Consider the following 55,213-nt stretch of genomic DNA (forward strand, 5'->3'; position numbering starts at 1 on the left):
GCTTCCCGTGGGACTTTGGGAAGAAGGGTTTCAGACGGGCCATCTGCTCGTCGCTCAGCCAGAAAAGGTCAGACATGTTCACCGCTCGTTTTGAGCACCGTGAATCACGCGGCCAAACGGAAATCAACGGGTCCTGAGCCTAGTTGGTGATGATCTCAGGTCCCATTACCGCGTTCGGAACTACAGTCGAGAGCCACGGCACGTAGGTGATCAGGATCAGAAACACAAAGAGCACGGCCAGGAAGGGCAGTGCGGCGCGCACCACGCCCATCATCGGCATGCCCGCAACACCTGAGGTCACGAAGAGGTTCAGGCCCACCGGCGGGGTGATCATGCCGATCTCCATGTTCACCACCATGATGATGCCAAGGTGGATCGGGTCGATGCCGAGCTCGATGGCGATGGGGAACACCAGGGGCGCGACGATGACCAGAAGGCCAGACGGCTCCATGAACTGGCCGCCGATCAGAAGGATCACATTCACCACGATCAGGAACATCACCGGGCCGAAGCCTGCCGACAGCATCGCGGTGGCGATCTGCTGCGGCACCTGCTCGTCCGTCAGCACATGTTTCAGGATCAGCGCGTTGGCGATTACGAACAGGAGCGTCACGGTGAGCTTTCCCGCCTCGAACAGCGTGTGTTTGGTGTCGCTGTGGAAAAAGGCGGTGACGAGCGCGTAGGGTTTCCGGAACAGAGGCGTGTTGGGCGCGTCGCCGTTGGAGAGTGGCCCCATGTCCTTGTAGACGAAGCTCGCGATCAGGAAGGCGTAGATCGCCGCCACCGCCGCCGCTTCGGTCGGGGTGAAGATGCCGCCGTAGATTCCGCCCAGGATGATCACGATCAGGAACAGCCCCCAGCCCGCTTCGCGCGCCGATTGCAGGATCTCGCCCCAGCCGCGCCATTCGCCCTTGGGCAGGTTCTTGACCTTGGCCATCACGTAGATGGTGACCATCAGCATCAGCCCCGCCAGCAGCCCCGGGATCACGCCTGCGAGGAACATGCGGCCGACGGAGACCTCCACCGCCGCGGCATAGACCACCATCACGATCGACGGAGGGATCAGGATGCCAAGCGTGCCTGCGTTGCAGATCACGCCCGCGGCAAACTCCTTGGAGTAGCCCACCTGGCGCATGCCGGCGATCACGATGGAGCCGATCGCCACCACTGTGGCAGGAGACGACCCGGAGAGCGCCGCAAACAGCATGCAGGCAAAAACGCCCGCAATCGCCAGCCCGCCCGGCAGGTGGCCGACGCAGGCGATGGAGAAGCGGATAATGCGCCGCGCCACGCCGCCCGTGGTCATGAAGCTTGAGGCGAGGATGAAGAAGGGGATCGCCAGCAGGGTGAAATGGCCCTCGAAGGCCTCGAACAGCGTGCCCGCAACCGAGGCAAGCGAGCTGTCGGAATAGAACAGCAGAAACAGCGTCGAGCTGAGCCCGAGCGAAACCGCAATCGGCACGCCCGTCAGCAAAAGGCCGATCACCATGGCAAAGAGGAGGACTACTTCCATCAGTCGGGGTCTCCGGATTGCGCCCGCACTTCGGCGATTTCGTCTTCGACTTCGTGGCTGGCGACCAGCCGGTCGGCCTTGCCGCGGGCGATCTGCACCGAGGCCTGGATGAAGCGGATGACCAGGAGCAGCATCGACAAGGGCAGCACCACGTAGGGCACCACTTTCGGCAGCTTCTCGTAGGACTCGCCGTAGTTGATCAGCTCTTCCAGGAAGCGCAGCGGGCCCACCATCGGCACATCCTGCACCTCGTAGAAGCTCTGCGAGCGGGCCTTCAAGTCCAGCCCGGTCGGGAACCAGCGCCCCGAGGTCGGCGGCAGGTCGGCAAACACCGCCCAGTAGTCATAAGCGCCCTTCAAGAGCAGCAGCGAAAACACGATGCAGCAGGCGGCGGCAAACAGGCCCACGGCTTTGCGCGCGCCGGGGCTCAGCATGTTGACGATGGCGTCCACGCCCAGATGCGCATGGGCCTTCACCGCATATGATGCGCCCATAAGAACCAGCCACGCAAACAAGAAAACAGTGAGCTCCAGCGCCCACAGAATGTTGGAATTAAAGACGAAACGCGCGATCACATTGGCGAATGTGATGATGGTCATCAGCCCAAGAAGCAGGGCGATCAGGGTTTCTTCCAGTGAGTTGATAAGCCCGGACGGGCCGGATTTTGCCCCCGACATGTCTGTCTCCTGCGGATTTTCTGGGTGCGGTGGTCAGGCGGCGGATCCCCGCGCCGCCTGAAAATCCGGGGCGCCGGGCAAAAGCCCGCGCGCCCCGGCTGCGGCCTGTTTACAGGCCTGCGTTGATGGACTGTGCGGCGTCGATCTTATCCTGGCCGACATCGCCCGAGAACTGCTCCCAGACCGGCTTCATCGCCTCGACCCAGGCCTGTCGCTGCTCGGGTGTCAGCTCGCGCACGGTGCCGCCGGCGTCAATGATCGCCTGTTTGGCTTCGCCGTTCACCTTGGCGGATTCGGCGTTCCGGGTTGCGGTCACTTCCGACAGGATGGTCAGGAACTGCTCGCGCACCGCCGGCTCCAGGCTGTCAAGCCAGTCGACGCTGGTCACCACCAGATAGTCCAGCGCGCCGTGGTTGGTTTCGGTCACACCGTCCTGCACTTCAAAGAACTTCTTGCCGTAGATGTTGGACCAGGTGTTTTCCTGACCATCCACAACACCCTGCTGCAGCGCGCCGTAAACCTCGGAGAAGGCCATCTTCTGCGGGCTGCCGCCGATCGCTTCCATCTGGGCGACCAGCACATCGGAGGACTGCACGCGGAATTTCAGGCCCTTGGCGTCCGACGGCTCGACCAGCGGCTTGTTGGCCGACATCTGCTTCATGCCGTTGTGCCAGTAGGCCAGCCCCTGCAATCCGCGGCGCTGCATGGAATCGAGCATTTCCTGACCGGTCTCGGAGCCCTGGAACGCGTCTACCGCTTCGATGTTCTTGAACATGAAGGGCAGGTCGAACAGGCGGAACTGCTTGGTGAACTTCTCGAACTTCGAGAGGCTCGGCGCGGCCAGCTGGACGTCGCCCTGCAGCATTGCTTCCAGCACCTTGTTGTCGTTGTAAAGCGTGGAGTTCGGATAGACCTCGATGCACATGGTGCCGTCCATCTCTTCGTTCACGCGCGTCTCCAGCAGCGAGGCGGCAATCCCCTTGGGGTGCTTGTCGGTGTTGGTGACGTGGCTGAACTTGACGACGATCTCGCCATCGTCGCAAGCCGCCTGGGCGGCGCCTGCGGTCACGGTCAGCGCCATGGCGGTGGCGGCGGCGGTCATGAGTTTCATTGTGTTTCCTCCCGGTTATCAGACACGCGTTTGCTGCATTGGTGTGTCCTGCGGCAAGGATTGCGGAAGCGGCGGGCGCGCTCAAGAGGTGAGTCGCGAATCGGCTTGTCAGGCCAATAACGGCTTTCTTTCAGCCACTTACGAAAAGGCTCTTCCGCCTCCGCACGCAGCCCTGCGCCGGATGTGCGGAAAGCCGCACAGGCAGGCGGGGCGCTGTGCGGAAAACCGCACAAATGTTAGCGCCCAACAAATGTGAAGGGAATCATGGTCTTGGTTCCTTCGCTAAAGCCAGCGCCATGTTTGGAAAGGGCGAGTCACAGCTGGCCCGGCCCGAAGTTGCGCAAGAACGCGAGTCCAGCGCCCCGTCCGGAAATTGCGCGGCAAGCAGACTGCATGGCAACAGCGGCTGCGCTCTTCAGCGGCGGTAGTCCTCGGGGCGGATGCCGTAGCGGGCGAGCTTGTCGTAGAAGGTCTTGCGCGGCAGCTTCAGCGCCTCGGCGGCGGCGGCGGCGCGGCCGTTCTGGCGGCCGAGTGCGGCGATCAGCAGCGAGCGCTCCACCTGCGCCAGCTGCTCCGCAAGTCCCAGGCCGGAGGCGGCCGAGGCTTCTTCGGGCATCCCCAGCACAAAGCGCATCGCCGCCGACATCAGCGAGCGCGCATTGCCGGGCCAGTCCTGTGCCATCAGCGCGGCGAGTTGCTCCTGAGTGACTTCCGGCGGTTCGATTCCGGCCTGTTCGGCAGCCTGCGCCACATAGTGGCGGAACAGCACAGGGATGTCGCCCGGCCGCTCCGACAGCGGCGGGATGCGCACCCGCATCACGTCGAGCCGGTAGAACAGGTCCGGGGTGAAGCGCCCCTCGGCCACACGCGCCGCCAGATCCACGCTGGAACCCGCCAGCACCCGCGCCTGCGCGCCCTGCTCCAGCTGCTCCAGGAGCGCGAATTGCGCAGGTTCCGGCAGCGCCTGCACCTCGTCCAGGAACAGCGACCCGCCCGCCGCCTGCTCCCGCAGCTCGGCCAGCGCCGCGGCGGTCAGCCCGGCCGCGGCCCGTTTCACGAAAGGCCCCTGCCCGGCCGGGGACATCAGGTGGATCACCTCCGCCACCTTGGAAATCCCGCTGCCGGGGGCGCCCATGACCAGCACCTCGACCCCGGCCTGAGCGACCGCGCGCACCCTGCGGCGCAAATCCGCGGCCTGCGGCGAGCTGCCAAACAGCATCCGCGCCGCCGGGTCGCCGTCCTCCAGCTGGCGCTTGAGGCGGCGGTTTTCCAGTACCAGCGCGCGGGTCTTCAGCGCGCGCTGCAAGACCGGCAGGAAATCCGCCGCTGCGCAGGGTTTCTCGAGGAAGCCGAAGGCGCCCTCTGACATCGCCTTCACCGCCATCGGAATGTCGCCCTCGCCGGTGAGAAGGATCACCGGCAGCTCGGCGTCGATACCGCGGGCATAGTCCAAAAGGTGGAACCCGTCCCGCCCCGGCATCCGGATGTCGGAGACGATGATGCCGTCGAACTCCGGTGTGATCAGGTCCTTGGCCGCCACGAAGGAGCCTGCCGTCACCGCGTCGAGATCATTGAGCTCCAGCGTTTGAGCCAGCGCCTCGCGCACCGCGGCATCGTCATCGACCAGGAGAACCCTGCGCGTCATGCGGCATCCTCCGTTTCGCGGGCCGCAGGCGCCGCCCAAGGCTCCAGCTCCACCGTGAATATCGCGCCCTGCTCCGTGTTCACCCCGCGGATGTTTCCGCCAAAGCTCTGCACCAGACCGTAGGAAATCGACAGCCCCAGCCCCATGCCCTCGGAGCTGCCCACGGCCTTGGTGGAATAAAAGGGTTCGAACATCTTCTCGGGCTCCTTGATGCCGGGGCCGTTGTCCTGAACGGTGACGCGGATCGGCGGGCCGTCCGAAGCGCTCGGGTGCAGCGACAGGGCAATCTCCCGTACCGGCTGATCCAGCATCGCATCGGCGGCATTGTTGATCAGGTTCACGAAGACCTGCGTCAGCCGCACTTCGCCGCCCCAGGCATGGACCGGTGCAGGATGGCCTTCCGGCTTCCAGATCAGGCGCACGCCATCGCTGCGCAGCCGCGGCGCGGTCAGCTCGGCGGCGGCACTCAGCACCTGCACCAGGTCGACCCGCGCCATCGGTTCGCTTTCGTTGCGGGCAAAGGCGCGCAAGTTGCGGATGATCCGCGCCATCCGCGCCGCCATGCCCGCAATCCGGCCGAGGTTCTCCTCCGTCCGATCCGCCTTGCCGCGGGCCAGGAACGCGGCGCCGTTCTCGGCATACTGCTGGATCGCCATTAATGGCTGGTTCAATTCGTGGCTGATCCCGGCCGACATCTGCCCGAGCGCCGACAGCTTGCCCGCCTGCACCAGCTCCTGCTGGGCGCGTTTGAGCGCGGCTTCCGCCTCCTCGCGCTCCCGCACCTCCCGCCTGAGCCGCGTGTTGGCGGCCAGCAGCGCCCTGGTGCGCGCGGCCACGCGGGTTTCCAGCACCGCGTTGGCCTCGGCCAGAGTGCGGCGGCGCTCGGTGGCGACAAACAGGAGCGCGCCGAAAGCAAGGCACAGCGCAGCCAGAGTCGCCGCCTGCAGGCTCGCCAGCCGCTGCGCCGGAGCCACATCGACAAGGATCTCCCCCAGCATGCCGATCACCGGCAGATCGACGGTGAGATGCAGCGCCCGCTGGGGCAGGTAGGGGCCGGCCGCCAGCGTCCAGATCTCATGCCCGCCATGCGCGCTGCGCCCGGCAATACGGGGGGCGTCCCGCGTGAAATCCGCCGCGCCGCCGCCGCGCCCGGGACGGAAGCGCTGCCAGAACAACAGCTCGGAGCGGTTCGAGATGAAGACCTCGCCGCTCCTGGCGGTGAAGAAGACCGCAGGCAGCGAGCCGCGCCAGGTCTGCTCCACCTCGGCCACATCCGCCACCACGACCAGCGCACCGCGCACCCCGCCCTCCGGCGCAAAGACCGGTGCGGCATAGAAATAGGCCCGCCGCCCGCCGGGCTCCAGCACGCCGTGGCCGCTGCCGAGCGCGCCTTGCATGGCACGGATGAAATAGGGTGCCTGGGCCACATCCGGCCCGGCGACGCCTTCGGCCGCAGCCAGCACCCGGCCATCGGGCGCGGCAAAGAACACATCCAGTGCCGCCGTCTTGTCCGCGACCGAGCGCAGCAGCGCCGCCGCCTCCCCGCGCAAGGGCTCTTCCCGCGCCGCGGCCAGCCCGGCGAGCCCGGGATGCGCCGCGGTCAGCACGGCAAGCTCCTGGTAGACCTGCAGCTGCGTGCTGACCCGGTCCGAGGCCAGTGCCAGGTCTGCGGCGCTGCGCTCGGCAAGCGCATCCAGCGCCTGGCGGTAGCCATAGGACCAGACCCCGGCAGTGAGCGCCGCGACGGCAAGCGCAAAGGCCAGCGGCAGGCGCCAGCGGGTGAAACTGCGTGATATCATTGCCGCAGACTAGCAAAGCCCCCCTTGCATTGACCAGCGCCGCCGGCAAAATCGCACCCCATGAAGAGCTTGACCCAATCCCCCGCCGATCCCGCCTTTTCGCAGGACCCCTATCCGTTTTACGCCGCGGCCCGCCGCGACGGCCCGCTGCACGTCTGGCAGGACTATGGCATGGTGGCCGCCTTCCGCCATGACGCCGTGCACATGCTTCTGCGCGACCGCCGTTTCGGCCGCGAGGTGCCCAAGGAGCTGCAGAAACCCGGCCCGGCGCATCTGGCGCCCTTCCTGGCGATGGAGGCGCATTCGATGCTCGACGCCGAGCCGCCGCGCCACACCCGCCTGCGCCGGCTGGTGCTGCGCGCCTTCACCTCGCGCGAAATCGCGGCGCTGGAGCCCTGGCTGAAAGACCTCTGCAACGAGCTGATCGCGGCCTTCCCCTCCGAACCCTTCGACCTCTTGGAGGCATATTGCACCCAGGTGCCGGTGCTGGCGATCTGCCGCCTTCTTGGAGTGCCCGCAGAGATGGCGCCGCAGCTTCTGGACTGGTCGCACAAGATGGTGGCGATGTACCAGGCCTCCCGCACCGAAGAGACCGAACATGCGGCGGCAGACGCCACGCAGGCCTTCGCGGACTTCCTGCGCGCCTATGTCGAAGAGCGCCGCAGCCGTCCCGGCGGCGACCTGATCACCCGCCTCATCGCGGCCGAGGAGGAAGGCGACAAGCTTTCCGCGGACGAGCTGATCGGCACCTGCATCCTGCTGCTGAACGCGGGCCACGAGGCCACGGTGCACGGGCTCGGCAACGGGGTGAAGACGATGCTGGAACAGGGCTGGCAGCCGGAATGGCTCGCACACGAAGGCATCGACGGGCTGGTCGAGGAGATCCTGCGCTACGACCCGCCGCTGCACATGTTCACCCGCTATGCCTATGAGGAGGCCGAGGTCTTTGGCCATACTTTCCGGCGCGGCGACCAGGTGGCATTGCTGCTCGCCGCCGCCAACCGCGACCCGGCGGCGCTGGAGGATCCCGAGCGCTTCGACCCGGCGCGCCCGCCCAAGGTCAACAAGTCCTTCGGCGGCGGGCTGCACTTCTGCGTCGGCGCGCCGCTGGCGCGGCTGGAGATGAAGATCGCCCTGCCCGTGCTGTTTGAGCGCTGCCCGGGCCTGCGTCTCGCCGAGCCGCCGGAATATTCCAACACCTACCATTTCCATGGGTTGAAGCGGCTGATGGTGCAGATCTGAGCCGCCGCGCCCCGGGCCCGCGGCAGCGCCCGGGGTATTTTAAGTCAGAAAGTGACTGTATGCGTCCGCTGCCGCGTTCTGACCTCAAGTACCCAAATCCTGCTCCTGCAGGGGGAGCATGGTGGTCGACTTGATTTCCTCCATCGAGAGGAGCGCGGTGACATTGTGCACCCGCACCTCGGAGATCAGCGCCTGGTAGAATTTGTCATAGGCCCGCGCATTCCGCACCCGCACCTTGAGAATGTAGTCGATCTCGCCCGCCAGCCGGTGCGCCTCCTGCACCTCCGGCCGTTCCTTCAGCGCCTTGAGGAACTTCGCCTGCCAGTCGGATTCGTGCTCCGAGGTGCGGATCAGAACGAAGAAGCAGGCTTCGAACCCCAGCGCTTCGGGGTCCAGGAGCACGGTCTGCTGGCCGATCACCCCGGCCTCGCGCAGCTTGCGGATGCGATTCCACACAGGGGTCTTGGAGGAGCCCACCCGGCGGGCGATTTCGTCCAGCGACTGGCTGGCATCCCGCTGCAGCTCGGCCAGAATTTTCCGGTCTGTGGCGTCGATCCGCACCGTCATTCCTGTTTTCTCCTTCTCTGAGGACCAATCGGCCCGCCATTCCAGCCTGCTGGAACCGATGTTCTTATTTCGGCGCGCATATGGCGTCATGGCGGGAATATTTCCTATATCTGAAAGCAAGTCAAACCCGCGCCGGAGAGCCAAGCGATGCCATCCCGTCCCATATCCACCGATGCCGCCGCCCCCCTTGGCGCGCAGGTCACGGGCGAAGTGGTCTTTGCCGGCTCCGGGCCGGGTGATCCGGACCTTTTGACCGTGAAGGCCCTGAAGGCGCTGCAGGGTGCCGACGTGGTGCTGCACGACCGGCTGGTGAGCGCGGAGATCCTGGCGCTGGCCGGGCCGCAGGCGGCGCTGGAAGACGTCGGCAAAGAAGGCTTCGGCCCCTCGATGAGCCAGGGAGAGATCTGCGCCCGCCTCACTGCGCATGCCCGCGCGGGCCGCAAGGTGCTGCGGCTGAAGGGCGGCGATCCGGCGATCTTTGCCCGTCTCGACGAGGAGCTTGCCGCCTGCGAGGCCGCGGGCATCGCCTACAGCATCATCCCCGGCATCACCGCCGCCTCGGCCGCCGCCGCAGGCATCGGGCAGAGCCTGACCCAGCGCGGCCGCAACGCCGCGGTGCGCTTCCTGACCGGCCATGTGATGCGCGGCTTTGCCGATCACGATTGGGCCGCACTTGCGCGCCCGGGCGAAGTGGCCGCGATCTACATGGGCAAGAAATCCGCCCGCTTCGTGCAGGGCCGCCTGATCATGCACGGCGCGGACCGCGCGACCCCCGTGACCATTGTCGAGAATGCCTCGCGCCCCGATCAGCGGGTGCTGGAAACCACGCTGGACCGCCTGCCCGCCGACCTCGAAGCGGCCGGGTTCGACGGCCCTGCCCTGACCTTCCTGGGTCTCGCCCCGCGCAAGGCGGCGGCGGCCCTGACCGACCTCAAGACGGAGCTTGCCTGATGCCGCGCCCCTTTACGCCCAAAGTTGTCACCGCCAACGACCTGCTTGAAGGCGATGTGATCTACCTCAAGGCCGACAACAGCTGGACCCGGGACATGTCCGAGGCCGAGCTGATCACCGATGAGGCCGACGCCCAGCTGCGCCTTCTGGAGGCCGAGCAGCAGGCGCTTCGCATCGTCGGCGCCTATCTGGCCGACGCCAAGGCAGGCCCGAACGGCCCCGAACCGACCCACTTCCGCGAGGAATTCCGCCGCACCGGCCCCTCGAACTACGCCCATGGCAAACAGGAGGCTGAAGCCAATGTATAAGTACAACGAGTTCGACGCCGCCTTCCTGGCCGAGCGCAACGCCCAGTTCCGCGCCCAGGTCGAGCGCCGCATCGACGGCTCCCTCACCGAGGATGAATTCAAGCCCCTGCGCCTGATGAATGGCGTCTATCTGCAGCTGCATGCCTACATGCTGCGGGTCGCAATCCCCTATGGCACCCTGAACTCCAATCAGATGCGCGCATTGGCGCTGCTGGCGGAGAAGTGGGACAAGGGCTACGGCCATTTCACCACCCGCCAGAACATCCAGTACAACTGGCCCAAGCTGCGCGACATTCCGGACATGCTGGATGCGCTGGGCGAGGTTGGCCTGCACGCGATCCAGACTTCGGGCAACACCATCCGCAACACCACCGCCGACCATTTCGCCGGTGCCGCCGCGGATGAGCTGGTGGACCCGCGCCCCTATGCCGAGCTGATCCGCCAGTGGTCCACCGACCACCCGGAGTTCCAGTTCCTCGGCCGCAAGTTCAAGATCGCCATCACCGGCAGCCCCAACGACCGCGCCGTGACCAAGGCGCATGACGTCGGCCTGCGCATGGTCGAGAAGGATGGCGAGACCGGCTTCGAAGTGATCGTGGGCGGCGGGCTCGGCCGCACGCCGATGGTCGGCAAGGTGCTGCGGGAATTCCTGCCGCAGGCCGATCTGCTGCCCTATCTGGAGGCCGTGCTCAGCACCTACAACGTGCTTGGCCGCCGCGACAACAAGTACAAGGCGCGCATCAAGATCACCGTTCAGGAAAACGGCATCGACACTTTCCGCGCCATGGTGGAGGAAGCCTTCCTGGCCCGGCGCGGCGAATTCGACGGCACCGACCAGGCGCTGCTGGAGGAGATCAAGACGCAGTTCACCGCGCCTGTCTTCCGCAAGGGCCCGGTCGATGCCTTCGATGCCGCCTATGCCGCCGACCCGGTGTTCCGGGCCTGGGCCGACACCAACCTCGACGCGCACCGCGAGGCGGATCACGCCATCGTCACCATCTCGGTCAAGGCGCATGGCGCGACGCCGGGCGACGCCAGTGCCGGACAGATGCGGGTGATGGCGGATCTGGCGGAGGAATTTGCCTATGACGAGCTGCGCATCAGCCACCAGCAAAACGTGATCCTGCCGCATGTCCACAAGTCGGACCTGCCCGCGATCCACGCGCGGCTGAAGGCGCATGGCCTTGCCACCGCCAACGTCGGCCTGATCTCGGACATCATCGCCTGCCCCGGCATGGACTACTGCGCGCTGGCAACCGCCCGCTCGATCCCGGTTGCGCAGGAGATCGCAACCCGCTTTGACGAGCTGAAGATGGAGCACGACATCGGCCACCTGCAGATCAAGATCTCGGGCTGCATCAACGCCTGCGGCCATCACCACGTGGGCCATATCGGTATCCTCGGGCTGGACCGCGCGGGCGTGGAGAACTACCAGATCACGCTCGGCGGCGACGCCACCGAGACGGCCGCCATCGGCGCCCGCACCGGCCCCGGTTTCGCCTATGACGAGATCGTCCCGGCGGTGGAACGCATCGTGGAGACCTACCTCGATCAGCGCGAAGGCGCCGGGGAGACCTTCATCGAGACCTACAACCGCATCGGCATGGCCCCCTTCAAGGCCGCGCTTTATCCCGAGACCCAGAAAAAGGTCGCCTGACCCCATGTTCCATGCAACCGGAAATACGCCTCCCGGCGGATCCGGGGAGGCTGATGCCGCCCACGCCCGGGAGCTGGCCGCCAAGGCGGAGGCGCTCAATGCGCGCTTCCGCCACCACTCGGCCACCTCGGTGATGGAAGGCGCGCTGCGCGAGGCGGGCAATATCGCCCTGGTGTCCTCCTTCGGGGCTGAATCGGTGGTCCTCCTGCACATGGCCGCGATCATCGACCCGTTGACGCCGGTGCTGTTTGTCGACACCGAGCTGCTGTTCACCGAAACGCTGGTCTACCAGCAGGAGGTGAGCGAGCGCCTTGGCCTGCGCAATGTTCAGATCATCCGCGCCGAAGCCATCGCGGAGAAAGACCCCTACGGCGCCCTGCGCTTCAGCGACAAGGACGCCTGCTGCACCCTGCGCAAGACCGCGCCGCTGCAAAAGGCCCTGACGGGCTTCGAGGGCTGGATCACCGGCCGCAAGCGCTTCCAGTCCGGCAGCCGCGCCGCCCTGGACTTCTTCGAGGTCGAGGACGGAACCGGACGGCTCAAGATCAACCCGCTGGCCCATTGGGCGCCGGAGGACGTGCGCGCCTACATGGATGAAAACCGCTTGCCCCGCCATCCGCTGGTGGCCAAGGGCTACCCGTCGATCGGCTGCGCGCCCTGCACCAGCCCGGTCAAGGAAGGCGAAGACCCGCGCGCCGGCCGCTGGCGCGGGGAAAACAAGGAAGAATGCGGCATCCACGTGGTGGATGGCAAATTCGTGCGCACAGGAGCGTAAGTGAGATGACTGTTATCGTGACCGACACGGGCTTTGCCCAGGATGACTGGACCGGCGGCTTTGACGGCGCCAATGTGCTGGAGCTGGCCTCGGACGCCAGCCTGAACGACGTGGCGCTGGACGGGGTGGAGCTGGTGCGGGTACAATTCCCGAGCTTTGCGGACGGGCGCGGCTTCACGCTGGCCCGCCAGCTGCGGCTGCGGGGGTATGAAGGCCGCCTGCGCGCCTTCGGCCATGTGCTGGCCGATCAGTACGCGATGGCCCGCCGCTCCGGCTTTGACGAGGTGGAGATCAGCGGCGAGCTGGCCGCCCGCCAGCCCGAGGCGCAGTGGCTGGCCCGCGCCAACTGGCAGGCGCACAGCTATCAGGCCCGCCTGCGCGGCAGCACCGCCGCCCGCTGAGCCGGCCCCGCACATCCCGCCGCCAAAGCCCGTGATGGCGCCGTAAAACCACGGCAAAATCCCGGGCTTCAGCCGGCTTCTGTCCTGCAGGGGTTCCCCTGCCCCGGATCAACGATTAATCAGAGGTGCCGGAGTTACCCTCCGGCAGAGCAACCGATGAACGAGATGACGCCCGTGACCGACACCGCACTCCCCCCCGCGCCCGAAAAGGCGAAACCGGCTCTGCCCGATGCGCAGACCGTAACGCACGTGAAGCATTGGACCGACCGGCTGTTCTCCTTCAAGGTGACCCGCCCGGCCTCCCTGCGGTTCCGCTCGGGCGAGTTCGTGATGATCGGCCTGATGAACGACCCGGACCCCAAGACCGGCAAGGTGAAACCCCTGCTGCGCGCCTATTCCATCGCTTCCCCCTCCTGGGACGAGGAAATGGAATTCTACTCGATCAAGGTGCAGGACGGCCCGCTGACCTCCAGGCTGCAGCACATTAAGGAAGGCGACGAGATCATCCTGCGCCCCAAGCCGGTCGGCACCCTGGTGCATGACGCGCTCTTGCCTGGCAAGCGGATCTGGTTCTTTGCCACCGGCACCGGCTTTGCGCCCTTCGCCTCGCTGCTGCGGGAGCCGCAAACCTATCACGACTACGACGAGGTCATCATCACCCACACCTGCCGCGAGGCCGGGGAGCTGACCTATGGTGCTGAGCTGATCGAAAGCCTGAAGGACGACGAGCTCTTGAACGAGCTGATCGGCGAGGGCTTCTGGAAGAAGATCAAGTACTACCCCACCACCACCCGCGAGGAGAGCGCCAAGATGGGCCGCATCACCGACCTGATGCGCTCCGGCGAGGCCTTTGCCGACCTCGGCGTGCCGCCCCTGAACGCCGCAAGCGACCGCGCAATGATCTGCGGCAACCTGGCCTTCAACCTGGAGCTCAAGGACCTGTTCGAGAACACCTACGGGCTGGAAGAAGGCGCAAATTCCAAGCCCGCGCATTTCGTGGTGGAAAAGGCCTTCCTCGATTGATTTCAGCGCTCTGCGCAGAATTGCGACGGGAGGCCCGCGGCCTCCCGTTTTGCGTCTTCGGCCGCAGATGCCTGCCGCGGCGGGGGATTTCCGCGCCGCGGCGCAACATGCGGCCTTGAAATGCGGCTTTCCTGCCGCCATACCGGCCTTAAGCCTTGAATCACATACAGGGGAGCAGTAGCTTTCCCGCACTTTTTGCAATGACAGAAGGATCGCAGTCATAGCCCGCAGACCTCACAACGCGCCGCCTCAACGTGACACCGGCCCGCGCACCAACGAAAAGATTCGTGCCTCCGAAATCCGCCTGATCGGGGCCGACGGCGAGAATGTCGGCGTCGTGCATCCGGCCAAGGCCATGGACATGGCTGCCGAAGCCGGTCTGGATCTGGTCGAAATCTCGCCCAACGCCAAGCCGCCGGTCTGCAAGATCATGGACTACGGCAAGTTCAAATACGAACAGCAGAAGCGTGAGAGCGAAGCCCGCAAGAAGCAAAAGACCATCGAGGTCAAAGAGGTCAAGTTCCGCCCGAACACCGACACGCATGACTATGACGTCAAGATGCGCAACGTGTTCAAGTTCCTCGAGAACGGCGACAAGGTGAAGATCACCCTGCGCTTCCGCGGCCGCGAGATGGCGCACCAGAACCTCGGCCGGGAACTGCTGCAGCGCGTCGCCGAGGACGTGAAGGACATCGGCAAGATCGAGAACATGCCGAAGATGGAAGGCCGCCAGATGATCATGATGATCGGCCCGCTGCCCAACAAGTAAGCTGCTTTTCAGCGCAAAGATGCCAAGCCCCGTCCGACTGCCGGACGGGGCTTTTTTTTGCAGCTGTGCCGGGGCTCTCAGCGGGTACCGCCCGGAGGAACCAGGCTCTCGCGGGGAGAGGGCCGGGCTGCCTGCCCCGCCAGCGGGGCATAGCGGGCCCCTCCTCCCCTCAGCTGCCTGTGCCCTGCATCCGTTTCATCTCCGGGTCCTCCGGGCGGCAGCGCGGAAACGGGGGAACGCGATGCGGGATTGCCGCGTTGCTTTCCCGAATGAAAGGAGTTTGGCATGACCAAATTATTGATCGGCAGCGCCGTGGCGCTCGCTCTGGCTTCGACGTCCCTGTCTGCAGCCCCGCTCCAAGCCCAGGGCAGCATCCCAGGCTTCGGTACGGCAATTGGCGAACAGATCTGGCTCGCCAAGGGCAACAACGGCAAGGGCCATGGCGACGGTCACGGGGGCGGCAAGAAAAAGCTGCCCAAGAAAGGCCATGGCAATGCCGGCAATGGCAACCCCGGCAACGGGAACGCTCATGCAGGCAATGGAAATGACCGCGCCAGTGATGGTATGGGCAACGGCAAGCCCGGCCATGCCGGCGGACCAAAGCCTAAGGCGAAAGGCAAAGATACCGGGCACGCCTCAAGCGGGAATGGCAATGGCGCCCACAGCCGCCGGGCCTTCACCAAGGCAGAGCGCGAAGAGGCCGCGAGCCGCATTTCCTCGGCACCGGCCCCCGCAGGCCGCGACATGACGCGCGTCCTGGGCGCAGCAGCCCTCGCCCTGGTCACGCCGCAGCTCATCGTGTCCGACATCCCCGAGGATGAGCTGATCGTCTACCGCAATTGCCCGCCGGGGCTGGCAAAGAAGGATCCGCCCTGCGTGCCGCCCGGTCTCGCCAAGAAAGGCGTGACCTACGATGAATGGGCGTCTAACGATCAGGACCGGTACGAATCAATCTGGGTCGAGCGCCGCAACCAATGGCTCAGCTCCGAAGCCGATACGCTCGCCGATCCGGACCCCGGACTCCTGCTGCTGCAATCGGACCAGATCGCGACACTTTTCGGTCTCGGTCCCGCGCCCGAAGGGCAGCGGTATGCCCTGATCGACGGCATGCCCGTGCTGCTCGACGAGGAGGACTACAATTCTCTGCTCCTGGTCAACCAGATGGCACAAGTGCCGGACCTCGCGGCCGGAGTGCCGGTTGCCCCCGCGGCTGCCTTGACGCAGGATGAATTGGTCAGCCTGTACCGGCTACCTCAGCCGTCTGCCGATGAAAACTACGCCGTGCTGAACGGGCAACTCGTGCTGTTGGACGACGAAGGATACGAGCTGCTTCAGATGCTCCGCATCGCGCGGGCCATTCTCTAGAGTTCCGTACCGAAACGGAGAGGGCCTCTGATCCCTCCCCGCCGATTGCAGCAAACGATGCAGCCGCCGGTCCTCCGGCGGCTGCATTCAGGTTTACCTGAAGATGGCGGAGACCCGAATTATCCAGCCAGGAAGCCCGAGATTTGGTTTGATGATTTTGTCCCGGAAAAGCGTCATTGCCCGGCACTCCAGGGTTGCGCTCAAGAAGGGCAGAAATGGCAGGTCGAGCCGCCTGCTCTGCATTGAATGCAGACATCAGGGAACTGATGCTGATCGCGCAGCGGAGCGATTGCTTGCCCGGCAACAGGGGCCGCGCCGCACGGACGCCCCCCCCCTTTCCTCGCCCGCGCGTCTCACTCCGCGGCCGTCACCGCCCGCTGGGTCAGCACCTTCACCAGATGCGCGCGGTACTCTTTGCTGCCGTGCAGGTCCGCCATCATGCCCGCGGGATCAATGCTCAGGCCCGAAACCGCATCGGGGGTGAAATCTCCCGAAAGCGCCGCCTCGGCCTCGCTCCAGCGGAATACGCCCTCCTCGGATGCGCCGGTGACCGCCACCCGCACACCATCGCCGTGCTGCGCCACGAAGACGCCGACCAAGGCAAAGCGCGAGGCGGGCTGGACGAACTTCTGGTAGTCCGCCTTCTGCGGCACAGGAAAACGCACCGCGGTGATGATCTCGCCCTCGTCGAGCGCGGTGGTGAACAGCCCCTGAAAGAAGTCGTCCGCCGCGATCTCGCGCGCGTTGGTAACAATGGCGGCGCCGCTCGCCAGCGCCGCCGCCGGGTAACACGCGGCCGGGTCGTTGTTGGCAAGCGAGCCTCCGATGGTGCCGCGGTTGCGCACCGCCGGGTCGCCGATGTGGCCCGCAAGCTTCGCCAGCGCGGGATAGCGGGAAGCCGCGGCCTCCGCGACCTCGGCATGGGTGGCACCGCCGCCCGCCACCAGCGCGCCGTCATCGTCCTCGCTCACACCCTTCATCTCGGCGATGCCGGAAAGGCTCACCAGTTTCGACGGCATCGCCAGGCGCTGCTTCAGCGTCGGGATCAGCGTCTGCCCGCCGCCCAAGGGCTGCGCGTCCTCCTCCGCCAGGGCCGCCACGGCCTCCGCCACGGTCGAGGGTTTCTCGAACTCGAATTCATACATCTTCTCTTCCTTCCATCGAGCACAGAAGTCACTTCTTCTGGCTGGAAATATCCCGGGGGTGCGGGGGCTGGCCCCCGCCCTTTTCAACTTACCCCTGCATCGCCGCCCAAACCCGCGCAGGGCTCAGCGGCATGTCGATATGCGTCACCTCCTTGCCGCCAGACTGCAGCGCATCCACCACCGCGTTGACGACCGCAGGCGGCGAGCCGATGGCCCCGGCCTCGCCGCAGCCCTTCACGCCCAAGGGGTTGTGGGTGCAGGGCGTCTGGCAGGAATGATCCACCTGGTAGAACGGCACATCGTCGGCGCGCGGCATCGCGTAATCCATGAAAGAGGCCGACAGCAGCTGCCCGTCGCTGTCATAGACCGCGTTTTCCAGCAGCGCCTGACCGATCCCCTGGCCAATGCCGCCATGCACCTGGCCGTCGACGATCATCGGGTTGACGATATTGCCAAAGTCATCCGCCGCGGCAAAGCGCGCGATGGTGACCTTGCCGGTGTCCGGATCGACCTCCACCTCGCAGGCATAGGCGCCCGAGGGGTAGGTGAAGTTTGCAGGGTCATAGAAGGCGGTCTCCTCCAGACCCGGCTCGATATCCTCCAGCGGATAGTTGTGCGGCACATAGGCCGCCAGAGTGACATCGCCCCAGGCCACCGACTTGTCGGTGCCGGCAACGCTGAACCGGCCGTCCTTCAGCTCGATATCGGCGTCCGAGGCCTCCATTAGATGCGCGGCGATCTTGCGCGCCTTCTTGAGGATCTTCTCGGTTGCCCGCACCATCGCCGAGCCGCCCACCGCGATGGAGCGCGAGCCATAGGTGCCCATGCCCATCGGCGTGTTGGCGGTGTCGCCATGCTCGATCTCGACCATGCTCTCGTCGATGCCGATCATGTCGGCCACCACCTGGGCAAAGGAGGTCTCGTGCCCCTGGCCGTGACTGTGGCTGCCGGTCATCACCACGATGCCGCCGGTGGCGTTCACCCGCACCGTCGCACTTTCGTACAGCCCGGCGCGGGCGCCGAGCTGGCCCACCAGGTTCGAAGGCGCGATGCCGCAGGCCTCGATATAGCAGTTGACGCCAAGCCCGCGCAGCTTGCCGTTCTTCTCGCTCTCCGCACGGCGGGCGGCAAAGCCCTTGAGATCGGCGATCTCCTCCAGCTTGTCCATCGTCGCCACATAGTCGCCGGTGTCATATTCCACCGCCACGGGGGTGGCATAGGGGAACTCGGTGATGAAGTTCTGGCGGCGCAGCGCAATCGGGTCGACGCCCAGCTCGCGCGCGGCCTTGTCGATCACCCGCTCCAGCTGGAAGGTCGCCTCCGGCCGGCCCGCACCGCGGTATGCGTCGACCGGCACCGTGTTGGTGAAGACCGCCTTCACGTTCACGTAGATCAGCGGCGTCTTGTAGTTGCCCGCCATCAGCGTGCCATGCAGCCAGGTCGGCACCGAGGGCGCGAAGGTCGACAGATAGGCACCCATGTTGGCATGGGTGTCGGTGCGGATGGCAGTGAAGTTGTTGTCTGCGTCCAGCGCCAGTTCGATTTTCGTCACATGGTCGCGGCCATGGGCGTCGGTGATGAAAGCCTCGGACCGCGAGGAGGTCCATTTCACCGCGCGGTTCAGCGCCTTGGCGGCGAAGGTGCAGAAGGCTTCCTCGGCGTAGTGGAAGATTTTGGAGCCGAAGCCGCCGCCCACATCCGGCGCCACCACGCGCAGCTTGTGCTCGGGAATGCCAAGCACGAAAGCCCCCATCAAGAGCCGGATCACATGCGGGTTCTGCGAGGTGGTGTAGAGCGTCGATTCCCCCGTGGCCCGGTTGAAATCCCCCACCGCCACGCGCGGCTCCATCGGATTGGCCACCAGGCGGTTGTTAACCAGTTCCAGCGTGGTCACATGGGCGGCTTCCTTGATGGCCTGATCCACTGCCTCGCGGTTGTCCTCCACAAAGCCCCAGTCATAACAGAGGTTCGAGGTCAGATCATCGTGCACCTTGGGCGCGCCGTCCTTGAGTGCGGCCTTCATGTCGATCACCGCAGGCAGATCCTCGATCTCCAGCTCGATGGCTTCGGCCGCGTCGCGGGCTTGATCGGCGGTCTCCGCCACCACGGCGGCGATGGCATCGCCCACGTAGCGCACCTTGCCCTGGGCCAGCACCGGGTGTGCCGGCTCCTGCATCGGGTTGCCTTCGCGGTCGGTCACCTGCCAGCCGCAGGGCAGCCCGCCCACGCCTTCGAAATCCGCACCGGTGAAGATGCGGACCACGCCGGGCATGTCCGCCGCGGCGGAGCTGTCCAGGCTGGTGATCCGCCCATGCGCCACGTCCGAGCGCAGGAAATGCACATAGGCCTGGCCATTGAGGTTGATGTCGTCGGTGTAATTGCCGGTCCCGGTCAGGAACCGCACGTCCTCGCGCCGCTTGCTGCTGGCGCCGATACCGCTGTCCTTGGGCATGTGTTGCCTCTCCTCCCTGGGCAATGCGCCTGGGCGCCTGCCTTGGTTTCCGCACGTCTGGGGTCCAGTGCTCTCCCGCGCGCCCGCGTCCTCCCCGCGGCCGCAAGGGCTGTCTCGCGTCACTCGGCGGCGATGCCGCTCACCTCCTGGCCGGAGGCCGCCATGATCGCCTTGACGATATTGTGGTAGCCGGTGCAGCGGCAGAGGTTGCCCTCCAGATATTCCCGGATTTCCGCTTCGCTGGGCTTGGGGTTTTCCTTCAGAAGCGCTGCCGCCGACATCACCATGCCCGGCGTGCAGAAGCCGCATTGCAGCCCGTGGTGGTCTTGAAACGCCTGCTGGATGGTGTTGAGCGTGCCGTCCGCGGCGGCCTGGCCCTCGATGGTGGCAACCTCGGCGCCTTCGGCCTCCCAGGCCAGTATGGTGCAGGCCTTCACCGGTTTGCCGTCCACATGCACCACGCAGGCGCCGCACTGGCTGGTGTCGCAGCCGATGTGAGTGCCGGTCAGCCCGAGCTCTTCGCGCAGGAAAGCCGACAGCAATGTGCGCCCCTCAACCTCACCGCTGGCCGCCTTGCCGTTCACGGTCATTGAGACCTTGGCCATGTTGTCCTCCCTTTAGCTTGTTCTTGTCTGGCTGATGGGAGTTAAACACGGGCCGGGCGCTCTGCGAAGTGTTTTTGGCGCTCAAGCAGGGGTAAATTTCCGGCTGCAGAGATCGCACTTACGGTTGCGGAAAACAGTGCGGCCCCGGTGCAAGGCGAGCCGTCGGCGGGGGAGCGGCTCCCGCGCCCGCAGGCGCCCGGCGCCTTCCGTGCGGCCTTGGGCGTGGCGCCGCGCTGCCGCGCGGCGCTGGCGCGGCCAGAGGCCGCGCTTGGCCCAACGGGAGCCGGGCATGTTTCATGTCCGGGCGACGGGCGGGAGAGCGTCGGCGCGCCTCAGCCGCTGCCCTCGCGGCGGGGGCGCGGGCGGGCTGGAATTTCCTTCAGGAGGCCACCGACACCCATTGCCGCGATGTCTTCGGAGGTGACCGGCACGCCGCAGGCCACCCGTTCCAGAACCCAGTCGGCGCCGTTCAGCGCGGGCGAGCGGGCGCAGCCAGGCAAGCCGATCACCGGTTTGGCGCCGAGCGTGCCGAGGAACAGCAGATTGCCTGGGTCGACCGGCATGCCAAAACGGGCGACATGGCCGCCCGCCTGCCGCAGCGCCGCGGGAGCAACGTCGCCCGGGTCGGAGGTGGCCGAGCCGGTCAGCACCAGCAGCAGATCGCCCGGCGCCCCGGTGAGCGCCGCCGCGAGCTCAGCTTCGCGGTGCGCCACCACCATGCGCGGTGTGAGCGCCATGCCCAGCCGCTGCAGCCGCGCGGTCATGGCCGCGCGGCCCTTCTCCGGCGGCACCGCCTCGCTCACGCGGGTCTCGATCAGCGTCGCCGTGCCGAAGACCGGCGCCAGCACCCGCAAAGCCCCCCTTGCCACGCCGCTTGCCTGCGCCAGCGCGCGCTCCGGCACCGCGTAGGAGATGATCTTGATCGTCGCCACCATGGTGCCCGCGCCGACCCGGTGGCAATCCGGCACCGTGGCGACGGTGATCATCGGGTCCACCGCATTGGCCGCCTCCAGCTGCGCCCGGTCCAGCCGCAGCAGGCCGCAGCCCTGGGCGTAGAGGTTGACGCGTCCGGCGCCGGCGCCGGAGAGCCGGATGCCTTGGGCGGATTCATCCGGCACCAAGGCGAGGGCCAGTGCCAGCGCAGCGGCGTCCTCGTGCACATCACCGTCTTCGAGCTGCGCCACGGTGACTTCGCTGTGCCCGGCGGCGGCCAGTTCGGCGAGATCGGCCTCCTCCAGCACCCGGCCCTTGGCGATGCGGCGGCTGCCGCCCTGCAGAGAATGGGCCAGGATCGCGCCCCTGGCCGCCGTCAGCGGAACCGGGCCGAACCTCATGGCTGCTTGCCGCGCAGCACTGCGGTTATCTCGGCCAGGATCGAGACAGCGATCTCGGCAGGGCCCGCGGCGCCGATGTCCAGCCCGATGGGCCCATGAATGCGCGCCATCTGCGGCTCGGAGAACCCGGCCGCCCCGAGCCGTTCCAGCCGCTGGGCATGGGTGCGTTTCGAGCCCAGCGCGCCGATATAGAAGACATCGCCCAGCAGCCCGGCGTGCAGCGCCGGATCGTCAAGCTTGGGGTCGTGGGTCAGCAGCACCAGCGCGCTGCGCGCGTCCAGGCCGAGCCTGGCCACCGCCTCGTCCGGCCAGTCGTCGAGCAGCTCCTCCCCCGGGAAGCGCTCGGGGGAGGCAAAGGCCGCGCGGGGGTCGATGATCACAGGGTCATAGCCTGCCAGCCGCGCCATCGGCACCAGCGCCTGGGCGATATGCACCGCACCCACAACGATGAGCCGCAGGGGCGGGTTGTGCACCGCAACGAAGGTCTCGCCATCGTCTTCAAGCCCCGAGCGGTCCATACGCATCCGGTCAGGGTAGCCACCCCGCACCAGCCGCCTGGCGCCGCTGTTGAGGTTCACCTCATAGGCCAGCGCCTGGCGGGCGGCGCGGGCGGCGACCAGCTCTTCCAGCAATGCGCCGGGCAACGCGCCGCCGACAGGTTCCACCAGCACCTTGATGGTGCCGCCACAGGCAAGCCCCACGGCAAAGGCATCGGCATCGCTCACCCCGAATTCCAGCAGCCGGTGCTGCCCGTCCTCCAGCGCCTCCAGCGCCTCGGCCACCACCGCGCCCTCGACGCAGCCGCCCGAGACCGAGCCCTCGATCCGGCCCGCACCGCTCACCGCCAGCTGCGCGCCGGCCCGGCGCGGCGCCGAACCCCAGGTCTCCACAACCGTCGCAAGCGCCGCGCGGGCACCGCCCTGGTGCCACGCAAGCGCGCTCTCGGGGGCGTGATCTGCCAGGGTCAGGTTCTGCATCTGTTAAACTCCTCGCCGCGGGAACCGCTGTGTCCGCCGGTTCAGGATCGGGGCTGCGCGGCCGGCTTGCAAGCCGGAACTGCGCCGGCGCGGCCTCCGGTACCCTTCGCCCTACAACAGCGCCAGCAGGCGCTCTTTCTCGCCCTTGTCGCCGGGGGCGGAGATCACCTTGGCCAGATCCTCCAGCGAGGCGATGGAGTGGCCCGCGCGGAAGCTGTCCACATGCGGCAGCATCGCCCGGATGCCTTGGGCCTTGGGCGCAAAGCCCTGCCAGCGCAGCAGCGGGTTAAGCCAGATCAGGCGGCGCGCCGAGAGCCGCAGCCGCTGCATCTCGCGGCCCAGATCCTCCGCATCGCCGCGGTCGAGCCCGTCGGTGATCAAGAGCACCACCGCCCCCTGCCCCATCACCCGGCGCGACCAGTCGCGGTTGAAGGCGTGCAGGCAGCCGCCGATCCGCGTGCCGCCCTCCCAATCCTGCGCCTCGGCACCCGCCGCCGCCAGCGCCGCGTCCGCGTCGCGCTGCGCGAGGTGGCGGGTGATGTTGGTGAGGCGGGTGCCGAAGGTGAAGCCATGCACCCTGGCCCAGCCCTCTCCCTTTGCATTGGCGGCGGCATGCAGGAAGTGCAGGATGATGCGGCTGTACTGGCTCATCGAGCCGGAAATGTCGCAGAGCACAACGAGGCTGGGCCAGCGGATGCGGCGCTTGGCGCGGGCGATTTTCTGTATGTCGCCGCCGCGGCGGGCGGCCTCGCGCAGGCTGCGCCGCCAATCGGCACGGTTCCCGCGCGGCGCAGCCATCAGGCGGCGCGACTGCAGCGGCGTCACCGGCAGCGAGAGCCGCGCCAGAATGCGCTTGGCCTCCGCCGCCTCGGCGCTGCTCATCTGTTCGAAATCCAGTGTGCGCAGCCGTTCTTCGGAGGACATGGTGAGAGAGGCGTCCAGTTCGATCTCGCTGCCCTCCTCCGGCGTCTCCGGCGCCTCGGGGAGGTTCTCGGCGCCGTCGAGCAGCGCGCCGGCCGCGCGTTTGGCACCGGGCCGGGCGGGCTGTTCTGCCTGCACCCCGCGGATTGCGGGCAGCATCGCGGCCATCATGTGCTCGAGATAGCGCGGGTCGCGCCAGAACAGACGGAAGACCTGGGTAAAAACCGCGCGGTGCTCCGGCCGGGAGACGAAACAGGCGTGCAGCGCCCAGTAGAAATCACTGCGGCTGGTGAAGCCCGCGGCCGCCACAGCCTCCACCGCGTGCACCACCCGTCCCGGCCCTGCGGGCAGGCCTGCGCGGCGCAGGGCGCGGGCGAAATGGGTGAGGTTTTCGACCAGCTTGGGGTGGTCCGGGAGCGGCAGCGGCGGGTATTCGGGCATCAGTGATGGGGGGGGCTCTGCCCCCGCACCCCCGGGATATTTGGAGCCAGAAGAAGCATCAGGCGGGCTCGAGGCTGGCGCGGGCCTGATCGAGGATGCGCTTGGCCTCGGAGCCTTGCAAGCGGGCGATGTCGTCCTGGTATTTCAGCACCGCGCCGAGCGTGTCGGCAATCACCTCCGGGCTGAGGCTGACCACGTCCAGCGCCAGGAGGCAATTGGCCCAGTCGATGGTTTCGGCCACGCCCGGCTTCTTGAACAGATCCTCGGTCCGCAGAGCCTGCACGAAGGCGACAACTTCGCGGCTCAGCTGCGCGCCAGCCTCCGGCGCGCGGGCCTTGAGGATTTCCAGCTCGCGGGCGAAATCCGGGTAGTCGACCCAGTGATAGAGACAGCGCCGCTTCAAGGCGTCGTGCACCTCGCGGGTGCGGTTGGAAGTGAGGACGACGACGGGCGGCTCCGGCGCATGGATGGTGCCCAGCTCGGGGATGGTGACCTGGAAATCGGAGAGCGCTTCGAGCAGGAAGGCCTCGAAGGGCTCGTCAGTGCGGTCCAACTCGTCGATCAGCAGCACCGGCGGGCCGGCGGCATCGGGGCGCATCGCCTGCAAAAGCGGGCGTTCGGTCAGGTATTCTTCGGAGAACAGCTCGGCCTGCAGCGCGGCGCGGTCCCTGGCGCCTGCGGCCTCGGCGGTGCGGATGGCGACCATCTGGGCGGCGAAGTTCCACTCGCAGACGGCGCTGGCGGCGTCCAGCCCCTCGTAGCATTGCAGCCGGATCAGGCGGCGGCCGAGGCCCTTGGCCAGCGCCTTGGCGATCTCGGTCTTGCCGACCCCGGCCTCGCCTTCGAGAAACAGCGGCCGGCCCAGCCGCAGCGACAGGAACACCACCGTGGCGAGCGGGCGGCCGCAGACATAGCCCTCGGCCGCGAGCATGTCCTGGACCTGAGCGATCGATTGCGCCTGCGTCATGGCCGGCTCCTTCCCCTGTAGCCCTGCCCAAGAGGCCACGGGCAGCCGCCGCGGTCAACCCGCAGTTGCCGCCCAGCCACGGGGGATGCGGCGCCGCTGCGCCACAGCGGCCGCGCAATGCCGGGGCGGCAATTGACCGTTAATCACTTGGATGCCATGACGGGAGCCGGGACCGCTGAGGGGCAGCGGGGAAAAGGACCAAGACCCGGATGCGCATCACCGCCGTTACCTGCGTCAAGAACGAGGGCCCGTTCCTGCTGGAGTGGATCGCATTTCACCGGCTGGCCGGGGTCACGGACTTCCTGTTCTACTCCAACGATTGCAGCGATGGCACGGCTGAGCTGCTGGACGCGCTGGCACGGCGCGGGCTGGTCACGCATCTGCCGAACCCCGCCCGGGGCCGCCATTACCAGATGGAGGCGCTGAAGGATGCCCGGCGCCAAGCGGTGGTCACAGAAGCGGATTATGTCTGGATTGCCGATGTGGACGAGTTTGCCAATATCCACGCCCCCGGCCACAGCTTCCCCGCCCTGATCGAGGCCTGCGGCAGCCCGCAAGCGGTCTCGCTCAGCTTCCAGTTCTTTGCCAACGGCAATGTCGCGGAGTTTGCCGACCGGCCGGTGATTGCCCAGTTCACCCGCAGCCACAATCCCGACCTGTGGTGCGGCGACACGGCGATCGAGGTGAAGACGCTGGTGCGGCGCGATTTCCCGCTGCAGTATTACGGCGCGCACCGGCCCTTCCTGCGCAAGGGCCTGCCGCCGCGCAAGCGCCCGTCCTGGCGCGATGGCAGCGGCCGCCCGGTGCCGCAGCCCTTCCTGCTTGCCGAAGGCACGGAGCATATCCGCAAGCTGCCCGCCCGCGGGGCGCGGGAGCTTGCGGCGCTGAACCACTATGCGCTGCGCTCGCTCGACAGCTACCTGGTGAAACACGACCGCGGCGATGTGAACCGGGAGCACCGCGCCTTTGACCTCGGCTACTGGCGCGAGCGCAATGATGCGGCCTGGCAGGACCGGTCGATCCTGCGCCACCTGCCCGCGCTGGAAGGCGCGCTGGCGGAGCTGAAGTCCGACCCCGGGATCGCCGCCCTGCACGATACCTGCGTGCGCCTGCACCTGGCACGGCGCGATGCGCTGCTGGCTGAGCCCGCCTGTCAGGCGCTGCGCGCGGAGCTGCTGGCCGCCTCCATGCTGCCGCCGCAGGAAGAGGCGCTGATCGAACGGCTGGGGCTGCGCCCATGAGCCTCAAGGTGGTGAACCTCGGTCTGCCGAAATCCGGCACCACGACCCTGGGCAAGGCGCTGGCGCAGGCGGGATTCCGCGTCGCCGACCACCGGCTGCGCGGCGAGGAGGAGGACCGCCCCGGCAAGCGGCGGATCTTCGTGGGCAGCCTGCTCTACAAGGGGCTCTACGAGCGCGGCAACCCGATGGCCTTCCTGCAGGGCTATGACGCGCTCACCGAGATCAGCTTCCTTCATGGCAAGCACTCGGTCTGGCCGCAGTTCGATTTCGCCCTGCTGCACACACTGAAAACGCTTTTTCCGGAGGTGAAATTTGTCGCCACGCGGCGCGATGCGGAAAGCCATGCGCGTTCGATCATGGGCTGGAACAACCTCGGCAGAACCCGGCTGCCCGCCAGCACGGTGCCAGGGCTGCCCATCGGATTTGGCAAGAGCGCGGACGAGCAGATGATCTGGATCGACGGCCACTACACCGCGCTGGCCCAGTGGTTCCGCGGCAGTGCCGATTACCTGGAGCTGGATGTCGCCGCGCCCGGCGCACAGGTGCAGCTGGGCGCTTTCTTGGGCTGCGATCTGCCCTGGTGGGGCCGCGCCAACGTGAGCCGCAGGAACGGGAAGAGCTGATGCGGATCTGTCTTCACATCGGGCTGGAGCATACCGGCTCGGACCGGCTGCAGAAGCTGCTCGCCGCCCAGCGCGAGGGCCTGCGGCGCGAAGGTGTGCTGTTCCCGCGCGCGCCCGGCGGCGGCAACCACACCCGGCTGTTCATGGCGGTCACCGATCCCGCCCATATCGACCCGCTGCGCTTCAACCGCGGCCATATCACGGCAGAGAAACAGGCAGCCTTGCGCAGCAACCTCACCTCGGCGCTGGCGAAGGAGGTCGCAGAGGCGAAGCCCGAACTGCTCATCCTGTCAGCCTGCCAGCTCGGCACCCGGCTTTCCCGCCGCTCGGAGCTGGAGCGCCTGCGGGACCTGCTGCGGCCCTTGTCCGGGGACATCTCGATCATCGCGCATGTGGACCGGCCCTCGGCGCTGATGGCGCGGGGGTATGCGGGCCAGGTTTTCGAAGGCCGCGCGCAGCCGCTGTCGCGCGAGCTGGAGCTGGCGGGGCATGCGGACTGGCGGCAGGCCTGCCTGGACGCGATGCCCGCGATCGACCCGCAGGCAGGCCAGTTCGAAGAGACCCAGGGCCCGGCCATCTGGCTCGACTTTGCCGGGCTTCAGGCGCAGTGGGAGGACGTGTTCGGCGCGGGCTCCGTGAGCTTGCGGCCCTATGACGAGGCGCTGTTCTACAGCGGCGATGCCGCAGGCGAGATCTGCGCCGCCTTCGGGCTGAACGATCTGCGCGGCCGCTGCAAACCGGCGCCGGTTCCGGCGCCGCCCTCAGCTGCGTGGCTCGCCCGCGGGCGGCAGTTCAACGCGCTGCTCTTGCAAGTTCTCGCACGCAAGGAGCTGATCCTGCCGCGGTCCCTGTGGCGCTCCCTGATTGGCGAGCTGGAGACCGGCGGTGATCCCATAGCGCCTGCGAGCCTTGCCGCGCTCGACCACCGCTTTGCGGAGGCCAACCAGGCGCTTGCCGCGCAGCATCCCGCGCTGGGCACTGCGCTTGCACCGCTGGAGGACGCAGGCGCCGGAGACTGGCAGGAAGCGGACCCCGCGCGCGGCTTCCGGGCGACGCAATACCTGCTCGCCTTCCTGCCCCGCATCGAACAGGCCGCGAAAGAGCAGAGCGCTGCCAAGGCCGGGGCGCTGCAACAGATCGCCCAGCCTGCCCCGGCTGGCAACGAAAGCCCGCTGCCCCTGCGGGCCCGTGAGCTCCTGGAGAACCTGCGGGGCGGCCCCTACGCACCGCACAACCGCATCGCCCTGCCGGAAGAAGCCGCCGAACCGGAAGCCTACGCCGAGGTCCTCCCCCGCGCCCTGCCCGAGAGCCGGAGCGGCAACGTGATCGTCGGCTGCATGAAGAACGAGGCGCCCTATATCGCCGAATGGGTGGCCTATCACCGTGCCATCGGTATCGACAACTTCCTGATCTACACCAACGGCTGCGAAGACGGCACTGCCGAAATCCTCGGCCGCTTGCAGACCATGGGCGTGATCGAGCACCGCAACAACGACGGCTGGAAGGGCAACTCGCCCCAGCAGCACGCGCTGAACTCTTCGCTGAAGGAACCGCTGCTGCAGAACGCCGACTGGATCATCCATATCGACGTCGATGAGTTCATCAACGTGCGCTGCGGCAACGGCACCTTGCAGGACTTCTTCGGCCGTGTGCCGGAGGCCACCAACGTGGCGATGACCTGGCGGCTGTTCGGGCACAATGGCGTCACGCGCCTTGCCGATGACTTCGTGATCCGCCAGTTCGATGTCTGCGCGCCGGCCTATTGCCCCAAGCCGCACACCGCCTGGGGCTTCAAGACGATGGTGAAGAACATCGGCGCCTACGGCAAGCTGAGCTGCCACCGGCCGAACAAGCTGGACGAGGCGCGCAAGGGCGACGTGCGCTGGGTGAACGGCGCAGGCCGCGACATGACAGCGGAGGCGGCAGAACGCGGCTGGCGCAACTCGCGCGCCTCGGTGGGCTATGACCTGTTGCAGCTCAACCACTACGCGCTGCGCTCGGCCGAGAGCTTCCTGGTAAAGCGGCAGCGCGGGCGCGCGCTGCATGTGGACCGCTCGATCGGGCTGAATTACTGGATCCGGATGGACTGGTGCGACCACAAGGACCGCACCATCCAGCGCAACCTGCCGCGGATGCAGGCCGAGTACCGCCGCCTGATGCAGGACGACACCCTGCGCCGCCTGCACGAAGCCGGGCTGGCCTGGCACCAAGCCAAGGCGCAGGAGCTGCGCGGGGTGCCGGAGTTTGCCGAACTCTACGCGCAGGCCCTGCGCCTGAAGCTCGACGCAACCGAACGCGCGGCCTACGCGCTGGCCCTCGACATGGAGAGCTGACCCATGCCCGACCCCCGTGACACCACGCCCGCCGCCACTGGCCCCGGTGAATCCCCTCCTCTGCTGACCTGCGGCGGGGTGAAGTTCCCGCTCGACACGGCGGTGCTGCCGCGCCGTATCCGCACGCTGCTGCGCGAAGGCAAGTATGAGGCCAAGGAAGCCACCGCCCTGCGCAAGCTGGTCCGCAAGGGCGACGTAGTGATGGAGCTCGGCGGCGGTATCGGCTACATGTCCACCCTGGCCGCAACCCAGACCCCGGCGGGCGCCGTGCATGCGTTCGAGGCCAACCCCGGCCTGATCCCCTATATCCGCCGGGTGCACCAGATGAACGGGGCGGACACCGCGCAGGTCCATCACGGCGTGCTGGGTGCCGAGGCCGGCAAGACGGCGTTTTACGTGCGCGAGAACCTCCTGGCCTCCTCCCTCACCCCCGATGAGGACGGCAGCGCGGCGGAGGCGGTGCAGGTGCCGATACTCGACATGAACGCCGAAATCGCCCGCATCCGCCCCACCGTGCTGGTCTGCGACATCGAGGGCGCCGAGGCGGATCTCCTGCCGCAGATGGACCTTTCCGGCTTGCGGGCCGCGGTGATCGAGACGCATCCGCAATGGATCGGCAAGGACGGCATCCGCAAGGTCTTTGCCTGCCTCGATGCCGCCGGTCTGGTGTTCTTCCCGCGCTGGTCGCACGGCAAGGTCGCCGTGTTCCGCGCCGACTGGTGAGCGGGTTGCGCGCGCTGGCCATCCTCTGCGTGCGCAACGAGGCGGCCTTCCTGCTGGAATGGCTTGCCCATCATCGCGCAGCGGGGTTTACCGATTTCCTGGTGTTCTCCAACAACTGCCAGGACGGCACAGACAAGATGCTGGACCAGCTGGAGGCAATGGGCCAGCTCACCCATGTGCGCAACGATGGCCCCTACGACAAGGCGGGCGTGCAGTTCACCGCGATGAAGCTTGCGTCCAAGCATCCGCTGGAGAAACAGGCGGACTGGATTCTGGCGCTCGACATCGACGAGTTCGTCAACATCAAGACCGGCGACGGCACGCTGCCGGATCTGCTGGACGCGCTGCCCGAAGCCGGTGCCATCACCCTCACCTGGCGGCTGTTCGGCAATGCGGGCGTGGTGCGTTATGCCGACCGGCCGGTCACCGAAACCTTCACCCGCTGCGCGCCTGAGGTGATGCACTGGCCCTGGCGCGCCTCGATGTTCAAGACGCTCTACCGCAACGACGGCACCTACCGCAAAGTTGGCATCCACCGGCCGCGGGGCGACAAGGATCCGGACCGGCTGGAGCAATTCCGCTGGTTCGACTGCGAGGGCCGCGAACTCGGCGGTCAATTCAAGACACAGCGGCTGTTCTCCGATTTCGGCCAGCCCAACTACGGGCTGGCGCAGCTCAACCACTATCCGCTGGGCGCGATGGAAAGCTTCGTCCTCAAGGCCGACCGCGGCCGCGCGGTGCATTCAGACGACCGCCTGGGCATGGACTACTGGGTGGAGCGCAACTTCAGCACCGCAGAGGACACCTCCATCGCCCGCTACACGGCAGCGCGCGCGGCGCTGCAGGACGAGCTGATGCAGGACCGCAAGCTTGCCCGCCATCACGCCCGCGCGGTGGACTGGCGACAGGCGCGCTTTCTGGAGCTGATGCGGCAGGAGCCGGGCCGCGCGCTGTTTGCCCGGCTCTTGATGGCGCCGCCCTCGCGCCCGGTCAACGCCGCCACCGCCCGCACGCTGAGCGGCTTTGCCGCGCTGGAGCGTGCCGCCCGCAACAGCGCGGACGGCGGCGGTGAAAGCTGAGCCTGGGAAGCAGAGCCCAGCGCGCGGGCCTCTGCTCAAATCGCGGCCGCTCCGCAAAGCGGCCTGAGTTTTTCCAATTTTAGCCATATTTCTGGGATAGCCAGATAGCCAAACAACAGGCCGGAAGACCGGCCGCGTGGCCAGGGCTGGAGCCGGGCACCGGACACTGGGGATCGGGTACAGGGAAAAGCGTCATGCAGGACGGACTGGAAAATCTGGACGAAGACCTCTCCGGGCTGAAACCAGCCGAATGGAAAGAGCGGCTCTCGGCCCTGGCCGAGCAGCACGGCATGCATCAACCCCTGGGCACACGGCATTTCGCAACCTTCATCGACCAGGGCAACACGCTCTTGGTCACCTTCGAGACCATTCAGGGCATTCACAACCTGTCGGACCAGGCGCAGCCCCTGGGCTTCGATCTGGTCAAGAACCTCGGCTGGTCGCATATGTGCGTGATCTCCGACGGCGACACCTGGTTCCGCGAGGAGATGATCTACGAGTTCTTCGATCAGCTGATCGACGACGGCTTCTTCGACGAATTCGACCGGGTGGTCTTCTACGGCGCAGGCCCCTGCGCCTATGCAGCGGCGGCCTTTTCGGTGGCCTCGCCCGGTGCGGCGGTGGTGGCGGTGCAGCCGCAGGCAACGCTGGACCCGCGCATGACCGAGTGGGACGACCGCTTTGTCGAGATGCGCCGCACCTCCTTCACCGACCGCTACGGCTATGCGCCCGACATGCTGGACGCGGCCGCCAGCGCCTTTGTGATCTACGATCCGATGGAGCGGCTCGACGCGATGCATGCGGCGCTGTTCCAGCGCGCGGGCGTGACCCGGCTGCGCACCCCGAACCTTGGCGGCACGGTGCAGACCCGGCTGATCGAGATGGAGGTGCTCTATCACATCCTGTCGCTGGCCGGTTCCGGCCGGCTGAGCGCGCGGGCCTTTCACAAGCTCTACCGCAACCGGCGCAACAACTCCGCCTACCTGCGCAGCCTGATGGCGCGGCTGGACCAGGACGACCGGCCCTATCTGGTGACGCTGCTGTGCCGCAACGTGGCCGAGCGGCTGCGCGCGCCGCGCTTCCGCCGCCGCCTGCAGGGGCTGGAGAAACGCGCCGCCGCGGGCGAATTCACCCTGCCGCCGAAGCCCTGAGCGGCCCGCGCGCGGGCGGCACGCCGAACTGGCGTGAAACTGGCGCGCGCGGCCCCGCATTCCGCCGCTTCTTTTTGCCCGGCGCTTATGCTAACGCCACGGCATGACCCGTGAGCTGACCATCCCCCGCCCCGACGACTGGCACCTGCACCTGCGCGACGGCGCGGTGCTGAAGGCCGTCCTGCCCGAAACCGCCCGCCATTTCGCCCGCGCCATCATCATGCCTAACCTGGTGCCGCCGGTGGTGACCGGGAATCAGGCCGCCGGCTACCGCGACCGCATCCTCGCCGCCCTGCCCGAAGGCATGGTGTTCGAGCCGCTGATGACGCTCTACCTGACCGAAGACACCAGCCCCGAAGATGTTGCCGCCGCCCATGCCAGCGGGCTGGTTAAGGCGGTGAAGCTCTATCCGGCAGGCGCCACCACCAATTCGGCTTCCGGCGTCAGCGACTTCACCAAGGTGCGCGGTGTGCTCGAGAAGATGGCCGAAATCGGCCTGCCGCTCTGTGTGCATGGCGAGGTGACCGACAGCGAAATCGATATCTTCGACCGCGAGGCGGTGTTCATCGACCGGGTGCTGGACCCGATCCGCAAGGCGACCCCGGGCCTGCGGGTGGTGATGGAGCATATCACCACCAGGAACGGCGCCGACTACGTGCGCGCGCATGACCGCGGCCTGGGCGCCACCATCACCACGCACCACCTGATCATCAACCGCAACCACATCCTCGCAGGCGGCATCAAGCCGCATTATTATTGCCTGCCCGTGGCCAAGCGCGAAGAGCACCGGCTGGCGCTGCGCGCCGCTGCCACCTCGGGGGATGCGCGGTTTTTCCTTGGCACCGATTCCGCGCCGCACACCGACGCCAACAAGGAAAGCGCCTGCGGCTGCGCCGGCTGTTTCACCGCCACCAACACGATGGCGCTTCTTGCCCATGTGTTCGAGGAAGAAGGCGCGCTGGACAAGCTGGCGGGCTTTGCCTCGGAAAATGGCCCGGCCTTTTACGGGCTGCCGGTCAACGCGGACACGCTGACGCTGCGAAAGTCCGATCAGCCCACGGCCTTCCCCGGCAAGATCGAGACCGGCGACGGCCCCGTCACCGTGTTTGATCCGGGCTTTCCGGTGCATTGGGACGTGAAATAGCCACAGCTGCCGCCATCTTTACCTACGGTAAATCATAACAGTTGAAGGGAATCGATTCGCAGGGCTCAGATCGCCAATATTGAAGCGTCAGCCGGTGCTGACGTCGTAATTTGTTAAGAGATGAGCTAGATATGACAACGATTACCCTGGAAGGCATCCGGCTGGATTTCGTGGACGGGGATCCCGTCGAAATCGGCACTGCGGAGGCGGTCATCACCGTGCCCGGCTCCGCCACCACCTTCTCCTATTCGCTGACCGGCGAAGAGGACGAGGGCGTGCCCTACATCAACTTCGAGGACGACTCCTATCACGTGATGCTGGACGGCCACAGCACGGATGAGCTGGACGCCTCGGGCCACATGATGACCTTTGCCGCCAGCGTCACCTGGAGCGAGGGCACAACCACCATTATCGGGGTGAACTTCGCGACCGGAGAATTCACCGACTCCGACATCTATTTCGTGCTCGACGGCCCGGTGCCCGACTTCAGTTCAGTGGCGGCCTGGGAGCAGTTCGACGGATCGATCGAGGATTTCGGCACGCCTGCAGGGGCCTTTGCCCCCGGGCAGGACATCGCCTGGACCGAGTTCGAAAACTACAGCGTCAGCGAAGACGACGAGTTCCACGGCACCGGCGGCCGCGACCAATTCCATGGCGGCATCGGGGACGACTATTTCCGCAGCTCCGACGGGCGCGACACCTACAATGGCGGCAAGGGCACCGATCAAGTCACCTTCGACCAGGACCCGAACGGCGTCATCGCCAACCTCAAGACCGGCGAGGCCACCGATGGCTGGGGCAAGACCGACACGCTGCAGTCGATCGAGATGCTGCGCGGCTCTGCCCATGACGACAGCTTCACCGGCAACCGCGGGGGCAACATATTCCGCGGGCTGGCAGGCGAGGACATGATGGACGGCGGCAAGGGCCGCGACCAGGTGCGCTATGACCGCGACGACCGCTACGGCGGCCAGGAGGGGGTGACCGTCAAGCTCAACAAAGGCTTTGCCATCGACGGCTTCGGCGACCGCGACACGCTGCGCCACATCGAGGACGTCCGCGGCTCCGGCCACGCCGACCGCGTTACCGGCAACGGAGGCCGCAACGCTCTTGAGGGCGAAAACGGCAACGACAAGCTCTTTGGCCTGAACGGCAACGACACTCTCTCCGGCGGCAGCGGCAGGGACAGACTGGACGGCGGCGGCGATGACGATGTGCTGGCCGGTAACGGCGGCTACGACTGCTTCGTGTTCCGCGGCGCGTTCGGGGACGACACCGTCAGCGATTTCCAAACCGCCGGGCGCAAGGAGAAGATCGACCTCTCCGATGCCGCCGCCATCAAGAGCTTCCGCGATCTGAAGAACAACCACCTGAGCGAAAACGCCGATGGCGACGCGGTGATCAGCGATGGCCGCGGCAACAGCATCACCCTGGAAGATGTGGCGATGGGCGATCTGTCAGGCAACGATTTCCTGTTCTGACGCCAGCTCCGAGGCTTAGCAGCACAGCGCCGGGCCCTGAGCGGCCCGGCGTTTCGCGATTGCGCAGGCCGGGGCTTCAAACCGGCGGGCATCCGGTCTAAGGACGGTCAGACCCACGCCGGAAAGGATGCGCCCATGATCCCCACCTCCTACCCCTCGAAAGAGGAAATCGCCCGCCTCTCGGCCCGGATGCTGCTGGAAATCGGCGCGGTGAACTTCAACACCGAAACGCCCTACACGCTCGCCTCCGGCCTGCCCTCGCCCAGCTACATCGACTGCCGCAAGCTGATCTCCTTCCCGCGCATCCGCTCCACCCTGATGGATTTCATGGCCGTGACCGTGATGCGCAATGCAGGGTTTGAAGCCTTCGACAACATTGCCGGCGGCGAGACCGCGGGCATCCCCTTTGCAGCACTTGTGGCCGAGCGCCTGGCGCTGCCGATGACCTATGTGCGCAAGAAACCCAAGGGCTACGGCAAAAATGCCCGCATCGAAGGCGCGATGCACGAAGGCGAGCGGGTTCTGCTGGTGGAGGATCTGACCACCGACGGCGGCTCCAAGCTGTCGTTTGTGGATGCGATCCGCGAGACTGGCGCCTCCTGCGGGCACACGGCGGTGATCTTCTACTACGACATCTTCCCGGACACCGAAAAGACCTTGGGCGATCATGGGGTTGCGCTGCACTACCTCTGCACCTGGTGGGACGTCCTGGCCGAGGCGCGCGCGCAAGGCGCGTTCAGCACGGAGACGCTGGACGAGGTGGAGCGCTTCCTGAAGGCCCCCCGGGCCTGGCAGGACGCGCATAAATCCGCCTGACCCCGCAACACTTCCCGCGGGCGGCCTGTGGACAAAACCGCCCGCGAATCCCGCCCCGGCAGAGATCTGGGGGACTATGCAGCGCAGACCCCATCATGTAGGCTGCGCATCAAGAACCGGATTAAACCGGCCAATTATGCCCACAGGCACAGCGGCGGATATCCACAAGGCTTCCACAGGCCGTCCACAGGGATTTCCAGATAGCCAGCTGCCGGCAAACCGCCTAATGAGAGCGGCCAAACGACGAGAGCAGTGATGAACGAGATTACCCCTTTCGACGGCAATGTCCCGCCCGCCCCGATGCCCGGCGAGCCCGCCGCAGGCGCGCCGATGCCGGACAACGAGCTGCCTCACTCGGTGGAGGCGGAGCAGCAGCTTCTGGGCGCGATCCTGACCAACAACGAGGTCTACGACAAGATCGCCTCGATCATCAATTCCACCCATTTCTACGACCCGGTCCACGCCCGCATCTACGAGGTTGCGGCGGCCCGGATCTCCAAGAACGCGCTGGCCTCGCCGGTGACGCTGAAGGCCTTCCTCGAAGATCACGAAGGCCTGAAGGAGCTGGGCGGCCCGGCCTATCTGGCCAAGCTTGCGGGCGCCTCGATCTCGGCCTTTGCGGTGCGCGATTATGCGCAGATGATCTATGATCTCGCGATCCGGCGCGAGCTGATCGCGCTGGGCCAGAGCATCTCGGAAAAGGCCCGCCGTGTCGATGTCGCCTCCGAGCCGCGCGAGCAGATCGTGGAAGCGGAACAATCACTTTACCAGCTCGCCGAGCAGGGCCAGACCGAAAGCGGCTTCAAGTCCTTCCTGAAAGCGGTGACCGAGGCCGTCAACGTCACCAACGAGGCCTATCAGCGCGGCGGCGGCATGGCCGGGATCTCCACCGGGCTGGATGACCTCGACAAGCAGCTTGGCGGCCTGCACCCCTCGGACCTCCTGATCCTCGCCGGGCGCCCCTCGATGGGGAAAACCTCGCTCGCGACCAACATCGCCTTCAATGTTGCCAAGGCCTACAAGCGCGGAGTGAAGCCCGACGGCAGCGAAGGTGCGCTGGATGGCGGCGTGGTGGGCTTCTTCTCGCTCGAAATGTCGGCCGAGCAGCTCGCGGGCCGGATCCTTGCGGAAGCCTCGGAAATCTCCTCGCACAAGATCCGCCAGGGCGACATGACCGAGGGCGAATTCCGCCGCTTCGTGCAGGCTGCGAAGGACTTGGAAAGCTGTCCGCTGTTCATCGACGATACCCCGGCGATCCCGATCTCCCAGCTCGCGGCACGGGCACGGCGGCTGAAGCGGACGCATGGGCTTGACCTGCTGGTGATCGACTACCTGCAGCTCTGCCGCGGCATGGCCGAAAACCGGGTGAACGAGATTGCCGAAATCTCCATGGGGATGAAGGCGATTGCCAAGGAGCTGAACATTCCGGTGATTGCGCTGTCGCAGCTGTCGCGACAGGTCGAAAACCGCGACGACAAACGCCCGCAGCTGTCGGACCTGCGTGAATCGGGCTCGATCGAACAGGACGCCGACGTGGTGATGTTCGTGTTCCGCGAGGAATACTACAAGGAGCGCGAAAAGCCCGGCGATCATGAGCTGGACAAGATGGAAGAATGGAAACAGGCGATGGAGCGGCTGCACGCCAAGGCCGAGGTCATCGTCGGCAAGCAGCGTCACGGCCCCATCGGCACGGTGGAGCTGTCCTTCGAGGCCCAGTTCACCCGCTTCGGCAACCTGGCGAAGCCCTGGCAGCAGGCGCAGGACGGCTACTGACGCGGTATCTTGGGGGCAAATCCACCGCACCCACAGCATGATGTGGCAAAACGGCGCGTTTACTTGAAATTTGGCAATTTGCCGTCAAAATTTCACTTGTACGCAGCGCCGGAATGCGCGAACCATGCAAGGGCCTGCGATAACCATGCTGGAGAGCTCCTGCTTGATTAACCGCACGGCACTTGGTAAAACAGGGATCCGCTGCACAAGAGCAGCAAGAGGAAGGTGAAATATGACTGGACCCGATCCGATCATCGTCTGACCCGAAACGCAAAGCCGTCCCTCCCGGGGGGCGGCTTGCCCGTTCAGCCCTCCGCCTTCGATCACCGCCAGCTCCCAGCTTTGCGCAGCGCCGCCCGGCGAGCCGCCTTGACGGTCTTCACCCCCCTTGCGCCGGGCGCCGGGTGAACGCCCCGCGCGCGCCTCAGTCCGGCTGCTGCCGGTGCAGACCCAGATCCGGAAAGTCCCGCTCGAATCTCTGCAGCAACGACACTCCGCGCGCCTGTGCCGTCCCGGCCGTGCGCCGGATCACCTCGACCGCGTTGATCCGCCCCTCCAGCGTCAGCGTTCCGTAGCTCGGCAGGTTGACCCCTTCCACCTGCACCCGGATGCGCTCCAGCGTGCCGTAGAAATCCACCAGCGCAAACAACGCGCCGTCGGCCACGTTGTGCACCTCGGCGATCCGTGTCCGGTAGATCTCCGTATGGCGCGCGTCGGTGATATGCGGGATCAGCTTGGGATAGGCCTCCAGCGTCGCGCGCAGCTTCTCGGACGAGACCGATTTCGCCAGGAACCGCTCCATGTCCCGGGTGTTGAAGTCGATCTCCGCATAAAGCGCCCGGATCAGGTTGCGCTTGTCGCGCCGGGCCCGCCTGGCCGCGCGCCAGTCGTCAAACAGCCGCTTGCCGAACCACAGGAAGAACCCCAGCGTCGGGCCGATCACCGCAATCAGAAGCTTGGTCTCCACCGCCCGTCCCTCCGGCCTCCACGGGGCCGTTCCCCTACCCAGTCAACCAGACGTGAGGCTAACCAGCTGCCGCGGCACGGTAAACCGGCAATTTCCCGCGGCCTTTGCATGGCGAAACACCGCCGCGGCAGCCTTTCCCCTTGACCTGCCAGCCGCCCATGTCATGAACGGCGCATGAGCATGGCAAGACTGACAATCAACCTGGATGCGCTGGTGGCCAACTGGCGCAATCTCGATGCCCTGACCCGCTGCGAGACCGCCGCGGTGGTCAAGGCCAATGGCTACGGCCTGGATGCCGGCCGCGTCGGCCAGGCGCTGGCCAAGGCGGGGGTGCGCAACTTCTTCGTTGCCGCCGCCGAGGAAGGCGGCGCGCTGCGCCGCGCGCTGGGCCCCGGGGTGGGGATTTCGGTCTTCTCCGGCCACATGGACGGCGACACCAAGCTTCTGAAGGATTTCCAGCTCACCCCGATGCTGAATTCGCTCGACCAGATGCTGCGCCACTTCGAGAACCTGCCCGGCCACCCCTTTGGCGTGCAGCTCGACAGCGGCATGAACCGGCTTGGCATGGAGCCCGCCGAATGGGCCGCAGTGCGCGATATCGCGCTGGGCCAGAGCCCGGTGCTGCTGATGTCGCACCTCGCCTGCGCCGACGAGCCGGGCCACCCGATGAACCCGCACCAGCTGCGCGCCTTCCGCGAGATGACCGACGGGCTGGATATCCCGCGCTCGCTGGCAGCAACCGGCGGCATGATGCTCGGCCCCGACTACCACTTCGACCTCTGCCGCCCGGGCATCGGCCTTTATGGCGGCCGCCCCTTCACAGAAGCGCTGCCGGTCACCCGGCTCGACCTGCCGGTGATCCAGCTGCGTGATCTGGAGCCGGGCGAGACCGCGGGGTACGGCAACACCTGGACCGCCCGCCGCCCCAGCCGCATCGCCACCGTCGCGGCGGGCTATGCCGACGGGCTGCACCGGGCACTGAGCGGCACCGGCCTCATGGTCTTTGCCGGCGATACCCCCTGCCCGGTGGTGGGCCGCATCTCGATGGACCTGATCACGGTGGATGTGACCGGCCTGGAAGAGCCGCCGGCAGCGCTCAGCATTCTCAACGAGCAGCAGACCGTGGACACCCTGGCCGACGCGGCGGGCACCATCGGCTACGAGATCCTGACCGGCCTCGGCCACCGCTTCGCGCGGACCTACCTGGGATGAACCCGCTTGCCCTCCTGGCCCGCCTCGGCGGCACGTCGCTGGCGGCGCTGGCAGCGGTGGGCCGTGCGGCGCTGTTCGCGCTCAGCGCCTTCAGCCACATGCTGCGGCCGCCCTTCTACCCGCGCGAGTTCCTGCACGCGCTGATGAACATCGGCTGGCTGTCGCTGCCGGTGGTGGGGCTGACCGCGATCTTCACCGGCGGCGCGCTGGCGCTGCAGATCTACGCCGGCGGCGCCCGCTTCAACGCCGAAGCCGTGGTGCCGCAGATCGTCGCCATCGGCATGGTGCGCGAGCTGGGCCCGGTGCTGGTCGGGCTGATGATCGCGGCGCGCGTCACCTCCTCCATCGCGGCCGAGATCGCCACCATGAAGGTGACCGAGCAGATCGACGCGCTGGTGACGCTGTCGACGCACCCGATGAAATACTTGGTCGCGCCGCGGGTGCTGGCGGCGCTGATCACCGTGCCGGTGCTGGTCGGCGTCGGCGACATCATCGGCATTGCCGGCGGCTACACGGTGGCAACCCAGAACCTCGGCTTCAACGCCGCTGCCTACCTCAAGAACACGGTCGATTTCCTGGAAACGCTCGATATTGTCTCCTCGCTGGTAAAAGGCGCCGCCTTCGGCACCATCGCGGCAATGATGGGCTGCTATTACGGCATGCAGTCGGGCCGCGGCGCCCAGGGCGTGGGCCGCGCCACCAAGGGCTCGGTCGAGGCCGCCGCGGTGCTGATTCTGGCCGCCAACTTCATCCTGACCGGAGTGTTCTTCTCGCTATGATCCGCCTGGACAACGTAGAAAAAGCCTTCGGCGGCAACCGTGTGCTGAACGGCATGAGCCTGGAGATCCCCAAGGGCAGCTCGATGGTGATCATCGGCGGCTCGGGCACCGGCAAATCGGTGGCGCTTAAGTGCATCCTCGGCCTGATACAGCCCGATTCCGGCCAGATCCTGGTCGATGGCAAGCCCGCGGGCGCGGGCGACCGCGATGCCTTCCTCGCCCGCTTCGGGATGCTGTTTCAGGGCGGCGCGCTGTTTGACAGCTTGCCGGTCTGGCAGAACGTGGCCTTTCGTCTGTTGCGCGGCGCGCTCAAGCGCCCGGTGGAGGAAGCCCGCGGGATCGCCATCGAGAAGCTGCGCCGCGTCGGCCTCAAATCCTCCGTTGCCGACCTATTGCCGGCCGAGCTGTCGGGCGGCATGCAGAAGCGCGTCGGGCTGGCCCGCGCCATCGCCGCCGAGCCCGAGATCATCTTCTTTGACGAGCCCACCACCGGGCTCGACCCGATCATGTCCGGCGTCATCAACGACCTGATCCGCGAGATCGTGGTCGAGATGGGCGCCACCGCAATGACCATCACCCACGACATGACTTCAGTGCGCGCCATTGCCGACAACGTGGCGATGCTGCACGGCGGGGTGATCCAATGGACCGGCCCGGTGCGCGAGATGGACGCCTCGGGCGATCCTTACGTGGAACAGTTCATCCACGGCCGCGCCGAAGGCCCGATCGAGGCGGTGCGCTAAAGCCCCTGCCCGCTCCGCGCATCCAAACCACCCCGCCGCTTCTTCAGGCCGCCAGAAAACCCCGGAGGAGCCGCGCGCCCCAGTTCCGGCATCCGCAAGTTCCGCGCCGCCTGCGCCTTGAGCCGCCCCCGCCGCCTTCTTCTTGCTGCAAATATCCCGGGGGAGCCGCGCTGCCGCGCGGCGGGGGCAGCGCCCCCTCTTGGTGCCGCCGCCCCAGGCTGCGCGCGGCCGCTATAACCTCTTGATCCGCGGGCAAACCGCCCCAGTTCAATGTGAAGAACCATCCGGGATTCCACGCCCGGGTCCGTCCGCTGTGCCCTGACCGGGCGTCCCCCCATGCGCGCCGGACCCCGGAGATCCTCTTGTTGCCGCTGGAAGGGGGGCCTATGGCCAGATTGCTGCCTTATCTCATCTCTGCACGGCTCGGTTTCGCACGGGCCTCTGCTGCATGGCCCGGTACCGCAAGGGCCACCACTGTGCGGCCCGCTGATGCGGCTTGCCTCGGGACACATCCGCCTGGCCAGACCGGTCCGGCGCGGCTGCCCGCTGGCCCGCCAGCTTTCCCGCGCCGGGCAGCCGGCACCGGCTGCAAGGCCCCGGCCGCGCGAACGGCGGATAATTGCCAAAAATTCGATTCTTGTGCAACATATTGCCGGTTGGCCGCGTTGACGTGTTCCGAGGGTGCCGCCGCGGACGGCCTGCAAGGCCGCCCGCCCCGCCGCCAGCCCCCGGGTGGTATTGAATTTCTGGAGGGGTACGCATGACCGCTTTTCACGATGTCCTGTTCAAAGCTCAAACCCTGTTTCAGCGGCTTACCTTCGCGCTGATCTGCGCCGCCGCACTTGGCGCGGTTGTGGCGACCGCCCTCTCGGCGGCGGGGGTCTGGCCCTGGCTCACGCTGGAGGCCGGGCTGAACGGCACGCTGTATCCCCAGGCCGGCATGGTCGCGCAGATCGCCCTCACCGTGCTGGCCGTGATGCTGGCCTTCTTCCTCCCGGCAAATGGCCGGATGCTGGCGCTGGAAAATTCGCACCGGAAATTCACCTTGCAAATGGAGGATGTGGCCCGCGCCTATCACGCCGCTCACGCTGCGGACCGCAAGGGCCTGTTCAATGCCGCTTCGGAGTTCGACGCCGTCAAGGAACGGCTTGCCTTCATGCGCAACCATCCGGATTTGGGCGGCCTGGAACCTGAGGTGCTGGAACTGGCCGCGCAGATGAGCCAGGTGAGCCAGGATCTGGCGAAAACCTATTCGGATGACAATGTCAGCCGCGCCCGGACCTTCCTGAAACAGCGCCAGGAAGAGCTGGAGGCGTTCCAGGCCCGGCTGGAAGATACCAAGGCGGTGGTGGCGGAGCTCCGCCAGTGGACCCGGGACGTCGAAATCGAGGAATCGCTGGCGAAATCACATTTGGCGCGGCTGCGGGAAGAGGTTTTCGAGCTGATGCCGGAACTGTCGGCGCAACTGCACGGAAAACCGGACGGCACCGGCCCCGATTCGGGCCCCGGCACCGGCAGCGTCGTGCCCATGCAGCCGCCGCGCCGCGCCGATTGACGCCGCCTGCAACGGCAGGGCTTGAGACGGGCGCCAATCCCGGGCAGTAACCGGGGATGGCAAAAACAACCTTCTCCTGCTCCGCCTGCGGAGCCAGCTTTTCCAAATGGTCCGGCCGCTGCGAGGGCTGCGGCGACTGGAACACCATCTCCGAAGATCAGGGGCTGAGTTCGGGTCCGGCCAAGAAGTCGCTCGGCGTGCGCCGCGGCCGCACCATCCAGCTGACCGACCTGTCGGCGCGCGAGACCCCGCCGCCGCGCACCTGCTGCGGCGTGGGCGAGCTGGACCGGGTGCTGGGCGGCGGGCTGGTACCGGCTTCGGCCGTTCTGGTTGGCGGCGATCCGGGCATCGGAAAATCCACGCTCCTTTTGCAGGCAGCGGCGCGCTTCGCTCATGCAGGCCTGAAAACGGTTTATGTCAGCGGCGAGGAAGCCAGCGCCCAGGTGCGGATGCGGGCCCAGCGGCTGGGGCTGGCGGATGCGCCGGTGCAGCTTGCGGCCGAAACCAACCTGCGCGACATCCTCACCACGCTGGAGGCGGAGAAGCCGCAGCTTGCGATCATCGACTCGATCCAGACCATGTGGGCCGATCACGTTGACAGCGCCCCCGGCTCGGTCAGCCAGGTGCGGGCGGCGGCGCATGAGCTGACCACCTTTGCCAAGCGGCACGGCGTTTCGATCATCATGGTCGGGCACGTCACCAAGGAAGGCCAGATCGCGGGCCCCCGGGTGGTCGAGCACATGGTGGATACGGTGCTCTATTTCGAGGGCGAGCGCGGGCATCAGTTCCGCATCCTGCGCGCGGTCAAGAACCGCTTTGGCCCTGCGGACGAGATCGGCGTCTTCGAAATGACCGGCGGCGGGCTGGCCGAGGTGGTGAACCCCTCGGCCCTTTTCCTGTCCGAACGCGGCGATCCCTCCCCCGGGTCGGTGGTCTTTGCGGGCATCGAGGGCACCCGGCCGGTGCTGGTGGAGATGCAGGCGCTGATCGCGCCCTCGCCGCATTCGCAGCCGCGCCGCGCGGTTGTGGGCTGGGACAGTTCCCGGCTGGCGATGATCCTGGCGGTGCTGGAAGCGCGCTGCGGCATCCCCTTTGCCGGGCTCGATGTCTATCTGAACGTGGCCGGCGGCATCAAGATCTCGGAACCGGCCGCGGACCTTGCGGTGGCGGCGGCGCTGCTTAGCGCCCGCGAAGACGTCGCCCTGCCCGCAGATGCGGCAATTTTCGGAGAAATTTCGCTATCCGGCGCCCTGCGCCCTGCGCCGCAAACCGAAAACCGGTTGAAAGAGGCGCAAAAACTTGGTTTCACCGCTGCCATCGCCCCCAGCGGCGGCAAATCCGCGGCCATTGCCGGGCTGACGCTGCGCCAGACCACCGATCTCGCGGGTTTTGTTGGCGAATTCTTCGGGGCCGGCTAAGGTCGCAAAAATTTCAAATCGCAGGTTAACGGGCGAGGGACATGGACGGATTTACCATCATCGACGGGGTTGTCGCCCTGGTCATAGTCGTTTCGGCCTTGCTGGCTTATTCGCGCGGCTTCGTGCGCGAGGCGATGTCGATCGCGGGCTGGATCGCGGCCGGCATCCTCGCCTTCATCTTCGCACCGCAGGTGGAGCCGCTGATGGCCGAGCTCCCGGTGATCGGCGAATTCATTGCGGGCAGCTGCGAGTTGTCGATCATCGCCGCCTTTGCCGCGGTCTTTGCGCTGGCGCTGATCGTGGTCTCCTTTTTCACGCCCCTGTTTTCCACCATGGTGCAGCGCTCGGCGCTTGGCGGGCTGGACCAGGGCGCGGGTTTCTTCTTCGGGGTGCTGCGCGGCATCCTGCTCGTGGCGATTGCCTTCTTCCTCTACAATGTGGTCATGACCGGCCAGTCGTTTACCATTGTTGACGAAAGCCGCTCGGCAGTGGTGTTCGAGCGCATGATCGGCAAGATCGAGGACCGCAACCCGGAGCAGGCGCTTGGCTGGGTGACCCAGCAGTATGAGGCGCTGATCGGGTCCTGCGAACAGTAATTGGCCCCGGTGCCGCAGGGCTGACGCAGGCCACGGGCGCCTTCGGGCGCCCGTTTTTTCTGCCTTCATAAATGATATCAAGGGGTTGCGCCGCGCTGCCTGTTCCGCGCCAGCGCATGGGTTAAGGCCCCTGCAGTCAAGTTAATACACTGTTAACCATATCAGAATCAGATTCGGCCCGCCGTCCGGGCCAAGGCGAACCCGGCGCCAAACGTTAAGGAAACCTCACCCGGCGCAGGGCAAAGGTTAACAATCCTCGGCAAAAAGGCCGGTTTGTCCCCGAAAAACCGCCCCGTCCCGCAATCGGCCAAAGCTTGCCCCAATTTCGGCCCAATTCGGGGGCCAATTGGCCTCATCGGCAAAACGCCGGGACGGATGGCTCAGAAGGGACGACACTATGCTGCTGGATCACTTCACAACTTTCGCTGACTTTGCGCCGGTTGACCTGCTGCTGGACACCCCGCTGCCCCAGACCCTGGCGCCGCGCCGCGCCCGCCCGCGCAGCGGCGGCTTCCTGCCCGCGACGCTGGTGGAGACCGAGGAAGGCTTCAAACAGGCCCGCGATCTCAAGCCCGGCGACATGGTCTACACGCTCGACGGCGGCGCGCAGCCAGTGAAGGCGGTGAACCACGCGGTGCCGCGGCTCACCACGCTGATGCATGTGCCCGCAGGCGCGCTTGGCAACGACAGCGACCTGATGCTGCCCTCGGACCAGACGGTGGCGCTGGAGATGGACACCGCCGAGCGCCTGTTCGGCCTGCCGGTGGTGGTCGTGAAGCTGATCGCGCTGGCCGGTTACAAGGGCATCACCCCCGCGGCACCCGGGCGCCTGGGCCGCATCCACGTGGAATTCGAAGAGGAAGAGCTGCTCTGGGCCGAGAGCGGCATGCTGCTGCCCGCAGGCAACGGCGCGGAGACCGGCGAGGATGGCGCCTTCCACCAGCTCTCGCTGACCGAGACCCGCCAGGTGCTGGCCAGCGAGGATGGCCGCGCGCTGGCCCGCACCGGCATGGGCGAGCAGGACGCCCGCCAGTTCACCCTGCTCGACAGCATCCTCGCGCCGATGGCGGCCTGACCGCCCGGCCCTTCCCCTCGTGCAGGATGGCCCGCCCCCGGCGGGCCGTTTGCGTTTCTGACTGCCCCCAGGTCAACGCGCAGGCGCGGCCATGGGCCGCATCTGCCGCAGCGCGGCGCGGGAATCATGATCCTTTGATGACAGCGGGGCACTTAGGCACTATGTGAGGGGCAACACAGGAAACGGATTCGGAGCCACCCGCCTTGCCGATGCCGCAGATGCCCCCCGCCCACCCCTTCGATGATGACAAGCTGCGCGAGGAATGCGGCGTTTTTGGCGTCATCGGCGTCCAGGACGCGGCCAATTTCGTCGCCCTTGGGCTGCATGCGCTGCAGCACCGCGGCCAGGAGGCCGGCGGTATCGTCGCCCATGACCCCGAACAAGGTTTCAACAGCGCCCGCCGCTTCGGCTACGTGCGCGACAATTTCACCTCGCAGGACGTGATGGCGACCCTGCCCGGCCCGCTGGCCATCGGCCACGTGCGCTACTCCACCGCCGGGACCAAACATGCGGCGATCCGCGACGTGCAGCCCTTCTTCGGCGAGTTCGCCATGGGCGGCGCGGCGATTGCCCACAACGGCAACATCACCAATGCCAACGCCCTGCGCCGCGAGCTGATCGAGCGCGGCTCGATCTTCCAGAGCTCCTCCGACAGCGAATGCATCATCCACCTGATGGCGCGTTCGCTGCAGCGCAACATCCCCGAGCGTATGGAAGACGCGCTGCGCCGCGTCGAAGGCGCCTTCTCGGTGGTGGCGATGACCCGCACCAAACTGATCGGCGTGCGCGACCCGCGCGGCGTGCGCCCCCTGGTGCTGGGCCGGATCGGCGACGGCTATGCGCTCAGCTCCGAAAGCTGTGCGCTCGACATCATCGGTGCCGAGTTCCTGCGCGAGATCGAACCGGGCGAGATGGTGGTGATCACCGACAAGGGCGTCGAAAGCCATTTCCCGTTCCGCCGCCAGCCCTCCAAGTTCTGCATCTTCGAGCATGTCTATTTCTCCCGCCCCGATTCGATTCTCGGCGGCCGTTCGGTTTATGAAACCCGCGAGGCGATCGGGCGGGAACTTGCCAAGGAAAACCCGGTGGAGGCCGATCTGGTCTGCCCGGTGCCCGACAGCGGCACCCCCGCGGCAATCGGCTATTCGCTGCAAAGCGGTATCCCCTTCGCGATGGGCATCATCCGCAATTCCTACATGGGCCGCACCTTCATCGAGCCGACCGAGCAGATCCGCAACATGGGAGTGCGGCTGAAGCTCAACGTGAACCGCGCCCTGATCAAGGGCAAGCGGGTGATCCTCGTGGACGACTCGGTGGTGCGCGGCACAACCTCCCGCAAGATCAAGGAGATGATCCTGGATGCCGGCGCCCGCGAGGTGCATTTCCGTATCGCCTCCCCGCCCACCGCCTGGCCCTGTTTTTACGGTGTCGACACGCCCGAGCGCGACAAGCTGCTGGCCGCCACGATGAGCGAGGACCAGATGGCCAAGCACCTTGCGGTCGACAGCCTCAAGTTCATCTCGCTCGACGGGCTCTACCGCGCTGTGGGCGAGCGCAAGGGCCGCAACAAGGCCTGCCCGCAGTATTGCGACGCCTGCTTCTCCGGCGAATATCCGGTCACCCCCAGCGACATGATCGATCAGGGGTTTGAAATGAAGGCCGCGGCAGAGTAAGAAGCCTGCGAACAATTCAGGGGGGGAGGCGCCGGCCCGGCGGGCTGGCGCCTTTTCCTTTGCTCCGAATACGTGAAAGGCCGCCTTTTGGACGCCCATCTTGCCCGAATGCTGACCTCCCCGCGCCAGTGCCGCTGCTGCGGTGCTACCTTTGCGCAGCTGCTCAGCCTGACCTGCGACCGGCCGGATATCTGCCCCGAGGACATGGAGGCGGAGGACAACTCTGCGCTGCTCGCCACCCGGGGCGATATACTGACCGAGGATTTCTGCCGCCTCGGCGAATTGCGCTTTGTGCGCGCGGTGCTCGCAGTTCCGCTGGCCGGCAGCCGTGGCGAGGAATTCCTGCTTGGCACCTGGGCAAGCCTGGGACGGGCCGATTTCGAAGCCTATCTCGACCATTTCGAACTGCGCGAGACCGAGGACCTGGGAAGCCGCCCGGCCTGGCTGGCCAATGCGATCCCGCCCGACATGGCGCAGCCCGCCGCCTGCATGCTGGAAATGCGCCCGGAGGGCCAGTATCCCGAGCTGATGGTGAGCGAGACCGCGCATCCGCTCCATACGCTGCAGAAGAACGGCGCCGAACTGGAGGAGCTTCTGGAGCTGCTCTATGCCTACGGCCACGATCTGCCCTCGCTGGTGTTCGACGCCTGAGCGCGCTGCCGCCCGTATCCGCCCAAGCCCAACGGGCCGCATGCCCGCCCTTGGAACCGGCGCGTTGGCACCGGTCCCGCGGCCTGCCGCCCGCGGCTTCCCGCCGATCCCCGCGGCCCCCGCTTGCAGGCGCGCTCCCGGATCGCCAAGTAGCATCCGAACCCGACCCCACGTCAGCAGACACAGGAGGCACGACATGGCAAACACGGATGCAGGAACTTCCGCAAAGGTGGCAGGGCTCGCCACCCAGAGCAACGCCATGAACCGCCGCAACCTCAGCCTGCTCGGCCTCTACGGGCCGGAGGACAATCTCACCGCGCTGGTGCGCCTGCCCAGCGGCCGCACCCGCAAGGTGACCCGCGGCACCCGAATTTCCGGCGCGCAGGTGGTGGCGATCGACACCGAGGGCCTGGTGCTGAGCGAGAACGGCACCACCAAGCGCGTCGCCATGCCCGGCAGCTGAGCCCGTGCAGCCTCTTGACCTGACCGGGCCGCCGCCGCACAAGGCGGCCATGACAGAAAAACTCGCTCTCATCACCGGCGCGTCGCGGGGCCTGGGCCGGGCCCTGGCCGAGGCGCTTGCCCCGACCCACCACATCGTGGCCGTCGGCCGCACCACCGGCGCTCTGGAAGAGCTCGACGACGCCATCAAGGCGGCGGGCGGCGCGGCGACGCTGGCGCCGATGGACATCACCCTGCCCGAGGCAATGGCGACCCTCTGCCGCGGCATCCATGACCGCTGGGGCAAGCTGGACCTGTGGCTGCACACCGCGATCCACGCCGCCCCGCTGGCGCCGGCGCCCTCGGTGGCGCCCAAGGACTGGATGAAGTCGGTGGCCGTCAACGCCACTGCGACCTCTGTGCTGATCCCCTATGTGGCACCGCTTCTCGGCCAGGAGGGCCGCGCGGTGTTCTTCGACGATCCGAGGGCGGGGGAGAAATTCTACGGCGCCTATGGCGCCACCAAAGCCGCGCAGATGGCGCTGGCGCGCAGCTGGCAGGCCGAGAGCGCGCGCACCGGGCCCGCCGTGCGCATCCTGGAGCCGCGCCCGATGCCGACCGCGCTGCGCGCCCGCTTCCACCCGGGCGAGGACCGCGCCGCCCTCACCCCGGTCCAGGACGAGGCCGCCCGCCTGCTGCCGCTGATCATGGAGGGCTGAGGCCCGCCGCACACGCTGCCCGCGCCGCGCGCAAGCGCGGCGCCCGGTTCATGGCTTCCGCGCGCAAGCGCAGCAGCCGGTTCAAGGCTTCCGCGCGCAAGCGCAGCAGCCGGTTCAAGGCTTCCGCGCGCAAGCGCAGCGCCCGGTTCAAGGCTTCCGTGCGGAAGCGCGGCCGCCGGTTCATGGCTTCCGGGTGCTGACGCAGCGCCCGGCCCAAGGGTCCCGCGCGCATCTGTGATGCCCGCGGACGGCGCGGCAGCCGCCCGCCTTCCCGGCCTGCCCGCTTTTCACGCGCCCCTGTTGCTTCCCTGCCCGCCTGCCGCCGCGATCCCGCGCGGGGCGGCGAAATACTTGCCCCCTCCGGCCCCAGGTCCTATTCAAAACCCCACGCGGCCCGCTGCGGCCGTCCGGCGCCATGGCAGGACGCAAGCAGGCCACACACAGGGCGAAAGCAGGGGGAAGAGATGCGCATCCTGATCACCAACGACGACGGCATCAGCGCCGAGGGCCTCGCCGTCCTGGAAACCATCGCCACCGAAGTCGCAGGCCCCGGCGGCGAGGTCTGGACCGTGGCGCCCGCTTTCGAGCAGTCCGGCGTCGGCCATTGCATCAGCTACACCCGACCCACCATGCTGAGCCGCCTCGGCGAGCGCCGCTTTGCCGCCGAAGGCTCACCGGCCGACTGCGTGCTGGCGGGCATTCACGTCGCGATGCACGACCGCAAGCCGGACTTGGTGCTGTCGGGCGTGAACCGCGGCAACAACTCGGCCGAAAACGCGCTCTACTCCGGCACCCTGGGCGGCGCGATGGAGGCGGCGCTGCAAGGCATCCCGGCAATGGCGCTATCGCAGTATTACGGCCCCGGCAACCGGGCTCTGGAAAGCCCCTTCGAGGCCGCCGCCGTGCATGGCGCAGACCTGGTGCGCCGGGTGCTGGAAACCATGCCGCCCGAGGCCGCCGCCTCCGCGGCCGGCCCTGCTGCAAGCTACCGGCTGTTCTACAACATCAACTTCCCGCCAGTCGCCGCGGCAGATGTGAAAGGCGCCCGTGCCACCGTGCAGGGCCTGCGCCCGGGCTGCCACTTCTCCGCCGAGGAGCAGATCTCGCCGAACGGCCGCCGCTACCTCTGGATCAGCGGCGGCAACCAGCATGTGCCGGCCACCCCAGGCTCGGATGCCGAAGCGAACCTCGACGGCTACATCTCGGTCACCCCGATGCGCGCCGACCTCACCGCGCATGATGCATTGGACGCGCTGAAGGCGATCGAATGAGCGGACCGGATCCGGAAACCAAGATGCAGTTCCTCTTCGCCCTGCGCTCGCGCGGGGTGACCGGCCAGCGCGTGCTGGAGGCGATGGAGGAGATCGACCGGGGCGCCTTCCTGCGCGGCATCTTCGCGGCGCGCGCCTATGAGGACGTGCCTCTGCCGATCGCCTGCGGCCAGACCATCTCGCAGCCCTCGGTGGTCGGAATGATGACCCAGGCGCTGGACGTGCCGCCGCGCGCCAAGGTGCTGGAAGTCGGCACCGGCTCCGGCTACCAGGCGGCGGTCCTCGCCAGGCTCGCGCGCCGGGTCTACACCATCGACCGCCACCCCCGGCTGGTACGCGAGGCGCGCCAGGTGTTCGAGGAGCTGTCGCTGAGCAACGTCACCTCGCTGGTGGGCGACGGCAGCCACGGGCTGCCCGAGCAGGCGCCGTTCGACCGCATCCTGGTGACCGCCGCCGCCGAAGATCCCCCCGGCCCGCTCTTGGCCCAGCTCAAGGTTGGCGGTATCATGGTGCTGCCGGTCGGCCAGTCCGACACGGTGCAGACCCTGATCCGTGTGCGCAAGACCGAAGACGGGCTGGAGTATGACGAGCTGCGCCCGGTGCGCTTTGTGCCGCTGCTCGAAGGCCTGGGCCAGGACAGTTGAGTGCCGCCGCGGTGCCCCCCGGCCCGTGTGAACCGGCGGCCGCGCCGCCCGGCGTGGCGGTTGCAGACCGTCAGCGGCGGAAACCGGCCTGCCCCGGCAGTGCCTGGGCATAATGATTGACGCGACAGACCCCCCGCGAAAAAGGGGTGCGTGTTTTGAGGAGAGCAAAATGACCCGGACCTCCCCCCACCGGACCCTTCCCCCCCGGCCTGGCGCCGGCCGTGCCGCTGCCGGTGCCAGGCCTGCGGGTCTTGTGCCGGCGCCGCGCCGCCGCACCCGGCTGCTGGCGGCGCTGCCGCTGGCCGGTCTGCTCGCCGCCTGCCAGACCCCGCTGGACTATGACCTGCGCGGCCAGGTCGGCGCCTTCAACACTGCCTCCGCCGCGCAATCGGCCACCTCGGACCGCCCGGCGCCGGATTCGCGCGGGCTGATCACCTACCCCTCCTATCAGGTCGCGGTGGCGCGGCGTGACGATACCGTGGCCGATCTGGCCGCCCGTATCGGTCTGCCCGCCGATGAGGTCGCCCGGTACAACGGCGTGCGTCCGGGCGACACCATGCGCCAGGGCGAGGTGCTGGCGCTGCCGCGCCGGGCGCCCGCCGGACCTGCCGCGGCTGGCAACGCCATCCCGGGCTCGGTCGATATCGCCTCGCTGGCAGGCCGGGCGATCGACAACGCCCCTGCCTCGGCCCGCAACCCCGGCTCGGTCACCACGACCACGCTGCAGCCGGTGGCCAAGCCGCTGCCCGCCAATGTCCAGAAAGGCCCCGAGCCGGTCCGCCACAAGGTCGCGCGGGGCGAAACCGCCTATACGATCTCGCGGCTCTACCAGGTGCCGGTGAAGTCCCTGGCCCAGTGGAACGGGCTGGGCAGCGACTTCAGCGTGCGCGAGGGCCAGCACCTGCTGATCCCGCTGAAAGACAGCGCCGAGCCGCCGCGCGAGGCCAGCGTCACGGCCGCCGCCGCCACCCCCGCGGTGACGGAGCCCGGCACCGGCACCGCTACCCCGGTGCCACCGAGCGCCAGCAAACCGCTGCCCGCCGAGAAAGTCGAACCGGCCGCGGCCACGCCTTCAGAGCCGCTGCCGAAACCGGCGCTCGCCGCACCCAGCGCCAGCACCGCCAGCAGCGGCGCGGCGATGGCCTATCCGGTGCAAGGCCGCATCACCCGCACCTATTCCAAGGGCCGCAACGACGGCATCGACATCGCCGCCGCCCCCGGCGCGCCGGTGAAGGCGGCCGAGAGCGGCACCGTCGCTGCCATCACCAAGGATTCCAACAACGTGCCGATCATCGTGGTCCGCCACGACGCGAAGCTGCTGACGGTCTATGCCAACGTGGACGCGATCGAGGTGCAGAAGGGCGACAAGGTGGCCCGCGGCCAGAAGATCGCCGCCCTGCGCCAGAGCAAGGACGATGCCTATGTGCACTTCGAGGTCCGCGACGGGTTCGAAAGTTCCGACCCGCTCGACTACCTGAACTGAGCCCGGCCCATTGAGACCAGGAAAACCCGGCCATACGGCCGGGTTTTTTGCACGGCGTGCCGCGAGCGGCTGTCAGATGCCGAGCGGGTCAGAATCCCTGACCCTGTAAAGACTGGACATTAAAAAGGGAAAAGCCCCGCATCGCCGCCGCGCGGGGGCGCGGCGTCGATGCGCGGCGGCCTTCGGCCTTGTCCCGCGCCAGGGCGGACCTCAGCGCAGGCTCACCCCATGCCGGCCCGAAAGGTCGGTGAAGAACTGCCAGGCCACCCGGCCCGAGCGCGCGCCGCGGGTTGCCTGCCATTCCACCGCCTCGGCGCGCAGCTCCGCGGGTGTCACCTCGACCCCATAAGCCGCGCAGTAGCCCGCGATCATCGCGAGGTACTCGTCCTGCCCGCACGGGTGGAAGCCCAGCCACAGCCCGAAGCGGTCCGACAGCGAGACCTTCTCCTCCACCGCCTCCGACGGGTTGATGGCGCTGGAGCGCTCGTTCTCGATCATGTCGCGCGGCATCAGGTGGCGCCGGTTGGAGGTGGCGTAGAACACCACATTGGCAGGCCGCCCCTCGATGCCGCCATCGAGCACCGCTTTCAGGCTCTTGTAGTGCTGATCGTCATGGCTGAACGACAGGTCATCGCAATAGAGGATGAAGCGGTGGTCCGAGCCGCGCAAATGGTTCAGAAGCCGCGAGACCGAGGGCAGATCCTCGCGCTGCAGCTCCACCAGCTTGAGCTCCGGATGATCCGCCGCCAGCGCGCCATGCACCGCCTTGACCAGGCTCGACTTGCCCATGCCGCGCGCCCCCCACAGCAGCGCGTTGTTGGCGGCAAAGCCTGCGGCAAAGCGGCGGGTGTTCTCCAGCAGCGTGTCGCGGGCGCGGTCGATGCCGATCAGCAGCTCCAGATCGATCCGGTTCACCTCGGCCACCGGCTCCAGCCGGTCCGGCGCCACGTGCCAGACAAAGGCGCCCGCAGCCGCGAAATCGGGCGTCTGCAAGGGCGCCGGCGACATCCGCTCCAGCGCTTCGGCGATGCGGGTCAATGCGTTCTGGTCCATGGCGTGCCTCCCTCCGTCGGTTGCCGGATTTCAAAGCATGTTCCGGCGGGGGCAGCAAGAGGCGGCCGGAGGCAAGTCCGGATTTGGAACCATTCAGCTCGTGGATTACTGAAAGTCCGATTAGCGGGGCATAGCTGCCAATCGGGAAACCGGCGTGAATGTCTGTTTCCAGAACAACGGCTCAGGCGAACCCAGCACCGATCAGGACAGGCAAGCTCTGCTCGCCAGATACAATAGAGAACGCTTGCTCCACTTGAATAGACCTCAGCTCTGCTGCTTGGAGCGCATTGCTGATCTGGTTTTCTGACAGCCCGAAGTCGCCGCCCTCGGACGCCCTCCAATCCCATTGGATGAATTGCCCGGCAGGTTTAAGCAGGCGCGCAAGTGCCTGCACAGCATTCGCGTAATCGGGTAAAAAACCACAGACGGATGACGCGTAGATCAGATCAAACCCGGAATCCAAGTCCGCCGTATCTTCATAGTCAGCCGCCAGAATGTCGCCATGCACGGCAATCACATTGCGAATGCTCTTGCCTCTCAGAACCGCGATCATTGCTTCGGACGTATCGGCAGCAACCAGTTCGTTTACATGTGGCGCGACTATTTGCGCAAGGAGACCTGTCCCGCATCCGAAGTCCAAAACCCGTTTCGATGACCAGCCCGCGTTGCAAATGTCAGCCCTTGCGGCCAAACACGCAAAGGCATGATCTGCATAAAGCTTGACCGCCGCGTTTCCGTCCCAGCCGTTCGCATAATCGTCCCAGTCGTCAGTCATTCGGCAGGTGCCTTTTCCTCAAGACCGTGTTCCCGTTTCGGGAAACCTCAGCCCATCCCAAGTGCTGATAGTGCAGAACATTCTCGGGCATCTCAACATGGGTGTTCAAACCCATTTCGCGATATCCCTGCCGCATGGCCTCACGGTCTGAAAGTTCGGCTAATTTTCGCCCTAGGTCATGTTGACAAATGGCGCAGCCAGAGGCGGATTGACGTGATGTCGACGAAGCCAAGGAAACTCTCGGCAGTCTTGTCGTAGCGGGTTGCGGCCCTGCGTGCGTTCTTGAGCTTGTTGAAACACCGTTCGACCAGGTTTCGAAGCCGATAAAGAGAGCGATCCACGCCGACACGTTTTTTGCGGGACCTGCGCATGGGGATTACGGGCCGAACGCCTCGTTTGTCCATAGACTTCCGGATGCTGTCGGCGTCATAGCCGCGGTCGGCCAGCAATATTTTTGGCTGGGGCAGGTTTTCGGCCATGACCAAGTCAAAGCCCAGATAATCGGACGTTTGCCCCGGAGTGATCTCAGTTCTCATGGGCAGCCCGGCGGCATTGACGAGGAGGTGGATCTTGGTCGTGAAGCCACCTCTTGAACGGCCAAAACCCTGCCGCGGAGTCCCCCTTTAGCGCCCGCTGCCTGATGGTGTGCGCGAACCACGGTGCTGTCGATCATTTGCAGCACGTCCGGAACGGCGCCACTTTCGTTCAAACCACCCATGATCTGCTCCCAGAGCCCGGCCAAGGTCCCCCGCCGGAACTGTCGGTAGACGCTCGACCACTTGCTGAACTCCTCGGGCAGGTCACGCCAAGGGGCGCCGGTGCGGGCGATCCAGAAAATTCCATCGAGAACAAGGCGGTGATTGGTGGGCTTGCGCCCGTTCGGGGCGCGTGCTGTCAGGATGAACCGTTCAAAAAACGCCCATTCCTCGTCCGACATCAAATCTCGTGCCAAGCTGGCCTCCATCGTAGATGCCAGCTTGAATCATGCCCGGCACCTAATGTGAATCCCTTTTGTCAACACGGCCTAGGGTCAGGACCCATTGATTTTCGGCTATCGGTATGATTCACGGCTCGAAAACGAGCGGTGACCATGTCTGATCTTTTCTGGCTAACTGACGCGCAGATGGCGCGCCTTGAGCCTTTCTTCCC

General features: G+C 66.8%; 50 protein-coding genes. 33 read left to right on the plus strand and 17 right to left on the minus strand.

What is annotated here, in order from left to right:
• Positions 1-139 precede the first annotated feature (139 nt).
• The 5 genes from ACOHX0_RS19555 to ACOHX0_RS19575 form a co-directional block, all read right to left on the minus strand.
• Entirely contained in the window at positions 140-1,513 is a 1,374-nt protein-coding gene (locus ACOHX0_RS19555) for a TRAP transporter large permease (protein WP_420678905.1), read from the minus strand.
• Positions 1,513-2,190 (minus strand): TRAP transporter small permease, encoded by a 678-nt coding sequence (locus ACOHX0_RS19560; RefSeq protein ID WP_420678906.1) that lies wholly within the window; start codon positions 2,188-2,190, stop codon positions 1,513-1,515. Before ACOHX0_RS19560 ends, ACOHX0_RS19555 begins: the two co-directional genes overlap by 1 nt.
• A 109-nt stretch (positions 2,191-2,299) precedes the next feature.
• Positions 2,300-3,301 carry a DctP family TRAP transporter solute-binding subunit gene (locus ACOHX0_RS19565; RefSeq protein WP_420678907.1) on the minus strand — a complete coding sequence of 334 codons (1,002 nt, stop codon included), beginning with the start codon at positions 3,299-3,301 and terminating at the stop codon, positions 2,300-2,302.
• Positions 3,302-3,716: 415 nt separating this feature from the next.
• Positions 3,717-4,946 (minus strand): sigma-54-dependent transcriptional regulator, encoded by a 1,230-nt coding sequence (locus ACOHX0_RS19570; protein ID WP_420678908.1) that lies wholly within the window; start codon positions 4,944-4,946, stop codon positions 3,717-3,719.
• Positions 4,943-6,745, minus strand: a complete 1,803-nt coding sequence (locus ACOHX0_RS19575; protein WP_420678909.1) for a sensor histidine kinase — start codon at positions 6,743-6,745, stop codon at positions 4,943-4,945. Before ACOHX0_RS19575 ends, ACOHX0_RS19570 begins: the two co-directional genes overlap by 4 nt.
• A 60-nt stretch (positions 6,746-6,805) precedes the next feature.
• Between ACOHX0_RS19575 and ACOHX0_RS19580 the strand changes: the two genes are divergently transcribed.
• Positions 6,806-7,987: a cytochrome P450 gene (locus ACOHX0_RS19580; protein WP_420678910.1), complete on the plus strand. Its 1,182-nt coding sequence runs from the start codon at positions 6,806-6,808 to the stop codon at positions 7,985-7,987.
• 84 nt (positions 7,988-8,071) lie between these two features.
• Here the strand turns inward: ACOHX0_RS19580 and ACOHX0_RS19585 are convergent, their stop codons facing one another.
• Entirely contained in the window at positions 8,072-8,554 is a 483-nt protein-coding gene (locus tag ACOHX0_RS19585; protein WP_420678911.1) for an Lrp/AsnC family transcriptional regulator, read from the minus strand.
• Positions 8,555-8,701: 147 nt separating this feature from the next.
• On the opposite strand from ACOHX0_RS19585, the gene cobA reads away from it, so the two are divergent.
• The 8 genes from cobA (at position 8,702) to ACOHX0_RS19625 (ending at position 15,803) form a co-directional block, all read left to right on the plus strand.
• Entirely contained in the window at positions 8,702-9,505 is an 804-nt protein-coding gene (cobA, locus tag ACOHX0_RS19590) for a uroporphyrinogen-III C-methyltransferase (RefSeq protein WP_420678913.1), read from the plus strand.
• Positions 9,505-9,813, plus strand: coding sequence for a DUF2849 domain-containing protein (locus ACOHX0_RS19595; protein ID WP_420678914.1), 309 nt, complete (start codon positions 9,505-9,507; stop codon positions 9,811-9,813). Before cobA ends, ACOHX0_RS19595 begins: the two co-directional genes overlap by 1 nt.
• Positions 9,806-11,470, plus strand: a complete 1,665-nt coding sequence (locus ACOHX0_RS19600) for a nitrite/sulfite reductase (protein WP_420678916.1) — start codon at positions 9,806-9,808, stop codon at positions 11,468-11,470. The genes ACOHX0_RS19595 and ACOHX0_RS19600 overlap by 8 nt, the downstream gene beginning before the upstream one ends.
• 4 nt (positions 11,471-11,474) lie before the next feature.
• Positions 11,475-12,245: a phosphoadenylyl-sulfate reductase gene (locus tag ACOHX0_RS19605; RefSeq protein WP_420678917.1), complete on the plus strand. Its 771-nt coding sequence runs from the start codon at positions 11,475-11,477 to the stop codon at positions 12,243-12,245.
• 5 nt (positions 12,246-12,250) lie between these two features.
• Complete coding sequence (locus ACOHX0_RS19610; RefSeq protein ID WP_420678918.1) at positions 12,251-12,646, plus strand: DUF934 domain-containing protein; 396 nt, start codon at positions 12,251-12,253, stop codon at positions 12,644-12,646.
• A 156-nt stretch (positions 12,647-12,802) separates the two neighbouring features.
• Positions 12,803-13,669: a ferredoxin--NADP reductase gene (locus ACOHX0_RS19615; RefSeq protein WP_420678919.1), complete on the plus strand. Its 867-nt coding sequence runs from the start codon at positions 12,803-12,805 to the stop codon at positions 13,667-13,669.
• A 307-nt stretch (positions 13,670-13,976) separates the two neighbouring features.
• Positions 13,977-14,438, plus strand: a complete 462-nt coding sequence (infC, locus tag ACOHX0_RS19620) for a translation initiation factor IF-3 (protein ID WP_475683062.1) — start codon at positions 13,977-13,979, stop codon at positions 14,436-14,438.
• Between the two features lie 285 nt (positions 14,439-14,723).
• Complete coding sequence (locus ACOHX0_RS19625; RefSeq protein ID WP_420678920.1) at positions 14,724-15,803, plus strand: hypothetical protein; 1,080 nt, start codon at positions 14,724-14,726, stop codon at positions 15,801-15,803.
• A gap of 353 nt (positions 15,804-16,156) precedes the next feature.
• Here the strand turns inward: ACOHX0_RS19625 and ACOHX0_RS19630 are convergent, their stop codons facing one another.
• From ACOHX0_RS19630 to ACOHX0_RS19660, 7 genes are all read right to left on the minus strand, one after another.
• Positions 16,157-16,948, minus strand: coding sequence for an FAD binding domain-containing protein (locus ACOHX0_RS19630; protein ID WP_420678921.1), 792 nt, complete (start codon positions 16,946-16,948; stop codon positions 16,157-16,159).
• Between the two features lie 88 nt (positions 16,949-17,036).
• Positions 17,037-19,400 (minus strand): xanthine dehydrogenase family protein molybdopterin-binding subunit, encoded by a 2,364-nt coding sequence (locus ACOHX0_RS19635; protein ID WP_420678922.1) that lies wholly within the window; start codon positions 19,398-19,400, stop codon positions 17,037-17,039.
• A 119-nt stretch (positions 19,401-19,519) separates the two neighbouring features.
• Positions 19,520-20,005: a (2Fe-2S)-binding protein gene (locus ACOHX0_RS19640; RefSeq protein WP_420678923.1), complete on the minus strand. Its 486-nt coding sequence runs from the start codon at positions 20,003-20,005 to the stop codon at positions 19,520-19,522.
• Positions 20,006-20,337: 332 nt separating this feature from the next.
• Complete coding sequence (locus ACOHX0_RS19645) at positions 20,338-21,339, minus strand: molybdopterin-binding protein (RefSeq protein ID WP_420678924.1); 1,002 nt, start codon at positions 21,337-21,339, stop codon at positions 20,338-20,340.
• Positions 21,336-22,316 carry an XdhC family protein gene (locus tag ACOHX0_RS19650; RefSeq protein WP_420678925.1) on the minus strand — a complete coding sequence of 327 codons (981 nt, stop codon included), beginning with the start codon at positions 22,314-22,316 and terminating at the stop codon, positions 21,336-21,338. Before ACOHX0_RS19650 ends, ACOHX0_RS19645 begins: the two co-directional genes overlap by 4 nt.
• Positions 22,317-22,427: 111 nt before the next feature.
• Positions 22,428-23,678, minus strand: coding sequence for a vWA domain-containing protein (locus ACOHX0_RS19655; protein WP_420678926.1), 1,251 nt, complete (start codon positions 23,676-23,678; stop codon positions 22,428-22,430).
• A gap of 58 nt (positions 23,679-23,736) precedes the next feature.
• The gene (locus ACOHX0_RS19660; protein WP_420678927.1) at positions 23,737-24,645 is read right to left on the minus strand and encodes an AAA family ATPase; all 909 of its coding nucleotides are present in this window, start codon (positions 24,643-24,645) and stop codon (positions 23,737-23,739) included.
• A gap of 209 nt (positions 24,646-24,854) precedes the next feature.
• On the opposite strand from ACOHX0_RS19660, the gene ACOHX0_RS19665 reads away from it, so the two are divergent.
• The 10 genes from ACOHX0_RS19665 to ACOHX0_RS19710 all read left to right on the plus strand — a co-directional run bounded on the left by ACOHX0_RS19665 (position 24,855) and on the right by ACOHX0_RS19710 (position 37,009).
• Entirely contained in the window at positions 24,855-25,886 is a 1,032-nt protein-coding gene (locus ACOHX0_RS19665) for a glycosyltransferase family 2 protein (RefSeq protein ID WP_420678928.1), read from the plus strand.
• Entirely contained in the window at positions 25,883-26,509 is a 627-nt protein-coding gene (locus ACOHX0_RS19670; protein ID WP_420678929.1) for a sulfotransferase, read from the plus strand. Before ACOHX0_RS19665 ends, ACOHX0_RS19670 begins: the two co-directional genes overlap by 4 nt.
• The gene (locus tag ACOHX0_RS19675) at positions 26,509-28,842 is read left to right on the plus strand and encodes a glycosyltransferase family 2 protein (protein ID WP_420678930.1); all 2,334 of its coding nucleotides are present in this window, start codon (positions 26,509-26,511) and stop codon (positions 28,840-28,842) included. The genes ACOHX0_RS19670 and ACOHX0_RS19675 overlap by 1 nt, the downstream gene beginning before the upstream one ends.
• A 3-nt stretch (positions 28,843-28,845) precedes the next feature.
• Complete coding sequence (locus tag ACOHX0_RS19680; protein ID WP_420678931.1) at positions 28,846-29,565, plus strand: FkbM family methyltransferase; 720 nt, start codon at positions 28,846-28,848, stop codon at positions 29,563-29,565.
• A 5-nt stretch (positions 29,566-29,570) separates the two neighbouring features.
• Complete coding sequence (locus tag ACOHX0_RS19685; protein WP_420678932.1) at positions 29,571-30,644, plus strand: glycosyltransferase family 2 protein; 1,074 nt, start codon at positions 29,571-29,573, stop codon at positions 30,642-30,644.
• 194 nt (positions 30,645-30,838) lie between these two features.
• On the plus strand, positions 30,839-31,795 hold the full coding sequence (locus tag ACOHX0_RS19690) for a phosphoadenosine phosphosulfate reductase (protein ID WP_420678933.1): 957 nt from the start codon (positions 30,839-30,841) through the stop codon (positions 31,793-31,795).
• 103 nt (positions 31,796-31,898) lie between these two features.
• Positions 31,899-32,939 carry a dihydroorotase gene (pyrC, locus tag ACOHX0_RS19695; RefSeq protein WP_420678934.1) on the plus strand — a complete coding sequence of 347 codons (1,041 nt, stop codon included), beginning with the start codon at positions 31,899-31,901 and terminating at the stop codon, positions 32,937-32,939.
• 131 nt (positions 32,940-33,070) lie between these two features.
• Complete coding sequence (locus tag ACOHX0_RS19700) at positions 33,071-34,420, plus strand: calcium-binding protein (RefSeq protein WP_420678935.1); 1,350 nt, start codon at positions 33,071-33,073, stop codon at positions 34,418-34,420.
• 135 nt (positions 34,421-34,555) lie between these two features.
• The gene (locus ACOHX0_RS19705; protein WP_420678936.1) at positions 34,556-35,236 is read left to right on the plus strand and encodes an orotate phosphoribosyltransferase; all 681 of its coding nucleotides are present in this window, start codon (positions 34,556-34,558) and stop codon (positions 35,234-35,236) included.
• 255 nt (positions 35,237-35,491) lie between these two features.
• A complete protein-coding gene (locus ACOHX0_RS19710) occupies positions 35,492-37,009 on the plus strand; it encodes a replicative DNA helicase (protein WP_420678937.1) in 1,518 nt (505 codons plus the stop codon).
• Positions 37,010-37,433: 424 nt separating this feature from the next.
• Here the strand turns inward: ACOHX0_RS19710 and ACOHX0_RS19715 are convergent, their stop codons facing one another.
• The gene (locus tag ACOHX0_RS19715; RefSeq protein WP_420678938.1) at positions 37,434-37,976 is read right to left on the minus strand and encodes a hypothetical protein; all 543 of its coding nucleotides are present in this window, start codon (positions 37,974-37,976) and stop codon (positions 37,434-37,436) included.
• A 174-nt stretch (positions 37,977-38,150) separates the two neighbouring features.
• On the opposite strand from ACOHX0_RS19715, the gene alr reads away from it, so the two are divergent.
• The 14 genes from alr to ACOHX0_RS19785 all read left to right on the plus strand — a co-directional run bounded on the left by alr (position 38,151) and on the right by ACOHX0_RS19785 (position 52,236).
• Positions 38,151-39,188 (plus strand): alanine racemase, encoded by a 1,038-nt coding sequence (gene alr / locus ACOHX0_RS19720; protein ID WP_420678939.1) that lies wholly within the window; start codon positions 38,151-38,153, stop codon positions 39,186-39,188.
• Positions 39,185-39,967 carry an MlaE family ABC transporter permease gene (locus ACOHX0_RS19725; protein WP_420678941.1) on the plus strand — a complete coding sequence of 261 codons (783 nt, stop codon included), beginning with the start codon at positions 39,185-39,187 and terminating at the stop codon, positions 39,965-39,967. Before alr ends, ACOHX0_RS19725 begins: the two co-directional genes overlap by 4 nt.
• Entirely contained in the window at positions 39,964-40,710 is a 747-nt protein-coding gene (locus ACOHX0_RS19730) for an ABC transporter ATP-binding protein (protein WP_420678942.1), read from the plus strand. The genes ACOHX0_RS19725 and ACOHX0_RS19730 overlap by 4 nt, the downstream gene beginning before the upstream one ends.
• Positions 40,711-41,470: 760 nt before the next feature.
• Positions 41,471-42,265 carry a DNA repair protein gene (locus tag ACOHX0_RS19735; protein ID WP_420678944.1) on the plus strand — a complete coding sequence of 265 codons (795 nt, stop codon included), beginning with the start codon at positions 41,471-41,473 and terminating at the stop codon, positions 42,263-42,265.
• A gap of 56 nt (positions 42,266-42,321) precedes the next feature.
• Positions 42,322-43,683 carry a DNA repair protein RadA gene (gene radA / locus ACOHX0_RS19740; RefSeq protein ID WP_420678945.1) on the plus strand — a complete coding sequence of 454 codons (1,362 nt, stop codon included), beginning with the start codon at positions 42,322-42,324 and terminating at the stop codon, positions 43,681-43,683.
• A gap of 41 nt (positions 43,684-43,724) precedes the next feature.
• Positions 43,725-44,279 carry a CvpA family protein gene (locus ACOHX0_RS19745; RefSeq protein WP_420678946.1) on the plus strand — a complete coding sequence of 185 codons (555 nt, stop codon included), beginning with the start codon at positions 43,725-43,727 and terminating at the stop codon, positions 44,277-44,279.
• A 397-nt stretch (positions 44,280-44,676) separates the two neighbouring features.
• A complete protein-coding gene (locus ACOHX0_RS19750; RefSeq protein ID WP_420678947.1) occupies positions 44,677-45,354 on the plus strand; it encodes a Hint domain-containing protein in 678 nt (225 codons plus the stop codon).
• 218 nt (positions 45,355-45,572) lie between these two features.
• Complete coding sequence (gene purF, locus ACOHX0_RS19755; protein WP_420678960.1) at positions 45,573-47,027, plus strand: amidophosphoribosyltransferase; 1,455 nt, start codon at positions 45,573-45,575, stop codon at positions 47,025-47,027.
• 108 nt (positions 47,028-47,135) lie between these two features.
• Positions 47,136-47,678 (plus strand): DUF2199 domain-containing protein, encoded by a 543-nt coding sequence (locus ACOHX0_RS19760; protein ID WP_420678948.1) that lies wholly within the window; start codon positions 47,136-47,138, stop codon positions 47,676-47,678.
• Between the two features lie 196 nt (positions 47,679-47,874).
• Positions 47,875-48,141, plus strand: a complete 267-nt coding sequence (locus ACOHX0_RS19765; RefSeq protein WP_420678950.1) for a hypothetical protein — start codon at positions 47,875-47,877, stop codon at positions 48,139-48,141.
• Between the two features lie 49 nt (positions 48,142-48,190).
• The gene (locus tag ACOHX0_RS19770; protein WP_420678951.1) at positions 48,191-48,838 is read left to right on the plus strand and encodes an SDR family NAD(P)-dependent oxidoreductase; all 648 of its coding nucleotides are present in this window, start codon (positions 48,191-48,193) and stop codon (positions 48,836-48,838) included.
• Positions 48,839-49,302: 464 nt separating this feature from the next.
• Positions 49,303-50,109, plus strand: a complete 807-nt coding sequence (gene surE / locus ACOHX0_RS19775) for a 5'/3'-nucleotidase SurE (RefSeq protein ID WP_420678952.1) — start codon at positions 49,303-49,305, stop codon at positions 50,107-50,109.
• A complete protein-coding gene (locus tag ACOHX0_RS19780; protein WP_420678953.1) occupies positions 50,106-50,753 on the plus strand; it encodes a protein-L-isoaspartate(D-aspartate) O-methyltransferase in 648 nt (215 codons plus the stop codon). Before surE ends, ACOHX0_RS19780 begins: the two co-directional genes overlap by 4 nt.
• 169 nt (positions 50,754-50,922) lie before the next feature.
• Positions 50,923-52,236, plus strand: a complete 1,314-nt coding sequence (locus ACOHX0_RS19785) for a peptidoglycan DD-metalloendopeptidase family protein (RefSeq protein ID WP_420678954.1) — start codon at positions 50,923-50,925, stop codon at positions 52,234-52,236.
• 210 nt (positions 52,237-52,446) lie between these two features.
• On the opposite strand, the gene ACOHX0_RS19790 is transcribed toward ACOHX0_RS19785, so the two are convergent.
• The 3 genes from ACOHX0_RS19790 to ACOHX0_RS19800 all read right to left on the minus strand — a co-directional run bounded on the left by ACOHX0_RS19790 (position 52,447) and on the right by ACOHX0_RS19800 (position 55,028).
• A complete protein-coding gene (locus ACOHX0_RS19790; protein WP_420678955.1) occupies positions 52,447-53,289 on the minus strand; it encodes an ATP-binding protein in 843 nt (280 codons plus the stop codon).
• A gap of 181 nt (positions 53,290-53,470) precedes the next feature.
• Positions 53,471-54,064, minus strand: a complete 594-nt coding sequence (locus ACOHX0_RS19795; RefSeq protein ID WP_420678957.1) for a class I SAM-dependent DNA methyltransferase — start codon at positions 54,062-54,064, stop codon at positions 53,471-53,473.
• Positions 54,065-54,240: 176 nt separating this feature from the next.
• A protein-coding gene (locus tag ACOHX0_RS19800) for an IS5 family transposase (protein ID WP_420678958.1) occupies positions 54,241-55,028 on the minus strand; the annotation gives its coding sequence in 2 pieces (ribosomal slippage) (positions 54,241-54,689 and positions 54,689-55,028; 789 coding nt in all).
• Between the last annotated feature and the right edge of the window lie 185 nt (positions 55,029-55,213).

Source organism: Cribrihabitans pelagius (genome assembly GCF_048820915.1).
GTDB classification, from domain to species: domain Bacteria; phylum Pseudomonadota; class Alphaproteobacteria; order Rhodobacterales; family Rhodobacteraceae; genus Cribrihabitans_A; species Cribrihabitans_A pelagius.

Excerpts from the sequence above, each read along its gene's own strand:
- ACOHX0_RS19750 (WP_420678947.1), top strand. The coding sequence starts at position 44,677 with ATGCTGCTGGATCACTTCACAACTTTCGCTGACTTTGCGCCGGTTGAC.
- ACOHX0_RS19640 (WP_420678923.1), bottom strand. The coding sequence starts at position 20,005 with ATGGCCAAGGTCTCAATGACCGTGAACGGCAAGGCGGCCAGCGGTGAG.
- ACOHX0_RS19735 (WP_420678944.1), top strand. The coding sequence starts at position 41,471 with ATGACCGCTTTTCACGATGTCCTGTTCAAAGCTCAAACCCTGTTTCAG.
- ACOHX0_RS19610 (WP_420678918.1), top strand. The coding sequence starts at position 12,251 with ATGACTGTTATCGTGACCGACACGGGCTTTGCCCAGGATGACTGGACC.
- ACOHX0_RS19655 (WP_420678926.1), bottom strand. The coding sequence starts at position 23,678 with ATGCCCGAATACCCGCCGCTGCCGCTCCCGGACCACCCCAAGCTGGTC.
- radA (WP_420678945.1), top strand. The coding sequence starts at position 42,322 with ATGGCAAAAACAACCTTCTCCTGCTCCGCCTGCGGAGCCAGCTTTTCC.
- ACOHX0_RS19790 (WP_420678955.1), bottom strand. The coding sequence starts at position 53,289 with ATGGACCAGAACGCATTGACCCGCATCGCCGAAGCGCTGGAGCGGATG.
- ACOHX0_RS19660 (WP_420678927.1), bottom strand. The coding sequence starts at position 24,645 with ATGACGCAGGCGCAATCGATCGCTCAGGTCCAGGACATGCTCGCGGCC.
- alr (WP_420678939.1), top strand. The coding sequence starts at position 38,151 with ATGAGCATGGCAAGACTGACAATCAACCTGGATGCGCTGGTGGCCAAC.
- ACOHX0_RS19690 (WP_420678933.1), top strand. The coding sequence starts at position 30,839 with ATGCAGGACGGACTGGAAAATCTGGACGAAGACCTCTCCGGGCTGAAA.
- ACOHX0_RS19760 (WP_420678948.1), top strand. The coding sequence starts at position 47,136 with ATGCTGACCTCCCCGCGCCAGTGCCGCTGCTGCGGTGCTACCTTTGCG.
- ACOHX0_RS19560 (WP_420678906.1), bottom strand. The coding sequence starts at position 2,190 with ATGTCGGGGGCAAAATCCGGCCCGTCCGGGCTTATCAACTCACTGGAA.
- ACOHX0_RS19575 (WP_420678909.1), bottom strand. The coding sequence starts at position 6,745 with ATGATATCACGCAGTTTCACCCGCTGGCGCCTGCCGCTGGCCTTTGCG.
- ACOHX0_RS19615 (WP_420678919.1), top strand. The coding sequence starts at position 12,803 with ATGAACGAGATGACGCCCGTGACCGACACCGCACTCCCCCCCGCGCCC.
- ACOHX0_RS19625 (WP_420678920.1), top strand. The coding sequence starts at position 14,724 with ATGACCAAATTATTGATCGGCAGCGCCGTGGCGCTCGCTCTGGCTTCG.
- ACOHX0_RS19665 (WP_420678928.1), top strand. The coding sequence starts at position 24,855 with ATGCGCATCACCGCCGTTACCTGCGTCAAGAACGAGGGCCCGTTCCTG.
- ACOHX0_RS19785 (WP_420678954.1), top strand. The coding sequence starts at position 50,923 with ATGACCCGGACCTCCCCCCACCGGACCCTTCCCCCCCGGCCTGGCGCC.
- ACOHX0_RS19600 (WP_420678916.1), top strand. The coding sequence starts at position 9,806 with ATGTATAAGTACAACGAGTTCGACGCCGCCTTCCTGGCCGAGCGCAAC.
- ACOHX0_RS19705 (WP_420678936.1), top strand. The coding sequence starts at position 34,556 with ATGATCCCCACCTCCTACCCCTCGAAAGAGGAAATCGCCCGCCTCTCG.
- ACOHX0_RS19670 (WP_420678929.1), top strand. The coding sequence starts at position 25,883 with ATGAGCCTCAAGGTGGTGAACCTCGGTCTGCCGAAATCCGGCACCACG.
- ACOHX0_RS19605 (WP_420678917.1), top strand. The coding sequence starts at position 11,475 with ATGTTCCATGCAACCGGAAATACGCCTCCCGGCGGATCCGGGGAGGCT.
- ACOHX0_RS19570 (WP_420678908.1), bottom strand. The coding sequence starts at position 4,946 with ATGACGCGCAGGGTTCTCCTGGTCGATGACGATGCCGCGGTGCGCGAG.
- ACOHX0_RS19780 (WP_420678953.1), top strand. The coding sequence starts at position 50,106 with ATGAGCGGACCGGATCCGGAAACCAAGATGCAGTTCCTCTTCGCCCTG.
- ACOHX0_RS19555 (WP_420678905.1), bottom strand. The coding sequence starts at position 1,513 with ATGGAAGTAGTCCTCCTCTTTGCCATGGTGATCGGCCTTTTGCTGACG.
- purF (WP_420678960.1), top strand. The coding sequence starts at position 45,573 with ATGCCCCCCGCCCACCCCTTCGATGATGACAAGCTGCGCGAGGAATGC.
- ACOHX0_RS19645 (WP_420678924.1), bottom strand. The coding sequence starts at position 21,339 with ATGAGGTTCGGCCCGGTTCCGCTGACGGCGGCCAGGGGCGCGATCCTG.
- ACOHX0_RS19680 (WP_420678931.1), top strand. The coding sequence starts at position 28,846 with ATGCCCGACCCCCGTGACACCACGCCCGCCGCCACTGGCCCCGGTGAA.
- ACOHX0_RS19745 (WP_420678946.1), top strand. The coding sequence starts at position 43,725 with ATGGACGGATTTACCATCATCGACGGGGTTGTCGCCCTGGTCATAGTC.
- cobA (WP_420678913.1), top strand. The coding sequence starts at position 8,702 with ATGCCATCCCGTCCCATATCCACCGATGCCGCCGCCCCCCTTGGCGCG.
- ACOHX0_RS19700 (WP_420678935.1), top strand. The coding sequence starts at position 33,071 with ATGACAACGATTACCCTGGAAGGCATCCGGCTGGATTTCGTGGACGGG.
- ACOHX0_RS19730 (WP_420678942.1), top strand. The coding sequence starts at position 39,964 with ATGATCCGCCTGGACAACGTAGAAAAAGCCTTCGGCGGCAACCGTGTG.
- ACOHX0_RS19765 (WP_420678950.1), top strand. The coding sequence starts at position 47,875 with ATGGCAAACACGGATGCAGGAACTTCCGCAAAGGTGGCAGGGCTCGCC.
- surE (WP_420678952.1), top strand. The coding sequence starts at position 49,303 with ATGCGCATCCTGATCACCAACGACGACGGCATCAGCGCCGAGGGCCTC.
- ACOHX0_RS19795 (WP_420678957.1), bottom strand. The coding sequence starts at position 54,064 with ATGACTGACGACTGGGACGATTATGCGAACGGCTGGGACGGAAACGCG.
- ACOHX0_RS19675 (WP_420678930.1), top strand. The coding sequence starts at position 26,509 with ATGCGGATCTGTCTTCACATCGGGCTGGAGCATACCGGCTCGGACCGG.
- ACOHX0_RS19725 (WP_420678941.1), top strand. The coding sequence starts at position 39,185 with ATGAACCCGCTTGCCCTCCTGGCCCGCCTCGGCGGCACGTCGCTGGCG.
- pyrC (WP_420678934.1), top strand. The coding sequence starts at position 31,899 with ATGACCCGTGAGCTGACCATCCCCCGCCCCGACGACTGGCACCTGCAC.
- ACOHX0_RS19650 (WP_420678925.1), bottom strand. The coding sequence starts at position 22,316 with ATGCAGAACCTGACCCTGGCAGATCACGCCCCCGAGAGCGCGCTTGCG.
- ACOHX0_RS19710 (WP_420678937.1), top strand. The coding sequence starts at position 35,492 with ATGAACGAGATTACCCCTTTCGACGGCAATGTCCCGCCCGCCCCGATG.
- ACOHX0_RS19770 (WP_420678951.1), top strand. The coding sequence starts at position 48,191 with ATGACAGAAAAACTCGCTCTCATCACCGGCGCGTCGCGGGGCCTGGGC.
- ACOHX0_RS19635 (WP_420678922.1), bottom strand. The coding sequence starts at position 19,400 with ATGCCCAAGGACAGCGGTATCGGCGCCAGCAGCAAGCGGCGCGAGGAC.
- ACOHX0_RS19630 (WP_420678921.1), bottom strand. The coding sequence starts at position 16,948 with ATGTATGAATTCGAGTTCGAGAAACCCTCGACCGTGGCGGAGGCCGTG.
- ACOHX0_RS19595 (WP_420678914.1), top strand. The coding sequence starts at position 9,505 with ATGCCGCGCCCCTTTACGCCCAAAGTTGTCACCGCCAACGACCTGCTT.
- ACOHX0_RS19565 (WP_420678907.1), bottom strand. The coding sequence starts at position 3,301 with ATGAAACTCATGACCGCCGCCGCCACCGCCATGGCGCTGACCGTGACC.
- ACOHX0_RS19580 (WP_420678910.1), top strand. The coding sequence starts at position 6,806 with ATGAAGAGCTTGACCCAATCCCCCGCCGATCCCGCCTTTTCGCAGGAC.
- ACOHX0_RS19585 (WP_420678911.1), bottom strand. The coding sequence starts at position 8,554 with ATGACGGTGCGGATCGACGCCACAGACCGGAAAATTCTGGCCGAGCTG.